Source organism: Anaerofustis butyriciformans (assembly GCF_036289385.1).
Taxonomy (GTDB): Bacteria; Bacillota; Clostridia; order Eubacteriales; family Anaerofustaceae; genus Anaerofustis; species Anaerofustis butyriciformans.
The window spans coordinates 115343-170784 of record NZ_JAYFFH010000004.1 but is presented as its reverse complement, the minus strand read 5'-3'; the positions used below and the strand labels follow the sequence as shown (position 1 = coordinate 170784).

The 55442-nt window shown below is 30.8% G+C and carries 73 protein-coding genes (2 of these 73 running past the window's edge); 58 read left to right on the top strand and 15 right to left on the bottom strand.

The window, feature by feature from the left end; genetic code table 11:
- The 4 genes from V2W16_RS07290 to V2W16_RS07275 form a co-directional block, all read left to right on the top strand.
- A protein-coding gene (locus V2W16_RS07290; protein ID WP_329383684.1) for a DNA translocase FtsK crosses the window boundary here: on the top strand, positions 1-1352 show its final stretch. 1471 nt of this gene lie to the left of the window's left edge; 1352 of the gene's 2823 nt are visible here — the last part of the coding sequence; its start codon lies off the left edge, out of view; the stop codon is at positions 1350-1352.
- Between the two features lie 11 nt (positions 1353-1363).
- Positions 1364-2695, top strand: a complete 1332-nt coding sequence (rimO, locus tag V2W16_RS07285) for a 30S ribosomal protein S12 methylthiotransferase RimO (protein WP_329383681.1) — start codon at positions 1364-1366, stop codon at positions 2693-2695.
- The gene (pgsA, locus tag V2W16_RS07280) at positions 2695-3234 is read left to right on the top strand and encodes a CDP-diacylglycerol--glycerol-3-phosphate 3-phosphatidyltransferase (protein ID WP_329383678.1); all 540 of its coding nucleotides are present in this window, start codon (positions 2695-2697) and stop codon (positions 3232-3234) included. The genes rimO and pgsA overlap by 1 nt, the downstream gene beginning before the upstream one ends.
- Positions 3235-3423: 189 nt before the next feature.
- Positions 3424-3819, top strand: coding sequence for an SRPBCC family protein (locus V2W16_RS07275; RefSeq protein WP_138268611.1), 396 nt, complete (start codon positions 3424-3426; stop codon positions 3817-3819).
- 43 nt (positions 3820-3862) lie between these two features.
- On the opposite strand, the gene V2W16_RS07270 is transcribed toward V2W16_RS07275, so the two are convergent.
- The 3 genes from V2W16_RS07270 to V2W16_RS07260 all read right to left on the bottom strand — a co-directional run bounded on the left by V2W16_RS07270 (position 3863) and on the right by V2W16_RS07260 (position 7854).
- Positions 3863-5485, bottom strand: coding sequence for a hypothetical protein (locus V2W16_RS07270; protein ID WP_329383673.1), 1623 nt, complete (start codon positions 5483-5485; stop codon positions 3863-3865).
- Between the two features lie 133 nt (positions 5486-5618).
- Complete coding sequence (feoB, locus tag V2W16_RS07265; RefSeq protein WP_329383671.1) at positions 5619-7628, bottom strand: ferrous iron transport protein B; 2010 nt, start codon at positions 7626-7628, stop codon at positions 5619-5621.
- Between the two features lies 1 nt (position 7629).
- On the bottom strand, positions 7630-7854 hold the full coding sequence (locus V2W16_RS07260; protein WP_138268608.1) for a FeoA family protein: 225 nt from the start codon (positions 7852-7854) through the stop codon (positions 7630-7632).
- A 187-nt stretch (positions 7855-8041) separates the two neighbouring features.
- Between V2W16_RS07260 and V2W16_RS07255 the strand changes: the two genes are divergently transcribed.
- Complete coding sequence (locus V2W16_RS07255; RefSeq protein ID WP_329383668.1) at positions 8042-9262, top strand: Y-family DNA polymerase; 1221 nt, start codon at positions 8042-8044, stop codon at positions 9260-9262.
- Positions 9263-9289: 27 nt separating this feature from the next.
- Here V2W16_RS07255 and V2W16_RS07250 read toward each other — a convergent pair whose 3' ends face one another.
- The gene (locus V2W16_RS07250; RefSeq protein WP_329383665.1) at positions 9290-9868 is read right to left on the bottom strand and encodes a DUF5662 family protein; all 579 of its coding nucleotides are present in this window, start codon (positions 9866-9868) and stop codon (positions 9290-9292) included.
- A gap of 239 nt (positions 9869-10107) precedes the next feature.
- On the opposite strand from V2W16_RS07250, the gene V2W16_RS07245 reads away from it, so the two are divergent.
- Positions 10108-10371 (top strand): DUF6809 family protein, encoded by a 264-nt coding sequence (locus V2W16_RS07245; protein WP_329383662.1) that lies wholly within the window; start codon positions 10108-10110, stop codon positions 10369-10371.
- Between the two features lie 20 nt (positions 10372-10391).
- Here V2W16_RS07245 and V2W16_RS07240 read toward each other — a convergent pair whose 3' ends face one another.
- The gene (locus tag V2W16_RS07240; protein ID WP_329383659.1) at positions 10392-10748 is read right to left on the bottom strand and encodes an arsenate reductase family protein; all 357 of its coding nucleotides are present in this window, start codon (positions 10746-10748) and stop codon (positions 10392-10394) included.
- 408 nt (positions 10749-11156) lie between these two features.
- Here V2W16_RS07240 and rpsJ point away from each other — a divergent pair, with 408 nt between their 5' ends.
- The 40 genes from rpsJ to V2W16_RS07040 all read left to right on the top strand — a co-directional run bounded on the left by rpsJ (position 11157) and on the right by V2W16_RS07040 (position 33580).
- On the top strand, positions 11157-11465 hold the full coding sequence (gene rpsJ, locus V2W16_RS07235; RefSeq protein ID WP_253230217.1) for a 30S ribosomal protein S10: 309 nt from the start codon (positions 11157-11159) through the stop codon (positions 11463-11465).
- A 43-nt stretch (positions 11466-11508) separates the two neighbouring features.
- Positions 11509-12144 carry a 50S ribosomal protein L3 gene (gene rplC / locus V2W16_RS07230; RefSeq protein WP_138268602.1) on the top strand — a complete coding sequence of 212 codons (636 nt, stop codon included), beginning with the start codon at positions 11509-11511 and terminating at the stop codon, positions 12142-12144.
- A 25-nt stretch (positions 12145-12169) separates the two neighbouring features.
- Positions 12170-12787 (top strand): 50S ribosomal protein L4, encoded by a 618-nt coding sequence (gene rplD / locus V2W16_RS07225; RefSeq protein WP_329383652.1) that lies wholly within the window; start codon positions 12170-12172, stop codon positions 12785-12787.
- Positions 12787-13074, top strand: coding sequence for a 50S ribosomal protein L23 (gene rplW, locus V2W16_RS07220; RefSeq protein WP_207734408.1), 288 nt, complete (start codon positions 12787-12789; stop codon positions 13072-13074). The genes rplD and rplW overlap by 1 nt, the downstream gene beginning before the upstream one ends.
- Before the next feature lie 14 nt (positions 13075-13088).
- Positions 13089-13922 (top strand): 50S ribosomal protein L2, encoded by an 834-nt coding sequence (rplB, locus tag V2W16_RS07215; protein ID WP_138268599.1) that lies wholly within the window; start codon positions 13089-13091, stop codon positions 13920-13922.
- A 10-nt stretch (positions 13923-13932) separates the two neighbouring features.
- Entirely contained in the window at positions 13933-14214 is a 282-nt protein-coding gene (gene rpsS / locus V2W16_RS07210; protein ID WP_138268598.1) for a 30S ribosomal protein S19, read from the top strand.
- Between the two features lie 22 nt (positions 14215-14236).
- Entirely contained in the window at positions 14237-14572 is a 336-nt protein-coding gene (rplV, locus tag V2W16_RS07205; protein WP_138268597.1) for a 50S ribosomal protein L22, read from the top strand.
- A gap of 16 nt (positions 14573-14588) precedes the next feature.
- Positions 14589-15230, top strand: coding sequence for a 30S ribosomal protein S3 (gene rpsC, locus V2W16_RS07200; protein WP_138268596.1), 642 nt, complete (start codon positions 14589-14591; stop codon positions 15228-15230).
- Between the two features lie 34 nt (positions 15231-15264).
- Positions 15265-15702: a 50S ribosomal protein L16 gene (rplP, locus tag V2W16_RS07195; protein WP_138268595.1), complete on the top strand. Its 438-nt coding sequence runs from the start codon at positions 15265-15267 to the stop codon at positions 15700-15702.
- Positions 15702-15902, top strand: coding sequence for a 50S ribosomal protein L29 (gene rpmC, locus V2W16_RS07190; RefSeq protein ID WP_138268594.1), 201 nt, complete (start codon positions 15702-15704; stop codon positions 15900-15902). The genes rplP and rpmC overlap by 1 nt, the downstream gene beginning before the upstream one ends.
- A gap of 20 nt (positions 15903-15922) precedes the next feature.
- Complete coding sequence (gene rpsQ, locus V2W16_RS07185) at positions 15923-16177, top strand: 30S ribosomal protein S17 (RefSeq protein ID WP_007050812.1); 255 nt, start codon at positions 15923-15925, stop codon at positions 16175-16177.
- 29 nt (positions 16178-16206) lie between these two features.
- Positions 16207-16575 (top strand): 50S ribosomal protein L14, encoded by a 369-nt coding sequence (gene rplN / locus V2W16_RS07180; protein WP_138268593.1) that lies wholly within the window; start codon positions 16207-16209, stop codon positions 16573-16575.
- 13 nt (positions 16576-16588) lie between these two features.
- A complete protein-coding gene (gene rplX, locus V2W16_RS07175; protein ID WP_329383644.1) occupies positions 16589-16897 on the top strand; it encodes a 50S ribosomal protein L24 in 309 nt (102 codons plus the stop codon).
- Between the two features lie 16 nt (positions 16898-16913).
- Complete coding sequence (gene rplE / locus V2W16_RS07170) at positions 16914-17456, top strand: 50S ribosomal protein L5 (protein ID WP_138268591.1); 543 nt, start codon at positions 16914-16916, stop codon at positions 17454-17456.
- Between the two features lie 11 nt (positions 17457-17467).
- Positions 17468-17653: a type Z 30S ribosomal protein S14 gene (locus V2W16_RS07165; RefSeq protein WP_007050816.1), complete on the top strand. Its 186-nt coding sequence runs from the start codon at positions 17468-17470 to the stop codon at positions 17651-17653.
- A 39-nt stretch (positions 17654-17692) separates the two neighbouring features.
- Entirely contained in the window at positions 17693-18091 is a 399-nt protein-coding gene (rpsH, locus tag V2W16_RS07160) for a 30S ribosomal protein S8 (protein WP_138268590.1), read from the top strand.
- Between the two features lie 25 nt (positions 18092-18116).
- Positions 18117-18656 carry a 50S ribosomal protein L6 gene (rplF, locus tag V2W16_RS07155; protein WP_329383634.1) on the top strand — a complete coding sequence of 180 codons (540 nt, stop codon included), beginning with the start codon at positions 18117-18119 and terminating at the stop codon, positions 18654-18656.
- A gap of 12 nt (positions 18657-18668) precedes the next feature.
- Positions 18669-19037 carry a 50S ribosomal protein L18 gene (gene rplR / locus V2W16_RS07150; protein WP_138268588.1) on the top strand — a complete coding sequence of 123 codons (369 nt, stop codon included), beginning with the start codon at positions 18669-18671 and terminating at the stop codon, positions 19035-19037.
- A gap of 17 nt (positions 19038-19054) precedes the next feature.
- Positions 19055-19558 carry a 30S ribosomal protein S5 gene (gene rpsE, locus V2W16_RS07145; RefSeq protein ID WP_138268587.1) on the top strand — a complete coding sequence of 168 codons (504 nt, stop codon included), beginning with the start codon at positions 19055-19057 and terminating at the stop codon, positions 19556-19558.
- A gap of 5 nt (positions 19559-19563) precedes the next feature.
- Positions 19564-19761 (top strand): 50S ribosomal protein L30, encoded by a 198-nt coding sequence (rpmD, locus tag V2W16_RS07140; protein ID WP_329383628.1) that lies wholly within the window; start codon positions 19564-19566, stop codon positions 19759-19761.
- Positions 19762-19777: 16 nt separating this feature from the next.
- Positions 19778-20218, top strand: coding sequence for a 50S ribosomal protein L15 (gene rplO, locus V2W16_RS07135; RefSeq protein WP_138268585.1), 441 nt, complete (start codon positions 19778-19780; stop codon positions 20216-20218).
- A gap of 4 nt (positions 20219-20222) precedes the next feature.
- A complete protein-coding gene (gene secY, locus V2W16_RS07130; protein WP_329383626.1) occupies positions 20223-21479 on the top strand; it encodes a preprotein translocase subunit SecY in 1257 nt (418 codons plus the stop codon).
- 12 nt (positions 21480-21491) lie between these two features.
- A complete protein-coding gene (locus V2W16_RS07125; protein WP_138268583.1) occupies positions 21492-22139 on the top strand; it encodes an adenylate kinase in 648 nt (215 codons plus the stop codon).
- Positions 22139-22888, top strand: a complete 750-nt coding sequence (gene map, locus V2W16_RS07120; RefSeq protein WP_329383623.1) for a type I methionyl aminopeptidase — start codon at positions 22139-22141, stop codon at positions 22886-22888. The genes V2W16_RS07125 and map overlap by 1 nt, the downstream gene beginning before the upstream one ends.
- 8 nt (positions 22889-22896) lie before the next feature.
- The gene (locus V2W16_RS07115; RefSeq protein WP_329383620.1) at positions 22897-23166 is read left to right on the top strand and encodes a KOW domain-containing RNA-binding protein; all 270 of its coding nucleotides are present in this window, start codon (positions 22897-22899) and stop codon (positions 23164-23166) included.
- A gap of 15 nt (positions 23167-23181) precedes the next feature.
- Positions 23182-23406, top strand: a complete 225-nt coding sequence (gene infA, locus V2W16_RS07110) for a translation initiation factor IF-1 (protein WP_138268580.1) — start codon at positions 23182-23184, stop codon at positions 23404-23406.
- A 28-nt stretch (positions 23407-23434) separates the two neighbouring features.
- Entirely contained in the window at positions 23435-23548 is a 114-nt protein-coding gene (gene rpmJ, locus V2W16_RS07105) for a 50S ribosomal protein L36 (protein ID WP_002509257.1), read from the top strand.
- Between the two features lie 123 nt (positions 23549-23671).
- Positions 23672-24037 carry a 30S ribosomal protein S13 gene (gene rpsM / locus V2W16_RS07100; protein WP_138268579.1) on the top strand — a complete coding sequence of 122 codons (366 nt, stop codon included), beginning with the start codon at positions 23672-23674 and terminating at the stop codon, positions 24035-24037.
- 46 nt (positions 24038-24083) lie between these two features.
- On the top strand, positions 24084-24479 hold the full coding sequence (gene rpsK, locus V2W16_RS07095) for a 30S ribosomal protein S11 (RefSeq protein WP_138268578.1): 396 nt from the start codon (positions 24084-24086) through the stop codon (positions 24477-24479).
- Between the two features lie 60 nt (positions 24480-24539).
- On the top strand, positions 24540-25130 hold the full coding sequence (gene rpsD / locus V2W16_RS07090) for a 30S ribosomal protein S4 (protein WP_138268577.1): 591 nt from the start codon (positions 24540-24542) through the stop codon (positions 25128-25130).
- 54 nt (positions 25131-25184) lie between these two features.
- On the top strand, positions 25185-26132 hold the full coding sequence (locus tag V2W16_RS07085) for a DNA-directed RNA polymerase subunit alpha (protein ID WP_329383613.1): 948 nt from the start codon (positions 25185-25187) through the stop codon (positions 26130-26132).
- Between the two features lie 25 nt (positions 26133-26157).
- On the top strand, positions 26158-26505 hold the full coding sequence (rplQ, locus tag V2W16_RS07080; protein ID WP_138268575.1) for a 50S ribosomal protein L17: 348 nt from the start codon (positions 26158-26160) through the stop codon (positions 26503-26505).
- A gap of 124 nt (positions 26506-26629) precedes the next feature.
- Complete coding sequence (locus tag V2W16_RS07075) at positions 26630-27463, top strand: energy-coupling factor transporter ATPase (RefSeq protein WP_329383608.1); 834 nt, start codon at positions 26630-26632, stop codon at positions 27461-27463.
- On the top strand, positions 27454-28293 hold the full coding sequence (locus V2W16_RS07070; protein ID WP_329383605.1) for an energy-coupling factor transporter ATPase: 840 nt from the start codon (positions 27454-27456) through the stop codon (positions 28291-28293). The genes V2W16_RS07075 and V2W16_RS07070 overlap by 10 nt, the downstream gene beginning before the upstream one ends.
- Before the next feature lie 10 nt (positions 28294-28303).
- A complete protein-coding gene (locus tag V2W16_RS07065; protein WP_329383601.1) occupies positions 28304-29119 on the top strand; it encodes an energy-coupling factor transporter transmembrane component T family protein in 816 nt (271 codons plus the stop codon).
- Positions 29119-29853: a tRNA pseudouridine(38-40) synthase TruA gene (gene truA, locus V2W16_RS07060; RefSeq protein ID WP_329383598.1), complete on the top strand. Its 735-nt coding sequence runs from the start codon at positions 29119-29121 to the stop codon at positions 29851-29853. The genes V2W16_RS07065 and truA overlap by 1 nt, the downstream gene beginning before the upstream one ends.
- Positions 29854-30013: 160 nt before the next feature.
- The gene (gene rplM, locus V2W16_RS07055; RefSeq protein WP_138268570.1) at positions 30014-30454 is read left to right on the top strand and encodes a 50S ribosomal protein L13; all 441 of its coding nucleotides are present in this window, start codon (positions 30014-30016) and stop codon (positions 30452-30454) included.
- Positions 30455-30463: 9 nt separating this feature from the next.
- Positions 30464-30856 (top strand): 30S ribosomal protein S9, encoded by a 393-nt coding sequence (rpsI, locus tag V2W16_RS07050; protein WP_138268569.1) that lies wholly within the window; start codon positions 30464-30466, stop codon positions 30854-30856.
- Positions 30857-31018: 162 nt separating this feature from the next.
- On the top strand, positions 31019-32653 hold the full coding sequence (locus tag V2W16_RS07045; protein WP_329383593.1) for an Ig-like domain-containing protein: 1635 nt from the start codon (positions 31019-31021) through the stop codon (positions 32651-32653).
- 99 nt (positions 32654-32752) lie between these two features.
- The gene (locus V2W16_RS07040) at positions 32753-33580 is read left to right on the top strand and encodes a prephenate dehydratase (RefSeq protein ID WP_329383591.1); all 828 of its coding nucleotides are present in this window, start codon (positions 32753-32755) and stop codon (positions 33578-33580) included.
- Between the two features lie 9 nt (positions 33581-33589).
- Here the strand turns inward: V2W16_RS07040 and V2W16_RS07035 are convergent, their stop codons facing one another.
- Entirely contained in the window at positions 33590-34021 is a 432-nt protein-coding gene (locus tag V2W16_RS07035; RefSeq protein ID WP_329383588.1) for an HD domain-containing protein, read from the bottom strand.
- A gap of 150 nt (positions 34022-34171) precedes the next feature.
- On the opposite strand from V2W16_RS07035, the gene V2W16_RS07030 reads away from it, so the two are divergent.
- The 4 genes from V2W16_RS07030 to recA all read left to right on the top strand — a co-directional run bounded on the left by V2W16_RS07030 (position 34172) and on the right by recA (position 40749).
- A complete protein-coding gene (locus V2W16_RS07030; protein ID WP_329383585.1) occupies positions 34172-35338 on the top strand; it encodes an aminotransferase class I/II-fold pyridoxal phosphate-dependent enzyme in 1167 nt (388 codons plus the stop codon).
- Positions 35339-35484: 146 nt separating this feature from the next.
- A complete protein-coding gene (gene uvrA / locus V2W16_RS07025; RefSeq protein ID WP_329383582.1) occupies positions 35485-38298 on the top strand; it encodes an excinuclease ABC subunit UvrA in 2814 nt (937 codons plus the stop codon).
- A gap of 128 nt (positions 38299-38426) precedes the next feature.
- Positions 38427-39674, top strand: coding sequence for a competence/damage-inducible protein A (locus V2W16_RS07020; RefSeq protein ID WP_329383579.1), 1248 nt, complete (start codon positions 38427-38429; stop codon positions 39672-39674).
- Between the two features lie 55 nt (positions 39675-39729).
- Positions 39730-40749, top strand: coding sequence for a recombinase RecA (gene recA, locus V2W16_RS07015; protein ID WP_138268562.1), 1020 nt, complete (start codon positions 39730-39732; stop codon positions 40747-40749).
- 32 nt (positions 40750-40781) lie between these two features.
- Here the strand turns inward: recA and argF are convergent, their stop codons facing one another.
- Positions 40782-41789 carry an ornithine carbamoyltransferase gene (gene argF / locus V2W16_RS07010; protein WP_329383576.1) on the bottom strand — a complete coding sequence of 336 codons (1008 nt, stop codon included), beginning with the start codon at positions 41787-41789 and terminating at the stop codon, positions 40782-40784.
- Positions 41790-41798: 9 nt separating this feature from the next.
- Positions 41799-43016, bottom strand: coding sequence for an arginine deiminase (locus V2W16_RS07005; RefSeq protein ID WP_329383573.1), 1218 nt, complete (start codon positions 43014-43016; stop codon positions 41799-41801).
- A 130-nt stretch (positions 43017-43146) separates the two neighbouring features.
- Between V2W16_RS07005 and orr the strand changes: the two genes are divergently transcribed.
- A complete protein-coding gene (gene orr / locus V2W16_RS07000; RefSeq protein WP_329383570.1) occupies positions 43147-44223 on the top strand; it encodes an ornithine racemase Orr in 1077 nt (358 codons plus the stop codon).
- A 25-nt stretch (positions 44224-44248) separates the two neighbouring features.
- Here orr and hemW read toward each other — a convergent pair whose 3' ends face one another.
- Together hemW and lepA are read right to left on the bottom strand one after the other, a co-directional pair.
- Entirely contained in the window at positions 44249-45379 is a 1131-nt protein-coding gene (gene hemW, locus V2W16_RS06995; RefSeq protein WP_329383567.1) for a radical SAM family heme chaperone HemW, read from the bottom strand.
- A complete protein-coding gene (gene lepA / locus V2W16_RS06990; RefSeq protein WP_329383564.1) occupies positions 45372-47177 on the bottom strand; it encodes a translation elongation factor 4 in 1806 nt (601 codons plus the stop codon). The genes hemW and lepA overlap by 8 nt, the downstream gene beginning before the upstream one ends.
- A 204-nt stretch (positions 47178-47381) precedes the next feature.
- On the opposite strand from lepA, the gene rpmE reads away from it, so the two are divergent.
- The 7 genes from rpmE to rho all read left to right on the top strand — a co-directional run bounded on the left by rpmE (position 47382) and on the right by rho (position 51818).
- Positions 47382-47582 carry a 50S ribosomal protein L31 gene (gene rpmE, locus V2W16_RS06985; protein WP_138268556.1) on the top strand — a complete coding sequence of 67 codons (201 nt, stop codon included), beginning with the start codon at positions 47382-47384 and terminating at the stop codon, positions 47580-47582.
- 27 nt (positions 47583-47609) lie between these two features.
- Positions 47610-47744 (top strand): 50S ribosomal protein L34, encoded by a 135-nt coding sequence (gene rpmH / locus V2W16_RS06980; RefSeq protein ID WP_138268555.1) that lies wholly within the window; start codon positions 47610-47612, stop codon positions 47742-47744.
- 60 nt (positions 47745-47804) lie between these two features.
- Positions 47805-48143, top strand: a complete 339-nt coding sequence (gene rnpA, locus V2W16_RS06975; protein WP_253230208.1) for a ribonuclease P protein component — start codon at positions 47805-47807, stop codon at positions 48141-48143.
- Positions 48136-48357, top strand: coding sequence for a membrane protein insertion efficiency factor YidD (gene yidD, locus V2W16_RS06970; RefSeq protein WP_138268553.1), 222 nt, complete (start codon positions 48136-48138; stop codon positions 48355-48357). The genes rnpA and yidD overlap by 8 nt, the downstream gene beginning before the upstream one ends.
- A gap of 18 nt (positions 48358-48375) precedes the next feature.
- Positions 48376-49149, top strand: coding sequence for a YidC/Oxa1 family membrane protein insertase (locus V2W16_RS06965; RefSeq protein WP_329383557.1), 774 nt, complete (start codon positions 48376-48378; stop codon positions 49147-49149).
- On the top strand, positions 49115-49747 hold the full coding sequence (gene jag / locus V2W16_RS06960; protein ID WP_329383554.1) for an RNA-binding cell elongation regulator Jag/EloR: 633 nt from the start codon (positions 49115-49117) through the stop codon (positions 49745-49747). Before V2W16_RS06965 ends, jag begins: the two co-directional genes overlap by 35 nt.
- Before the next feature lie 499 nt (positions 49748-50246).
- Entirely contained in the window at positions 50247-51818 is a 1572-nt protein-coding gene (rho, locus tag V2W16_RS06955) for a transcription termination factor Rho (RefSeq protein WP_329383551.1), read from the top strand.
- 260 nt (positions 51819-52078) lie between these two features.
- On the opposite strand, the gene V2W16_RS06950 is transcribed toward rho, so the two are convergent.
- The 5 genes in view from V2W16_RS06950 to hslO are tightly spaced (at most 24 nt apart) and all read right to left on the bottom strand, a layout consistent with a single transcriptional unit that may run on beyond the window.
- Positions 52079-52648, bottom strand: coding sequence for a thymidine kinase (locus V2W16_RS06950; protein ID WP_329383548.1), 570 nt, complete (start codon positions 52646-52648; stop codon positions 52079-52081).
- Position 52649: 1 nt separating this feature from the next.
- Positions 52650-53465 carry a hypothetical protein gene (locus tag V2W16_RS06945; protein ID WP_329383545.1) on the bottom strand — a complete coding sequence of 272 codons (816 nt, stop codon included), beginning with the start codon at positions 53463-53465 and terminating at the stop codon, positions 52650-52652.
- Positions 53466-53473: 8 nt separating this feature from the next.
- A complete protein-coding gene (locus V2W16_RS06940) occupies positions 53474-54058 on the bottom strand; it encodes a hypothetical protein (RefSeq protein ID WP_329383542.1) in 585 nt (194 codons plus the stop codon).
- A 24-nt stretch (positions 54059-54082) separates the two neighbouring features.
- Positions 54083-54901, bottom strand: coding sequence for a PHP domain-containing protein (locus tag V2W16_RS06935; RefSeq protein WP_329383540.1), 819 nt, complete (start codon positions 54899-54901; stop codon positions 54083-54085).
- A 1-nt stretch (position 54902) separates the two neighbouring features.
- Positions 54903-55442 carry the 3' portion of an Hsp33 family molecular chaperone HslO gene (hslO, locus tag V2W16_RS06930; RefSeq protein WP_329383537.1) on the bottom strand. Its footprint extends 336 nt past the window's final position, so the window shows 540 of its 876 coding nt (coding positions 337-876); its start codon lies beyond the right edge, outside the window; its stop codon occupies positions 54903-54905.

Genomic DNA, 55442 nt, shown 5'->3' with positions numbered 1-55442 from the left:
CTACAGTTACAAGATATGAAATGGAACTTGAACCTGGTATAAAAGTAAGTAAAGTTGTAGGGCTTCAAGATAATTTGGCAATGGCTCTTGCAGCAAACGGAATAAGAATGGAAGCTCCTATTCCGGGAAAAAGTGCAATAGGTATAGAAGTTCCTAATAAAGAAGTATCTGTTGTAGGATTTAGAGAAATTGTAGAAGATGAAAAATTCAAAAATGCAAAATCTAAATTATCTGTTGCGCTTGGTAAAAACGTAACAGGAGATATGGTTATAATGGATATAGCCAAACTTCCGCATTTATTAATTGCCGGTGCCACAGGTTCAGGAAAAAGTGTTTGCATTAACGCAATAATAAATTCTATTTTATTCCACGCAGATCCAAACGAAGTAAGGCTTATTTTAATAGATCCTAAAATGGTTGAGCTTAATATATACGAAGGCATTCCTCATTTGCTTGTACCAGTAGAGACAGACCCAAATCATGCGGCAGGGGCTCTTAAGTGGGCTGAAAAGCAGATGAAAATAAGATACGATTTATTTGCTCAAAATAGAGTAAGGGATATAAACGGATATAATAAGAAAATGGAAAAGACCGGTGGAGAAAAAATGGCACAGTGGGTTATCATTATAGACGAGCTTGCGGATTTAATGATGACTTGTGCTTCTCAAGTTGAATCGGCAATATGTAGACTTGCTCAGCTTGCAAGAGCTGCAGGTATACATTTGGTTTTAGCAACTCAGCGTCCTTCTGTTGATGTTATTACGGGACTTATTAAAGCAAATATACCTTCTCGTATATCCTTTGCTGTATCATCGCAAATCGATTCAAGAACGATTCTTGATATGGCAGGAGCAGAAAAACTTTTAGGAAGAGGGGATATGTTATATTCTCCTGTGGGAAGTAATGCTCCTATGCGTGCACAGTGCGCTTTTATTAGTGATGAAGAAGTTGAGTCGGTTGTAAAATTCATTAAGGAAACACAAAGACCAAATTATGATGAAGATGCAATCAAAGGTATTGAAACAGTTTCCGCTGAAGAAAATATGCCGGGAAGTAAGGAAAATCTTCACAAAGAAGATTTCATTGACGAAAAGTTTAATGATGCACTTAACTTAGCATTTGAACTTGGAGAAGTTTCAACGTCAATGCTTCAAAGAAGACTTAGAATAGGTTATGCAAGGGCTGGAAGTATTATTGATGAATTGGAACAAAGGGGAATCATTTCTCCTAAAGATGGAAGTAAACCAAGAAAAGTTTTGAAGAAGAGAGAAGATTTCTTCTCGAATAGTGTTGTAGAAAGTGATGAAGTTTATCCTGAGGGAACACTGGATATAGAAGATGAAATAATGTAATGGAGATAGATATGAAAAAAGTATTTATTTTAACTTTGGGATGTCCAAAGAATACCGTAGATAGTGAAAATATAATGTATTTATTAAAAGAGCAAGGGTATGAAATTGTTGATGATGCAACAATAAGCGATTATATAATAATCAATACTTGTACTTTTATTCATGATGCAATGGAAGAAAGCATTAATTCGATACTTGAAGCTACTTTGGTAAAAAAAGACAGAAATGAAGTAAAAATAATAGTTACTGGATGTCTTGCTCAAAGATATCATGAAGAGTTATTAAAGGAAATACCTGAAGTTGATGCTTTTGTTGGAACAGGTGAATTTTATGATATGGCAAAAGTTCTTGAAAAACTTGATAAAGATAGTGAAAGTACTTTAGTTAATGTTGAAAATATAAATTGTCCTATTGTTGAAACAGACAGAATATTGTCTACACCTTCATATACGGCTTATTTAAAGGTAAGTGAAGGATGTGATAAACATTGTACATATTGTGTAATTCCAAGTATCAGAGGAAAACAAAGAAGCAGAAAGCTTGAAGATATAGTATCTGAGGCAAAAAGACTTGCCCAAAGAGGAGTTAAAGAAATAATCTTAATAGCTCAAGACGTTGGAGAATATGGTACTGATTTATATGGTAAGAGAAGACTTCCTGATTTGCTTGAGGAATTAAATAATATTGAGGGCTTAAAGTGGATAAGAGTTTTATATATTTATCCTGAAACTATTTCAGATGAGCTTATCGACAAACTTGCAAAACTTGATAAAGTTGTAAAATATATAGATATGCCTCTTCAACATATTAATAACGATATATTAAAGAAAATGGGAAGAAGAACTTCAAAAGAAGATATACTTTCTATTATAAGGAAATTAAGAAAGAATGTTGAAGGAATAAAAATCCGTTCTACATTCATTACAGGTTTCCCATCAGAAACAAAAGAGCAGCATGAAGAACTTTTAGAATTTATAAAATTATATCAACTTGACAGGGTAGGGTTCTTTAAATATTCCAGAGAAGAGGGAACGCCTGCTTACAATATGGATAACCAAATTGATGAAGAAATTAAAGAAGAAAGATATGTTGAGCTTATGCAAGCTCAGGAAGAAGTTTCTGAAGAGCTTATGGAAATGTATCTAGATAAGACATTAGAGGTTCTTGTTGAAGAAGAAGTAGAGAGAGAAGATAACGTTTATATAGGAAGAAGCTATATGGATTGTCCTGAAATTGACGGAGAAGTTTATATTTATGCCCATAAACCTTTAGAAATAGGTGGGTTTTATGATATATTAATAGAAGATTCAATGGAATATGATTTAATAGGAAGGACGATATAATGAATTTAGCAAATAAAATTACGTTATTCAGAGTTTTTATGATACCTGTATATGTTGTTTTTATGATGCTTACAGGTATACAAAATAATTATATGATTGCCGGAGCGATATTTATCATTGCTTCAATATCAGATTTTGTTGATGGTCAGATTGCAAGAAGATGTAATATGGTTACAGATTTTGGAAAATTTGTTGACCCTCTTGCAGATAAACTTCTTGTAATGGCAGCGATGCTTTGCTTCGTTGAAATAAACTTTATTCCTTCATGGGTTGTAATTGTAATTCTTGCAAGAGAGTTTATTGTAACTGGGCTTAGAGTTCTTGCTGCATCTGCGGGAGTTGTTATAGCAGCTGATAAAATAGGTAAGTTAAAAACGACTACTCAAATGATAGCATTGGTATTAATGCATTTTTCAGCTTTAAGTAATATTATCTTTAATATTTCTTTAGGTCTTATGTATATAGCATTAATTTTAACTGTAGTTTCAGGAGCAAATTATTTATATTTAAACAGAAGTTTATTTAATGTAAAAGAGTAATTTTAAATTACTCTTTTTTTTATAAAAATAAAATATATTAATAAATATGGTTTTGAAGATAAAAAATATAACAATATAATAAGTATAAAATATTTTAAATAATATATAGAAAAATATGTAAATTGATACAATTATAATGTAGTATTTTATGAGTATATGAAAGTTTAAGTTATGAGAGGATGTATAAAAATGATAACTGTTAATATAAAAGATGTTATAGATAGTGATATACATAAAGTTTGGGAAATGACTTTAAATGTTAGTAAATATAATACATGGCGAAGTGACCTAAGTAAAACAAAAATTGTTAGTCAAAATCAATTTGTTGAATATACGAAAAAAGGTTATTATACAATTTTTACAGTTACTTTATTACAGCCTTATAAAAGATGGGAATTTGATATGGAAAACAGCAATATAAAAGGTCATTGGATTGGTGTTTTTACGTCAAAAGAAGATAAGACTCAGGTTGATTTTTCAGAACATATAACAGTAAAGAAAAAAATTATGAAGCCTTTTGTAAAATTATATTTAAAGAAACAACAGAAACAATTTATTAAAGATTTAAAAAAAATATTAGAATAAAAAAATATGAAATAAAAAAGCCTCTATAAAGAGGCTTTTTGTTTTAGAAGAATAAAACTGTTTGTGCAAGTATTAATGCATTTAATATTAAAGCCTGAATAAATGCGTTTAGTCTCGTTGGTGAATCAACGGCTTTTAATAGTTTGCCAATTACAAGTACAAACACAAGTAGGAAAACAAGTCCCATAAAACTTATTGCAATGGAAAATTGGCCCATTATTAACATTACTATGGCAACAATAGGAATAATAAGGAAGTTAAAGCACGACATTATAAATCTTTGAGTTTGTGTTGCTATCATAACTTCTTTTTCTCTTTCTTCTATGTAGAATATAAAATAACATAGTATTGTTGAAAGTATTAGCCAAAATACTTTTATTGATGTAATGTTGAAAACAACATTGCATCCTGCTACTGAAAGAAGATATAGTATTGCAATTATACCAATAGCAACAATTAAACCGCCTTTTACATTCTTTTTAGGGTCTTTATAGAATATTTGACTTCCTATATCGCATGCAAAATTTGTTCTATAGTAAAGATAGAATATTATCATTCCGTAGCATGATAACAATGATAATTTAACTAAAGTGTAATACGGAATTGATATAATCGGACTTAATAAAAAGTATAGTGCTACCGGAAGTAGGAATACCATAATTAAGGATGGTATTACTGCCAAAAGTTTTGATATAACAAATTCCTTGTTAAAAGGTATTGTTCCTTTTTCTTTATAATAATCTTTTGCAACTATTTTATAAGAAAGGAATATTATAAAGAAAGCAATTATGCAAAGTACAGCAGGTAACATTGTTTTTAATGTTAAGAATTTACTTGGGGTATATTCATACCCATCTCTTTGAGCTATGTAACTTACTGTTTCTTTTATTATTTTTCTGCTTGTAATTTCATTTGTTGGTAAAACATTTTGTGTAACTGTTAGAGTTACTTCATTTTCTTCTGGACTTCCTGTTTTTCCTTGTTCTAGTCTTGTTTTTAAAGCTTCGTTTTCTTTAACACTTGATTGATCATTTAAGTTTGATGTTATTAAGTGAATATTTTCTCCGGGGTTTGAAGCATTAAGTTCTTTCATGAATGTAACATTTTCTTCTTTTACAAAGTTAATTACATCTAAATCGATTTTTCCAAGTATATTTGTTTTAGTTGAAATTAATGTTAGATCTTTAGGGTTGAAAAATCTTTTAGTTGCTGTTTGAAGAGCTGTTCTTGCGCTTTCACCTACGGCAACAATATGTATGTTTTCTTCATTTAGTTTTGCCATTTGCGAAAATGCTACAATAGCTGAATAATATTGTTCTGCCAAGTATTCATTTTGTTTATATCCAAATTCGATGTGTCCATCAGAATGTCCTTGACTTGGATAATCAAAAACATAAACGCTGTAACCAAGCTTTGCAAATTCTTCAACCATAAACCATGTGTCTTTTGCGTTGGCGCTTAAATCATTTGCTATAAATACACCCATGTTGGTAGAACCTTTATAATATCTTGCGGATATTTCTTCTTCATCCAGATTATAGAATTCTACTTTATCCATTTTATAATATGTATTTGTTGAGTATAATTGTGTAAAACATCCAGCTATAAATAAAAATATTAATATTATTAATACAATTTTTCTTTTTGAATTTATTTTAAGTTTCATGTTAAACCTCTGTGTGGGGATTAAAAATTTACTGATAATAAATTATATCATAATATTTTTTTTTAAACAATAAACATAATATACTTGTTCTTTAGTTTCTTTATAAATAAAAAACAAGCATATTGCTTGTTTTTTATAAAATAAGTTTTGCTATATTATAAACTATTAAAGCAATTACATAAGCTATTCCTGTTTGGTACATAGCAGTTAAAACAGCACCTTTAAATGAGCCTATTTCTCTTTTTGCTGCTGCAAACGCTGCTGCGCAAGGCATATAAAGAAGCGTAAATGTTAAAAATGATATCGCAGCCGGAAGAGAGAGCATTGTGCTTAAAACTTGAGGTAATGTATTTAGTGTACTTCCCGTAAGTACGGCAAGTGTACTTACAACGACCTCTTTTGCACTAAATCCTGCAATAAGTGAAGTTACGAATTTCCAATCTCCAAAACCTAAAGGTTTAAAAATTATTGCAAGATAGTTTCCTATTGAAGCAAGTATGCTTGAAGATGGGTTGTCCACCATATTAAATCTAAAATCAAAGTTTTCAAGTAACCATATAAGTACACTGGCAACAAATATTATAGTAAATGCTCTTGTTACAAAATCTTTTGCTTTTTCATAACTAAGTCTTGTAAGAGATTTGATTGATGGAAGTCTGTATGGAGGAAGTTCCATTACAAAAGGCATTGATTCTCCTTTGTAAATTGTATTTTTTAATAGAAATCCTGAAAATACAGCTGTTAATATTCCAAGCAGATAAAAACAAATCATTACAAGAGGAAGATTATCTCCAAAAAATGCTGCTGCAAATACAGTATATATAGGAAGTTTTGCACTGCATGACATAAAAGGTGTTAAAAGCACCGTCATTTTTCTGTCTCTTGAACTTGTAAGAGTTCTTGTTGCCATAATTCCCGGAACAGAACATCCAAAACCTATTAGCATAGGAACAAAACTTTTACCGCTTAAACCTATTTTTCTTAAAGGTTTGTCCATGATAAATGCTATTCTTGCCATATATCCGCTGTCTTCTAGTAATGATAAGAAAAAGAATAACGTTACAATGATAGGTAAGAACGATAATACAGATGATATTCCGTTATATGCTCCGTCTATTATTAATGAACGAAGTGTCGGGTTTATTCGAAGTGTTGTAAGTCCTCCTCTTAAAAGAACTTTTATGTGTTCAAGTAAAAGTTCAAATGCATCGCTTAAAAATGCGCCGATAACTCCAAAGGTTAGATAAAATATTGCTCCCATAATAAGTATAAAAATAGGTATTGCAAAGTATTTGTTTGTAAGGAAATTATCTATTTTTACGCTTTTAATATGTTCTTTTGTATGAGAGACTTTATGTACAGTGTCACTACATAGGTTTTCTATAAAATCATATCTCATTTCTGCAATTGCAGCGGCTCTGTCAAGACCTACATCTTTTTCCATTTCGTCTACAATGTGCATTATTATATCTTTGTCCGCATCGCTAAGTTCAAGCTTATCTTCCATTAAGGAATCACCTTCAACTATTTTTGAAACACAAAATCTTACAGGAAGATTTTTTTCTTCTGCATTTGCTTCTATTATATGAGATATTGAATGTATTGCTTTATGAATATATCCGCTACAAAAATCAATTTTGCCTCTATACGCATTTTCTTCAAGTAAGTCCGTTGCAACGGCAATAAGTTCCTCTGTTCCTTGATTCTTTGCGGCTTGGATAGGAATACATTCTACATTTAATCTTTTTGAGATTGTATCTATATCTATACTATTTCCGCAGGCTATCACTTCATCCATCATGCTAAGTGCAATAACCATTGGAATATTTAATTCAAGTAGTTGAAGTGTAAGATATAAATTTCTTTCTATATTGGAAGCATCTATGATGTTTATTATTAAATCAGGTTTTTCTTCCATTAGAAAGTCTCTTGTAACTATTTCTTCACTTGTATAAGGTGAAAGTGAATATATACCCGGCAGGTCTACAAGGTTTATGTTTTCATGTCCTTTTATTGGACCTTCTTTTTTGTCTACTGTAACACCTGGGAAATTCCCAACATGAGCATTGCTTCCCGTAAGGGCATTAAATAATGTCGTTTTCCCACAGTTTTGATTACCTACAAGTGCAAAGGTACTTTTCATATTAAAGCACCTCTACTTCAATTTTTTTTGCGTCTTCTTTTCTTAAAGTAAGTTCAAAACCTCTTAGATTTATTTCTATCGGATCTCCAAGAGGGGCTACTTTTCTGATAAATACCACTGTTTTAGGTATTAGTCCTATATCTAAAAGTCTTCTTCTTATGGCAGGTTCTCCGCCTGTACTTTTTATTACTGCTTTTTGACCAATTTCAAGTTTGTCTAAAGTCATTTTTTATCCCTTCTTTTTTATGTCGTTTGTTCCGTTTTTGATTATACATTCAATATAATATTTAAGTCAATGGGAAAGAGCATTGTTATTAGTGAAAACTAACAAAATATTTTCATCTATGAACAAATGTTTGTTTTATTCCCGTTTGTGTGGTATATTTTTATTATAAGAAAGGTGAGTAAGAAAAATGGAGAAAATTATATTTCACATTGATGTTAATTCTGCGTTTTTATCATGGCACTGTGCGTATAATAAAAAAATCAATCCGGACTTTTTGGATTTAAGGAAAGTTGCTTCTGTGATAGGTGGCGATGAAGAAGCAAGAAAAGGTGTTGTTCTTGCAAAATCAGAAGAGGCGAAAAAATATGGTATAAAAACAGGAATAAGTTTATTTGAAGCGAAGAGGCTTTGTCCTAATCTTGTAATAGCTAAACCTAACTTTAAAATTTATAGGATGTATTCAAATAAAATGTTTGAACTTCTTTCAATGTATAGTGATAAAATAGAGAGGTTTTCCATTGATGAAGGATTCTTGGATATGAGCGAGAGCATAAAGCTATTTGGTCAGCCTGTTGAAGTTGCATATAAAATAAAAGAAAGAATAAAAAAAGAGCTTGGATTTAGTGTGAACGTGGGAGTTTCCTGTAATAAACTTCTTGCAAAGATGGCAGGGGATTTAGAAAAGCCCGATAAAGTAATAACTCTTTTCCCAGATGAGCTTGAAGAAAAATTATATCCCCTTGGTATAGATAATCTTTTTATGGTCGGTAAAAAAACAAAAGAAAAACTTAATAAGCTTGGAATAAATACAATTGGTGAACTTAGTAATTGTTCCCTGCAGTATCTTGTTAATCACTTTAAAAATTCACAGGGGATAATGCTTTATAATTATTCTCATGGCATAGATGATTCTAAAGTAGAAGTTGAAAGAAAAATAAAATCTGTTGGAAATAGTACAACCTTAAGTGAAGATACTTCTGATATTTTAAAACTAAGAAAAATTATCCTTGCTTTATGCGATAGTATAGGTTCAAGGCTTAGAGGGAAAAAAGTAAAAGGAAATGTTATTGTTGTTACAATAAAATATAGTAATTTTAAAGTATTTTCACATAGAAAGACCTTGTCATTTTATACCAGCTCCACTGATACAATTTATAAGCAGGCTTTGTTATTATTTGATGAATTATGGAACGGAAACAGTGTAAGACTGCTTGGTGTTAGTATATCCGGAATAAGTGAAAATACAGTATCTCAACTGTCATTAATTGAAAATAATGCTGAAAATGATAAAATGGGAAAAGTTGAAAAAGTTATGGATAAACTTAGAGAGAGTTATGGTAAAGATATAATAAAAAGAGGTATGCCTGAGGGAAAGGTTAGTAAATCAATAAAAGATAAATGGGAATAAAAAAGAGAATATTAATATTCTCTTTTTTTATAATACTAATTTATCTCCGTCAAACTTATAATCTTTATTTTTTTCTTTCATTAATGTATGTTTTATAAAATGTAGAAGTTCTTTTTCACCTTTATCTCTTAACATAATAAGAAGATATTCTGTAAGTTTCTTGCTGTCTTCGTCAATAATATAGAAGTCTTTTCCTTTTAGCCAGTATTTTAAAGGTTCGTCTTCTTTATAATTTCCGTTTAAATAATTTTTTGAAGCACTTATTCTATCAATTACCATTTCGGCAACATATTTTTTAGGCATTTTTACACCCATTATTCCTTCGTGAGGATTAGGTTTATAATCTATCCAATATTCAAAATGATGTCTATTTCTTCCTTTATGGTGAAGCCAGCCTAGTGCATATCCATTGACTTCTTTTTCTTTGTTTATTGGGCTTCTTTTACCTCCTTGGTAGTATTTTACGCCTCGCCCAAATTCTATAAAACTGTATTTCGAAAGGTCATGAAGTAGACCTTGTTTGTATAATCCTGCTTTAAAACAGGTTTTTAAAACTATAATTTTGTGTCTTGTTATGGTATAAAAATGTCCCCAAAGTTTGTTCATTGTTTCACTCCTGTTTTATAAATCTGCATTTTTATTATAGCAGAAATAAACTTATAATGTTATTCAAAATATTAAATTTTACTTTTTTAAGACAAATGTAACTATTGTGACTAAAATGTGACCTGTTTGCTTCATATTATTGTCTAAATGTTTTTCGTGTATATAATAAAATCAGAATAAAATTTTATTCATATTATTTTATGATAAAAAAATAATATTGATAAAAATGAGGGATTGGTATGAGTGGTATATTAAAAGATTTATATGAGGGCAATATAAATCCTTATGCAGAGATGAAAATTGCTTTGGATGAATATGCTTTAGAACTTAGAGAGATGACAAAAACGGAAGAGAATTTTATAAAAAAGCTTGATGAAAATATGCAAAATGAATTTTATAAGATTTTAGAAAGATGGATAAGTTTATATCCTTTAGAGCTTAGGGAGGCATATATAAAAGGGTATAAATTGGGAGTAAAGATGATGGCAGAAGTTTATAAATAAAAAAGGAGCATGCTCCTTTTTTATTTTATATATTCTTCCCATTCTTTTTCTTTAAATCCTGTAAGTATTTTATCTTTACCTATTATTATAGGTCTTTTTACAATCATGCCGTCAGTGGACAAGAGAGAAATCATTTCATCTTCGTTCATTTCCTTTAATTTATCTTTTAGATTAAGTTCTCTGTATTTCATACCGCTTGTATTAAAAAATCTTTTTATTGGAAGATTGCTTTCTTTAATCCACTCTGTAAGTTCTTCTTTTGTAGGGTTATTTTCGATTATATGTCTTGATGTAAAATCAATATCATTTTCAATAAGCCATTTTTTTGCTTTTTTACATGTAGAACATTTTGGGTATTCTAAAAATAAATATTTCATTTTAATTTCTCCATAATATTTTTATTTTATTTCATATTTTATTATACATAAAAAAATAAAAAAAATAAATTTTTAAAAAAATTTTTGTTTATTAAAAAAAAATATGGTAAAAATTATTGATAAATGTTACAATTTTTTTACGTAAAATTTTTATAAAAAAAATAAAAAAAAATGTAAAAAAAGCCTTGCATTATAGGGTTTTATAGTGTATTATTAGTAAGCTATGACAGAAGAAAATGCGTTGAAGCGGGAGGTTGCCGTGTGAACGGGTTTTTCCGTGGAGTATGTCACCATCTAGAATGGGGCGGCATGCTTGGTGTTTTTGTGCGTCTAACTCACAAGTGAAACACACGGAACAGTGTATTAAGCATGGTCGTACTGTCGAATCATAATTAGGAGGAAGAAAGTATGGCAAATCAAAAAATCAGAATTAAGCTAAAAGCCTATGATCACGCAGTGATTGACAAGTCAGCAGCTAAAATTGTTGACACAGCAAAAAGAACAGGAGCGGAAGTATCTGGTCCTATTCCACTTCCAACACAAAAGGAAGTAGTTACAATCATCAGAGCGGTTCATAAAGATAAGGATTCTAGAGAACAATTTGAAATGAGAACTCATAAGAGAGTTGTAGACATCCTTAACCCAACACCAAAAACTGTTGAAGCTTTAATGAAATTAGACTTACCAGCTGGTGTTGATATTGAAATCAAGTTATAAAATTATGACTACCAAAAAGTAGTCCGCTAATGGAGGTAAAAACATGAAAAAAGCTATTATGGCTAAAAAAGTCGGAATGACTCAAGTTTTTGCAGAAGACGGAAGAGTTATTCCAGTAACTGTATTACAAGCTGGTCCTTGCTGTGTATTACAAGTTAAAACAATTGAAAAGGACGGTTATGAAGCTGTACAACTTGGTTACGGTGAAATTAACGAAAAAAATGTAAACAAACCTTTGAAAGGTCACTTTGAAAAAGCAGGTGTTAAACCTGTAAGAAAAATCCAAGAATTCAGATTTGAAGATTGTTCAGGTTATGAAGTTGGAAATGAAATCAAAGCTGATGTATTTGAAGCCGGAGATAAAATTGATATTACAGGTATCAGCAAAGGTAAAGGATACCAAGGTGCTATCAAAAGACACGGTCAATCAAGAGGTCCTATGGGACACGGTAGTAAATCTCATAGAGTAGTTGGTGCTATGGGTGGAGCTTCTTTCCCTGGTAGAGTTATGAAGGGTAAGAAAATGGCCGGACATATGGGTAGCGAAAAAGTAACAGTTCAAAACTTAACTGTTGTTAAAGCTGATAGTGAAAATAACATGCTCCTTGTTAAAGGTGCTGTTCCAGGGTCTAATGGTTCTATCGTAACAATTACTGATAGTATCAAGGCTTCTAAATAGAGAGTACTAGGTAAGGAGGATAGAAATGAAAGCAGATGTATTAAACATAAAAGGCGAAGTAGTTGGAAGCGTTGACTTAAACGCTGAAATTTTTGAAATAGAGCCTAACATGCCAGTTGTTCATCAATATGTTAAAGCTTACCTTGCTAATCAAAGACAAGGTACTCAAAGTGCTAAAACAAGAGCAGAAGTGCGTGGAGGCGGAAGAAAACCATGGAGACAAAAAGGTACAGGTAGAGCTAGAGTTGGTTCTTCAAGAAACCCAGTTTGGACTGGTGGTGGGGTAGCATTTGCTCCAAAACCAAGAGATTATTCTCAAAGCATTAACAAAAAAATGAGAAGATTGGCTATGAAATCTGTATTCTCAGCTAAAGCAAGCGATAAAGAATTATTCATCATTGATGAACTTAAGCTTGAAGCTCCAAAAACTAAAGTAGTTGTTGATATGTTCAAAAACTTAAACATTAACAAAACTTTAGTTGTTATTGATGAAAATGACGTAAATGTTGTTAATTCAGTAAGAAACATTAAAGATGCTAAATGTTCAACAGTTGGAACATTAAACGCATACGAAATGTTAAAATACAACAATTTAGTTTTAACTAAAGATGCATTAAACAAAATAGAGGAGGTATATAAATAATGAATCCTCATGATATTATTATTAAACCAATCGTTACAGAACAAAGTATGATTGATGCAGCAAACAAAAAATACACATTCAAAGTTATGAAAAATGCAAATAAGTATCAAATCAAAGATGCTGTAGAAGCAATTTTCGATGTTGATGTTAAACAAGTTAATGTTATGAACATGAACGGAAAAGTTAAAAGAATGGGTAGAACACAAGGTAGAAGAGCTAATTGGAAAAAAGCTATTGTTACTTTAACAGAAGCTAGTAAAGAAATTAAGTTCTTTGAAAATATCTAAGGAGGCTATTACTGATGGGTATTAAAAAATATAAACCAACCTCACCAGGTCTTAGAGGTATGACAGTTTCTACTTTTGAAGAAATCACAAAGACTTCTCCAGAAAAGAGACTTGTTTCTAAGAAAACAAAAACTGCCGGAAGAAACAACAACGGTAGAATCACTGTTAGACATCATGGTGGCGGTGCTAAACAAAAATATAGAATCATTGATTTTAAAAGAAATAAAGATGGTATTCCAGCAAAAGTAAATGCTATCGAATACGATCCAAACAGAAGTGCAAACATTGCATTATTATTCTACGCTGATGGCGAAAAAAGATATATTATCGCTCCTAACAACTTAAAAGTTGGCGATACAGTAATGTCAGGTAAAGATGCTGATATTAAAGTAGGTAATGCATTAAATCTTGAAGATATTCCTGTTGGTACAATTCTTCACAATATTGAACTTAAAGCAGGAAAAGGTGCTCAAATGGCAAGAAGTGCCGGAACTTATGTTCAATTAATGGCTAAAGAAGGTAACTATGCAACATTAAGACTTCCTTCTGGCGAAATGAGACTTGTAAGAAAAGAATGCAGAGCTACAATCGGTCAAGTAGGAAATCTTGAACATGAAATTATTACTATCGGTAAAGCTGGTAGAAAAAGACATATGGGTATTAGACCAACAGTAAGAGGTTCTGTTATGAACCCTAACGACCATCCACACGGTGGTGGGGAAGGTAAAGCTCCAATCGGTAGAAGTGGTCCTGTTACTCCTTGGGGTAAACCAACACTTGGTTATAAAACTCGTAAGAAAAATAAACATTCTGATAAATACATTGTAAGAAGAAGAAACGGTAAATAGGAGGTAGGAGATGAGTAGATCAACTAAAAAAGGCCCTTACGTGGATGAAAGACTTCTAAAAAGAATAGAAGCAATGAATGAAAGTGGCGATAAACAAGTAGTAAAAACTTGGTCTCGTGATTGTACAATCTTCCCTCAAATGGTAGGACATACCGTAGCAGTTCATGACGGTAGAAAACATGTTCCAATCTTTGTTGTTGAAGATATGGTAGGACATAAATTTGGTGAATTCGCACCAACAAGAACATTCAGAGGCCATGCAGGCGAAAAGAAAACTGGAGTTAAAAAATAAGGCTTAATAGGAGGAAAAGTAAATGGAAGCAAAAGCAACTGCAAAATATTTAAGAGTTTCACCTATTAAGGTAAAAAGAGTTGCTTCTTTAGTAAGAGGTAAAGATTTAGGCGAAGCTATTAATATTTTAAAACTTACAGGTAACAAACCTGCAAGAGAAATCGAAAAAGTAGTAAAATCAGCAGCAGCAAATGCTGAAAATAATCATGATATGGACGTTACAAAGCTATATATCTCTGAAATTAGTGCTAATCAAGGACCTACACTAAAAAGATTTAGAGCTGGTTCTCAAGGTAGAGCGTCTATGATATTAAAAAGAAGCTCACACATTAGTGTAGTTCTTAAAGAAAGAGCATAAGGAGGAGAAAATCTAAATGGGTCAAAAAGTAAATCCACATGGTTTAAGAGTTGGCGTAATCAAAGATTGGTCTTCAAGATGGTATGCTAAAGATAAAGACTTTGGAGACTTATTAGTAGAAGATTACAATATTAGAAAATATATTAAAACAACACAATACAATACAGGTATTTCAAGAATCGAAATCGAAAGATTCGGTGAAAAAATTAAAATCTTTATCTACACAGGTAAACCTGGAAAGATTATTGGTAAAGCCGGTTCAGGTATTGAAGCTGTAAGAAAACAACTTCAAAAAATGACAGGCAAAAATGTTTATATCAACATTATCGAAGTAAAAAATGTTGACTGTGACGCTCAATTAGTTGCTGAAAACATAGCAGCACAACTTGAAAGAAGAATTTCTTTCAGAAGAGCTATGAAACAAGCTATCGGCAGAGCCTTAAGAGGTGGCGCTGAAGGTATTAAAACAAGCGTTTCAGGAAGATTAAACGGTGCTGAAATGGCTAGAACTGAACAATATAGTGATGGAAACGTGCCACTTCAAACATTAAGAGCCGACATCGACTATGGTTTTGCGGAAGCAGATACAACATACGGTAAACTCGGTGTAAAAGTTTGGATAAACAAAGGCGAAGTTCTTCCAACTAAAGGTGAATAATCAGTATTTCAATTAAGGAGGATAAATAACAGTTATGTTAATGCCTAAAAGAGTAAAACATAGAAAAGTACATCGTGGCAGAATGAAAGGAAAAGCTACGAGAGGTAATAAAATAACTTACGGTGAATACGCTATTCAAGCATTAGAACCAGCTTGGATTACTTCAAATCAAATTGAAGCAGCCCGTATCGCCATGACAAGATATATCAAAAGAGGCGGACAAGTTTGGATTAAAATTTTCCCAGATAAGTCTGTAACAAAGAAACCAGCCGAAACTCGTATGGGTAAAGGTAAAGGTGCTCCAGAATATTGGGTAGCGGTTGTAAAACCAGGTAGAGTTATGTTTGAACTTGCTGGTGTAAATGAAGAAACAGCAAGAGAAGCTATGAGACTTGCTCAACATAAACTACCAATCAAGACAAAATTTATCACTAGAGCAGAACAAGAAAAATTAGTAGGTGGTGAAGCATAATGAAAGCGCAAGATATTAGAAATATGAGTGAACAAGAATTAAATAATCAACTTATCTCTTTAAAAGAAGAATTATTCAATCTACGTTTTCAACATGCAACAGGACAACTTGATAATCCTTTAAAAATTAAGGAAGTTAAGAAAGACTACGCTAGAGTGAAAACTGTGCTTAGAGAAAGGGAATTACAAGCTAACGCTTAGTAATTTTTAGGTAGGATAATATGGAAAGAGGAAATAGAAAAGTAAGAATTGGTAAGGTTGTTTCAAACAAAGGTGATAAAAGCATCGTTGTTGCTATTGAAACAATGGTAAACCATCCATTATATAAAAAGCGTGTAAAGAAAACAACTAAGTTTATGGCTCATGATGAACAAAACATGTGTGATGTTGGCGATATTGTTAAAATTATGGAAACAAGACCACTTAGCAAATCAAAACGTCATAGATTAGTTGAAATCGTAGAAAAGGTTAAATAGCCTTTCGGCGTTTTAAGGAGGTTTAAAGAATGATACAACAAGAAAGTAGATTAAAAGTAGCTGATAACAGTGGTGCAAAAGAACTATTATGTATCAGAGTTCTTGGAGGAAGCAAAAAGAAAACTGCTAACATCGGTGATGTTATCGTAGCAAGTGTTAAAAGTGCTGCTCCCGGCGGAATGGTAAAAAAAGGTGATGTTGTAAAAGCTGTTATCGTTAGAACTGTAAGCGGTGTTAGAAGACCAGACGGTACTTATATCAAATTTGATCAAAACGCTGCTGTTATATTAAAAGAAGATAATCAACCAAGAGGAACACGTATTTTCGGACCTGTTGCTAGAGAACTTAGAAGTAAGAAATTTATGAAAATCGTTTCACTAGCTCCGGAAGTACTATAAGGAGGCTTTTATAATGCATGTAAAGAAAGATGATAAAGTAATTGTTATTTCTGGTAAAGATAAAGGAACTATTGGCAAAGTTATAAAAAGCTTTCCAAAAGAAAACAGAGTAATAGTTGAAAATGTAAATGTAAGAAAAAAACATTTAAAAGCAACAAATCAAATGCAACAAGCAGGTATTGTCGAAGAAGCATGTCCTATTGATGCTTCAAACGTTTTATTATACTGTGACACTTGCAAAAAAGGTGTTAGAACAGGTGTAAAGATTAACGACGGCAAAAAAGAAAGATACTGCAAAAAATGCAATGCAACTTTTAAATAGTAGGGGGCAGTAATTAATGAGTAGATTAAGAGAAAAATACAAAGCTGAAGTTATAAATGCACTTACTGAAAAGTTCGGCTATACAAACGTAATGCAAGTACCAAGACTTGAAAAAATCGTTATTAACATGAGATTTGGGGATTGTAAAGACAACTCTAAACAAATGGAAGCAGCTGCAAACGAACTTGCTTTAATTTCTGGACAAAAACCAGTTATGATTAAAGCAAAAAAATCAGTATCAAACTTCAAATTAAGAGAAGGTATGACAATCGGTGCGAAAGTAACACTTAGAGGTGAAAGAATGTATGAATTCGCTGATAGACTTCTAAATGTCGCTATTCCAAGAATCAGAGACTTCAGAGGTGTAAATCCAAAGAGTTTTGACGGAAGAGGAAATTATTCTTTAGGTATTAAAGAACAACTTATCTTCCCTGAAATAGATTATGATAAAATTGAAAAATTAAGAGGAATGGATATCGCATTCGTTTCTTCAGCAAATACAGATGAAGAAGGCTATGAATTACTTAAATTAATGGGTATGCCTTTCAAAGAAGCATAGGAGGATAAGATATGGCTAAAAAAGCAATGGTAGAAAAGCAAAAAAGAACACCAAAGTATTCAACAAGAGCATATACAAGATGTAAAATATGCGGAAGACCTCATGCTTACCTAAGAAAATATGGTATTTGTAGAATATGTTTTAGAGAACTTGCTTACAAAGGTGAAATCCCTGGCGTAAAGAAAGCAAGTTGGTAGAAATAATTTTAAAGAAAGTAATTAAGGAGGTTTTCTAATATGTCTATGACAGATCCAATTGCGGATATGCTAACTAGAATTAGAAACGCAAATAACGCAGGACACAAAGATGTAATGGTTCCAGCTTCTAATATTAAAAAAGCTATCGCAAACATTTTATTAGAAGAAGGTTATATAAAGAAAGTAGATTTTATAGAAGATAATAAACAAGGCATGCTTAAAATTACTTTGAAATACGGTCAAAACGGTGAAAAAGTAATCGCAGGCTTAAAGAGAATTTCTAAACCAGGTCTTAGAATTTATGCTTCAAATGAAGACTTACCAAAAGTTTTAAATGGTTTAGGGGTAGCAATTATATCAACTTCAAAAGGCGTTATGACAGACAAATTAGCTAGAAAAAATAACGTTGGCGGCGAAGTAATATGCTACGTATGGTAGAAAAAATAGGAGGAAGAAATAGATTATGTCTAGAGTAGGAAATGCACCTGTTAATTTACCAGCTGGAGTTGATGTAAAAGTTGACGAAAATAACGTAGTTACAGTAAAAGGCCCAAAAGGTGAATTAACACAAGCTATAGATAAAGATATCATTATTGAAATTAATGATAATGTTTTAGAAGTAAAAAGACCTAGTGACGACAAAAGACATCGTTCACTTCATGGTTTATCAAGAGCTTTAATTCAAAACATGGTAATCGGTGTTACTGATGGTTTTGAAAAGAAACTTGAAATTGTTGGTGTTGGTTACAGAGCACAAAAACAAGGTAAAACATTAGTACTTAGCCTTGGATATTCTCATCCAGTAGAAATGGAAGATCCAGAAGGTATCGAAACTGTTGTTGAAGGACAAAACACAGTTATCGTTAAAGGTATTGATAAACAATTCGTTGGCGCACATGCTGCTAATATCAGAGCTAAAAGAAGTCCTGAACCATACAAAGGTAAAGGTGTTAGATATGCTGACGAAAGAGTAAGAATTAAAGAAGGAAAATCAGGTAAATAGGAGGGCGAATAGATGATATCAAAAGTTAATAAAAATGAAATCAGAAAGAAAAGACATCTTAGAGTAAGAAATAAGATTAGCGGCACTCCTGAAAGACCAAGACTAAATGTTTTTAGAAGCAATAAGCAAATTTATGCTCAGCTTATTGACGATGTAAACGGAGTAACTCTTGCAGCTGCTTCAAGCTTAGATGCTACAATCAAAGAAGAATGCGCTAAGTTACCAAAACTTGAAAGTGCAACATTGGTTGGTAAAGAAATCGCTAAAAATGCTAAAGAAAATAACATTAGCGAATGCGTTTTCGACAGAGGCGGCTATGTATATGAAGGTAGAGTAAAAGCTCTAGCTGAAGGTGCAAGAGAAGCTGGACTTGAATTTTAAGGAGGCTAAAGGGAAGAATGAATAAAAATTTTAATCCTGAAGAATTAGATTTAAAAGATAAAGTTGTTGCCATAAACAGAGTAACAAAAGTTGTTAAAGGTGGTAGAAATTTCCGTTTTAGTACTCTTGTAGTAGTAGGCGATGAAAACGGCCACGTAGGTGTAGGCCTTGGTAAAGCCATTGAAATTCCTGAAGCAATCAGAAAAGGTATTGCTGATGCTAAAAAGAACATGATTGAAGTTTCTTTATCAGGCACAACAATTCCTCACGAAACAATCGGAAGATTTGGTGCCGGAAAAGTGTTAATGAAACCGGCTGCTAAAGGTACAGGAGTTATCGCTGGTGGTCCTGCCCGTGCAGTAATCGAACTTGCTGGAATCAAAGATATCAGAATTAAATCTTTAGGTTCAAACAATGCAAGCAACATGGTAAAAGCCACATTAGCAGGTTTATCTGGTTTAGTAACAGTTGAAGAAGTTGCTAAAAAAAGAGGTAAGACTGTAGAAGAAATCTTAGGATAAGGAGCGTGAGAGAATTGGCTGGAGAAAAACAATTAAAGATTACGCTTAAGAAAAGCTTAATAGGTAGAAATGAAAAACAAAGAAAAAGTATTGAAGCTTTAGGACTAAGAAAAATCGGTCAAAGCGTTGTAAAACAAGATAATCCTCAAATGAGAGGTATTTGTCAAAAAATGGACTTCATGTTAGACGTTGAAGAAATATAATAGGGGGTTAGCAATAATGAGATTACACGAGCTAAAACCTGCTGAAGGTTCAACAAGAAAGACTATTAGAAAAGGTAGAGGTACAGCTACAGGCAGAGGTAAAACTGCAGGTAGAGGTCAAGACGGACAAAAATCACGTTCAGGCGGCGGAGTAAGACCTGGATTTGAAGGTGGTCAAATGCCACTAACAAGAAGAGTTCCTAAAAGAGGTTTCTCTAACTATCCTTTCAAAAAAGAATTTGCTGTTGTTAATCTTGACAGATTAAATGAAATTGAAAAAGACAGCGTTGTAACTAATGATCTTTTAAAAGAACTAGGTATGGTTAAAAATAAATATGAATATGTTAAAGTTTTAGGAAACGGAGAAATTACTGTTCCTTTAACTGTTAAAGTTGATAAAGTAAGTAAATCAGCTAAAGAAAAAATAGAAGCAGCAGGCGGGAAAGTAGAGGTATAATAGAATGCTTACAACTATCAAAAATGCCTGGAATATCCCAGAATTAAGAAAAAGAATTTTATTTACACTTGCTATGCTTTGTATCTTTAGACTTGGCGGTTTTATAACCGTTCCGTTTATCGATACAGCTGCAGTAGATTCAATGGTAAATAACAATTCAATGTTCGGACTTTTAAATATTATCTCTGGTAATAACTTTAGAACATTTTCTATTTTTGCTATGTCAATTACACCTTACATCAATGCATCAATTATTTTGCAATTATTGACAATAGCTATTCCGGCGTTAGAGAGACTTTCTCACCAAGGAGAAGAAGGAAGAAAGAAAATCTCTTCTTATACAAGATATTTGACTGTTGTTTTGGCATTAATTCAAGCACTTGGAATTTCATTTAGTTTTAAAGAAATTTTAACTAGTGATTCAGCACTTGCAATGGTTATGGTTGCACTTACAATAACAGCTGGTACAACATTCTTAATGTGGCTTGGAGAAAATATAACTGAACATGGTATCGGTAATGGTATATCAATTCTTATCTTTGCCGGTATTATAGCTAATATTCCATCAGCTTTAGGTTACTTGTATGAACAAGTAACTTCTGGTGCGATTAGTTCAGTAATGCTTATACTATTCTTAGTATTCGCTATTTTAGTTGTAGCGGGAGTTGTAGAAATAAATCAAGGAGTTAGAAAAATTCCTGTTCAATATGCAAAAAGAGTTGTTGGTAGAAAAATGTATGGTGGACAAAATACACATATTCCTCTAAAGATAAATCAATCAGGGGTTATGCCTATTATCTTCGCCAGTGTAATTACAATGTTCCCATCAACACTTGCATCTTTCTTCCCTAACTGGGGATTTTCAGCATGGCTAAGCAAAGCATTAGCATGGGGAGGAACAGCTTCTACTATACTTTATATAGTGTTAATAATATTCTTCACATATTTTTACACTATTGTTACATTTAATCCTGATGATGTTGCTAAAAACTTAAAACAATACGGTGGATTTATTCCAGGTATCAGACCCGGTCATTCTACGATTGTTTATTTAAAAAGAACATTAAACAGACTTATGGTTGCCGGAAGTTTATTCCTAGTTGTTATAGCTGTACTTCCTATTATCGTAGGTAATGTAATGGATTTAAGTTTACAATTCGGTGGTACAAGTTTGCTTATCGTTGTAGGTGTTGCTCTTGAAACTGTAAATCAATTAGAACAACAAATGATTATGAGAAACTACAAAGGTTTCTTAAAATAGTAGGTGATTAAAATGAAATTAATACTTTTAGGCCCTCCAGGAGCTGGAAAGGGCACACAAGCAAGCAAAATTGTTGATAAATATAATTTAGTTCATATTTCTACAGGAGATATTTTTAGAAAAAATTTAAGTGAAAATACTCCTCTTGGTCAAAAAGCAAAAGAATATATGGATAAAGGTTTGCTTGTTCCTGATGATGTAACGGTTGAAATGGTTGAAGATAGATTATCTTGGGATGATATAGAAGGAAGCTATATGCTTGATGGTTTCCCAAGAACAATTTCTCAAGCAGAATCTTTGGATAAAATTCTTGAAAAAAATGGTGAAAAATTAGATTTGGCCCTTTGTATCGAAGCAGATTATTCACTACTTACAAAGAGAATTACTGGCAGAAGAATGTGCAAATGCGGTGCAACTTATCATGTAGAATTTCAACCACCAAAAACTGCAGGTATTTGCGATAAATGCGGTGGAGAATTATACCAAAGAGACGACGATAAAGAAGATACTGTAGTAAAAAGATTGAAAGAATATGAAGAAAAGACACAACCTCTAGTAGATTATTATAAAAAACAAAATATACTAAAAACAGTAAATGGGTCAAGAACAGTTGAAGAAGTATTTGAAGATATTTCAAAAATTCTTGATGAGTGTAAATAATGATTATATTAAAATCGAATCATGAAATAGAGCTTATGAAAAAAGCCGGAAAGATAACAGCAAAGGCTCATGAAGCTGTAAAAAAATATATTAAACCTGGTATGAGCACTCTTGAATTAGATAAGATAGTTGAAGATGTTATCTTATCTAATAATGCTATACCAACATTTAAAGGATATATGGATTATCCAAGAAATATATGTGCATCAGTTAATAATGAAGTTGTACATGGAATTCCAAGCAAAGATGTTATCATTAAAGATGGAGACATAGTTAGTGTTGATATCGGAGCGACTTATGAAGGTTATGTTGGAGATCAAGCGAAAACTTTTATGGTAGGCAATGTGTCTGAAGAGGCAAAAAAACTTGTAAAAGTAACAAGACAAAGCTTTTATGAAGGTTTGAAATTCGTAAAAGAAGGATACAGAATAAGTGATGTATCAAGAGCTATTCAAGATTACGCTGAAAGTTATGGTTTTAGTTTGGTCAGAGATTATACAGGTCATGGAGTTGGACAAAACATGCATGAAGATCCTTCAGTTCCAAATTATGTTGGAATGAGAAAAGGTCCAAGACTTCAAAAAGGTATGACTATAGCCATTGAACCAATGGTTAATCAAGGAACATACGATGTTCATGTTTTGGATAATGGTTGGACAGTTGTTACCGATGATGGTAAACTTTCTGCCCATTATGAACATTCCGTAGCTGTTACGGATGGTGAACCCATAATTTTAACTTTATTATAAGGTGAAATATGAAATATGAAATAGGCGATTTGGTGTTATCAAAAGCCGGAAGAGATAAAGCAAGTTTTCTAATTGTGGTTGGTGTTTTGGATGATAAAATGGTTTTTCTTGCTGATGGAAAATCAAGAAAAATAGAAAAGCCGAAACTAAAAAAAATTAAACATACTTCCAAAATAAATGTAAAAAGTACATTAATTTGTGATAAAATAAAATGTAATGAAAAAATTCCCAATGCACTTATTAGAAAAGAAATTGAGAGAATTAAAGAAGAATTGTAGGAGGATGTGTTTTAAGTGAGTAAAAGTGATTATGTGGAAGCAGAAGGAATTGTTGTTGAAGCAATGCCTAATACTACTTTTAAAGTAAAGTTGGATAACGGACACGAAATTACAGCACATATATCTGGAAAATTAAGAATGAACTACATTAAAATATTACCGGGAGATAAAGTAATTTTAGAAATTTCCCCATATGATTTAACAAAAGGTAGAATCATTTGGAGAGAAAAAGGTAAATAAAATTACTATATAGTAGGAGGAAAAAATAATGAAAGTAAGACCTAGTGTTAAGCCTATTTGCGAAAAATGCAAAGTTATTAAACGTAAAGGCAAAGTAATGGTTATTTGTGAAAATCCTAAACACAAACAAAAACAAGGTTAATTAATTTGGTATAAAGTATTTTGTCGCGGCTGGAATTTATCTGACAAAATCTTTTATATATATAAATTTTTAGAAAATAATAGTTAAACATTAAACTTAAAAAATCATACGGAGGTGCGATTGATGGCGAGAATAGCCGGCGTGGATTTACCTAAAGATAAAAGAGTAGAAATAGGTTTAACTTATATCTACGGAATTGGTCAAGCTACTTCTAATAATCTTTTGGCAAAAGCAGGAATCAATCCTGATACAAGAGTTAAAGATTTAACAGAAGATGAAGTTAACAAACTTCGTGCTCTAATTGATGAAGAAGTAACTGTTGAAGGTGACTTAAGAAGAGAAGTTTCACTTAACATAAAAAGACTAATGGAAATTGGTAGTTACAGAGGACTTAGACATCGTAGAGGATTACCTGTTAGAGGTCAAAAAAGTAAAACAAACGCTAGAACAAGAAAAGGTCCTAAGAAAACTGTAAGTAGAAAAAAATAAATAAATAGATAGATTATTATTCTCACAAATTAAGGAGGATTTAAAATTGGCTGCAAAGAAAGTAGTTAGAAGAGGAAAAAAGAGAGTTAAGAAAAACATTGAAAAAGGACAAGCGCATATTCGCTCTACTTTTAACAATACAATTGTTACTTTAACTGACGTTGCAGGTAATGCTTTGGCATGGTCAAGTGCCGGAGAATTAGGCTTCAAAGGTTCAAGAAAAAGTACTCCATATGCTGCTCAATCAGCTGCAACAGAAGCTGCTAAAAGAGCTATGGAACATGGTTTAAAAACTGTTGATGTATTTGTAAAGGGACCTGGTTCAGGTAGAGAAGCTGCAATCAGAGCACTTCAAGCTGCTGGACTAAACGTTATTTCAATTAAAGACGTTACTCCTATCCCTCACAATGGTTGTAGACCACCTAAACGTAGAAGAGTCTAATTTGGGTTAGTTAAATTTGTATTATAAAGAATTGAAAATTTGTAGGAGGAAAAAATTAATATGGCTGTAGATAGAGTTCCTGTTCTTAAAAGATGCAGATCTTTAGATTTAGATCCTGTATATTTAGGAATTGATAAAAAGTCAAACAGACAAGCAAAAAGATCTGGTAATTTAAGCGAATACGGTCTTCAATTACGTGAAAAACAAAAAGCGAAATTCATTTACGGAGTATTAGAAAAACCATTCAGAAATTACTACAAAAAAGCTGAAAAAATGAGTGGTGCTACAGGTGAAAATCTAATGACTTTACTAGAATCAAGACTTGATAACATCGTTTTCCGTATGGGATTTGCTAGAACAAGACGTGAAGCAAGACAAATCGTTGATCATAAACATGTACTTGTTAACGGTAAACAAGTTAACATTCCATCATACTTAACAAAAGCAGGAGATGTTATCGAAATTAAAGAAAAACATAAAAAATCTCCAAGATATAAAGAAATTGTTGAAGTGACTGGTTCACGTGTAGTTCCTGAATGGCTAGATGTAGACATTGAAAAATTAAGCGGAACTATCAAAGAACTTCCTAAACGTGAAGCAATAGATGTTCCTGTAAATGAAATTTTAATTGTCGAATTATATTCTAGATAAGATATAGTTTTGATATATTGTTGGTTATATTTAAGGAATTGAGAGGTTTTATATATGTTAGAATTTCAAAAACCTAATATTGAGATTGCGGAAATTAGTGCAGATAGAACTTATGGTAAGTTTGTTGTAGAACCACTTGAAAGAGGCTATGGTATGACAATCGGTAATTCTCTTAGAAGAATTATGTTATCATCATTACCTGGTGCTGCTGTAACAAACATTAAAATTGAAAATGTATTACATGAATTTGCTACAGTTGATGGTGTAGCAGAAGATGTATTGCAAGTTATTCTAAATTTAAAAGAACTATCTGTAAAGTTACATTCTGATGGACCTGTGGATGTTCATATTCACGCTGAAGGAGAAGGAGAAGTAACTGCGGGAGATATAATTTGCGATAGCGATGTTGAAATTGTAAATCCTGATTTGCATATAGCTTCACTTATGAATGATGCTGTACTTGATATGACTATTACTATTGATAGCGGTACAGGATATGTTCCAAGCGAAAAGAATAAAAAGGAAGATATGCCAATAGGTACACTTCCTGTAGATAGTATTTTCACACCTGTAAAGAAAGCAAACTTTACTGTTGAAAATACAAGAGTTGGTAATGTTACTGATTATGATAAATTAAATATTGAAGTTTGGACAGACGGAACTATTTCTCCGGAAGAAGCTGTTTCACTTGCAGCAAAAGTAATCAACGACCATCTTCAATTATTTATAGATATGAATGCAAATTTACCAAATGCTAGTTTAATGGTTGAAAGAGAAGAAAACGAAAAAGAGAAAGTTTTAGAAATGTCAATTGACGAATTAGAACTTTCTGTTCGTTCAAGCAACTGCTTAAAGAGAACTAGTATAAATACGGTTGAAGAATTAATTTCAAGAAGTGAAGAAGATATGTCTAAAGTAAGAAACTTAGGTAAGAAATCTTTAAATGAAATTAAAAAGAAACTTGCCGAAATTGGTTTATCATTTAGACAAGGTGATGAATAGTAAACACTAATAAAGGAGGTTTATAATGTCAGGATATAGAAAACTTGGTAAAGCTAGTGATAAAAGAAAAGCTATGCTAAGAGGTTTAGTAACAGATACACTTAGATATGAAAGAATAAACACTACTCTATTTCGTGCAAAAGAAGCAAGAAAAATCGTTGATAAAATGATTACTTTAGGTAAACGTGGCGATTTACATGCTAGAAGACAAGCTCTTGCTTACATTTATGACAAACGTGTAGTTGATAAATTATTCAATGAAATTGCTCCAAAGTATGAAAACAGAAACGGTGGATACACAAGAATCTATAAACTTGGTGCAAGACGTGGTGACGGCGCTGAAACAGCGATTTTAGAGTTAGTAAGTGAATAATCTAATAAAATATAGTACAAAGGGACAGTATAAGCACTGTTCCTTTAGCTCTATATAATATATATTATAAATTTGTATAATTTGAAATTGTGTAAGTTTATAATATATATAAGAGAGAAAAAATATGAGCGAAATGATAGAAATAAAAAACGTTAATTATTCTTATAAGGATAATGAAGGGAAGACGATTGTAGAAGCATTGAAAGATGTTTCTTTTTGTGTTGAAAAGGGAAGTTTTGTTGGTATAATCGGAAGAAACGGTTCCGGAAAATCAACCCTTGCAAAACTATTAAATGGAATCTTACTTCCTGAAAGCGGCGATATTTTAATTGACGGAATGAATACCAAAGATGAAAAAAAGATATGGGATATCAGACAAAAAGCGGGTATGATATTTCAAAATCCGGATAATCAAATGGTTGCAACAATAGTAGAAGAAGATGTTGCTTTTGGCCCTGAAAATTTAGGCGTTGAGCCAAGTGAAATAAGAAAAAGAGTCGATGAAGCTCTTTTAAGCGTAAGTATGAGTGAGTTTAGAGATAAAAAACCTCATGAACTTTCAGGTGGTCAAAAACAAAGGATTGCAATAGCAGGAATTCTTGCAATGAATCCTGAATGCATTATTTTAGATGAGCCTACTGCAATGTTAGACCCAAAAGGAAGAACTGAAGTAATTAATACAATAAAAAAATTAAATGAAAAAGGAACAACAATTGTATTAATAACTCATTATATGGAAGAAGTAGTAAGTGCCGATAAGGTAATAATTCTTGATAGAGGAGTAAAAGTTCTTGAAGATGAACCAAGAGAGGTTTTTGCAAAGGGTGATATTTTAAAAGAACTAATGCTTGAACCACCATATGCTACTAAAGTTGCTTATGAATTAAAGAAGCAAGGGAAAATAAAAAACGATAAAATCCTTACGTTAGATGAATTAGTGGAGGAAATATGTCAGTAAAAGTTGTAGATTTATGTCATACATACGGCAAAGACAGTATATTTGAATTTAAGGCTTTAAAAAATATAAATTTTAAAGTTGATAATGGGGAATTGGTTGGAATTATAGGTCATACAGGAAGCGGGAAATCCACTTTAATTCAACATATAAACAGGTTACTAACACCTACAAGCGGGGATATATTTTTAGATGATCTTAATATAAATGAAAAAGGCGTATTAATGAAAGATATATGCTCAAAAGTAGGGCTTGTATTTCAATACCCTGAATATCAATTATTTGAAGAAACAATATATAAAGATATTGCTTTTGGTCCTAAAAATATAGGCATGGAAGATATCGACGGAGCAGTAAGAAAAGCAATGGATATGGTTGGATTGGATTTTGAAACTTATAAAGATAAATCTCCTTTTGATTTATCAGGGGGACAAAAAAGAAGAGTTGCAATAGCAGGTGTTATTGCTATGGATCCAGATGTACTTATATTGGACGAACCTGCAAGTGGATTAGACCCTGTGGGAAGAAAAGAGATACTTGACAATATATATAAACTTCATAAAGAAAATAATTTGACTACTTTTTTAGTGTCACATTCAATGACAGATGTTTGTGAATATGCAAGTAAAATAATGGTGTTTTCTTCAGGAGAATTAAAACTTTATGATACACCAAGAGAAGTTTTTAAAAATGTTGAACTTTTAAGAAGCATAGGCTTAAATGTTCCTGAAGGAAAAGAGCTTATGTTAAAACTTAAAGAAAAAGGACTTGATGTAGATACAAATTTATTTACATTTGTTGAAGTAATAAAAGAAATAGAAAGAGTTATATAAGGAAAAAAATATGCTAAATGATATTACAATAGGACAATATTATCCAACCGGATCGATGATTCATAAATTAGATCCGAGAAGTAAAATAATGGCTACTTTTTTGTATATGATTTTACTTTTTTTTGTTAAATCTTTTATTGGATTTTTGGGAATGTTTATTTTATTATTGATTCCTTTAATTATTTCAAAAGTTCCGGTAGGATATCTTCTTAGAGGTTTAAAAGCACTGATTATTATTATTTTATTTACCGTTTGTCTTAATATGTTTATGACACCCGGTAATGTAATATATCAATTAGGCTTTTTAAAGATAACTGATAAAGGACTTCATAACGCCATATTAATGGCTGTAAGGCTTGTTTTGCTTGTTACGGGTACTTCTTTATTAACACTTGTAACATCTCCTATATCCCTTACTGACGGCTTAGAAAGGCTAATGAAAAAAGTACCTTTATTAAAAAAATATGCACATGAATTATCTATGATGATGAGTATAGCTCTTAGATTTATTCCAACGCTTATGGAAGAAACAACAAGGATTATTAATGCTCAAAAATCAAGAGGTGCAGATTTCGAAAGCGGAAATCTTATAAACAGAGCAAAAGCTTTTATTCCGGTTTTAATTCCTTTATTCTTATCTGCTTTTCAAAGAGCCGAAGATTTAGCTCTTGCAATGGAAGCAAGATGTTATACGGGCGGAGAAAACAGAACAAGAATGAAAGAATTAAAGTATACAAAAAATGATTTTTATACTTATTTATATATTGTATTCATGATAATTTTTGTAGTAGTAACAAATATTCTTTATACTAAGGGGATTATTTAATGAGAAATATACTCCTTACAATACAATATGACGGTAAAAATTATGTTGGCTGGCAGATGCAAAATAACGGAATAAGTGTTGAAGAGAAAGTAAAGACAGCTGTTGAAAGTCTAGTAAAAGAAGAGGTTAAACTTTACGGAAGCGGAAGAACTGACAGTGGTGTTCATGCTTTAGGACAAAGAGCCAATTTTTATACAAATTCAAATATATCTATAGAAAAATTTCCTTATGGTATTAATGCATTTTTGCCAAAGGATATAAGGGTAATAGAGGCAGAAGAAAAAGATGAGAATTTTCATGCCAGATATGATACCACAGGGAAAGAATATATGTATTTAATTTATAATAACAGTATAATGAATCCTCTTTTTATAGGAAGGGCAACTCATGTTTTTTATAAACTTGATTTGGATAAGATGACTAGAGCCTCAAAAAAACTTATTGGTGAACATGATTTTGCTGGATTTATGGGAAGTGGCAGTAATGTTAAAAGTACCATAAGAGAAATATATGATGTTAAAATAACTAAAAAAGATGATTTAATTATTTTCAAAATAAAAGGCAATGGCTTTTTATATAATATGGTAAGAATCATTGTTGCAAGCTTGATCGATATAGGAAGAGGAAGATTTGACGAAAATAGAATAGATGAAATCTTAGAAAGTAAAAACAGAAGCATGGCAAATGTTACGGCACCTGCTGAAGGGCTTTATTTAAAGGAAGTTTTTTACTAAAAACTTACATATTATAAAAAAATATATTGACATAAAAGGTAAAATAATCTAAAATATATAGGCTAGATATTTTTCGTGTATCGTTAGCCCCGTGCATGGAAAATGTAGAGCAGATAATTTAAAATAAAAAATATTATATGTATTGTGGAGGTTTAACGAAATGTTAACAAAGTCAACTAGTATTGCTAAACCCCAACAAATTGATAAAAAATGGTATGTAGTTGATGCTGAAGGCAAAACACTTGGTAGATTATGTAGTGAAGTTGCAAAAGTATTAACAGGTAAAAACAAACCTTGTTACACACCTAATATTGATACTGGGGATTATGTAATTGTAATTAATGCAGAAAAAATTCATCTTACTGGAAATAAATTATTAGACAAAAAATATTACAGACACACAGGATATCCTGGTGGAAGAAAAGAAGTAATGTACAAAGATTTAATTGCTAACAAACCGGAATTTGTAATCGAAAAAGCAGTTAAAGGTATGCTTCCAAAAAATAAACTTGGAAGAGCTCAATTTAAGAAATTAAAAGTATATGCAGGTAGCGAACATGAACATGCAGCACAAAAACCTGAAGTACTTGATATTAAGTAGGAGGAATAGATGGCAGAACAAGTTATGGCTACAGGCAGAAGAAAAAATTCTGTTGCAAGAGTAGTTTTAAAACAAGGTAGTGGAAAGATAACTATTAATGGTAGAGATATAGAAGAATATTTCGGCGGTAATGATACACTTAAAGTAATTGTTAGACAATCATTAGTTTTAACAGATAATGCTGATAAATATGATGTAAGTGTAAATGTATATGGCGGCGGAATTTCTGGTCAAGCAGGAGCAATCAGACATGGTATTTCAAGAGCTTTAGTTGCAGAAAACCCTGATTTAAGAAAAGAAGTTAAAAAAGCAGGTTTCTTAACTAGAGATTCAAGAATGAAAGAAAGAAGAAAATATGGTCTTAAGAAAGCTAGAAAAGCTCCACAATTTTCAAAAAGATAATATATTATATATACAGAACAGCCTATGGCTGTTCTTTTTTTATTACGAAAATATAAATAGTCTGAATATTTTTAAATTGAAAAAGGGGGTTTACTTTTTCCTACAGATATGGTAGGATATGAAAAATTTTGAAAAACATATTGAAAAAAAGTGGAGGGAATCATGAAAAGAATATTAAGTATATTTCTTACAGTGATGCTAGTATTTAGTATTATACCCCCTATTTATGCATCTAACGAAGAAAGCGTTAATGCTACAAATATTACATTTAACAAAGATGAATTAGTATTAAACGGTATAGGAGAATCATTTAAATTAGAGGCAGCGATTGAGCCTGCGTCATATGATAAAGACTTAATTTACTGGAACAGTACTGATAAAAATATTGCAAGTGTAGATGCAGATGGTGTTGTTGTTTCTTCTGGGGTTGGGACAGCTACTATTTTTGCAATGACAGCAAACGGTAAAAAAGCAGAATGTAAAGTAACTGTAAATGAAGTTAAAATTAATGGAGTTAATGTAATAGGTCCTGAAAGTATTTACATGGGTGGTGGAGATTATTACTTTATTAAATATTTACCTTCAAATACTACAGACAGATACGTTACTTTAACATCATCAAATGAAGATATTGTATCATATCCAAAATCATTCTACAGTTCAAACAGCTTTAAACTAACAGCAAAAAAAGTAGGTACTACAACAATAACAGTTAACATGGGAAATGGTGTAAGTACATCTTTTGAAGTTAGTGTAAAACCTGTTATGGCAAGTTCTTTAAGACTTGATTACAGTACTTTAAATTTATTTAAAGATGAAGAAAAAGTTGTAACATATGAAGTTTTGCCTAAGAATACAACTGATAAAACAGTAAAATGGGAAAGCAGTAATCCTGAAATTGCAACAGTTGATAATAATGGTAAAATAAAAGCAATTAAAGAAGGGAAAACAATAATTACTGCAAGTACAGTAAATAATATTGTAAAAACAGTTGAAGTAAATGTTTCACCAAAAAAGGTAACAGGTATTTCTCTTGATAAAGAAAATGTAACATTAGATGTAGACGATACTGTAAAATTAAATGCATCAATTTATCCAATAGATGCTAAAAATCAAGATGTAAAATGGGAAAGTGAAAATATTAATATTGCTAATGTAGATGAAAATGGAGTTGTAACAGCTCAAAATTCAGGAAATACAAAAGTTAAAGCAGTTTCTAAAGAAAATGGAAATATTATTGCTGTTTGCAGTATTAATGTAAATAAAGTTAAAACAGAAAGTGTTACATTAAATAAAACAAATGTACAATTAAATAAATTGACTGATGTTGTATATTTAACAGGAGAAGTTTATCCTTCAAATGCAGATGATAAGACAATACAGTGGAGCAGTAGCAATACAAAAGTTGCAAAAGTTGAAAATGGTAAAATTACACCTGTTGCAGACGGAAGCGCTGTTATTAAAGCTGAAACAAAAGATGGGAAAATAGCATATTGCAATGTTAAAGTTAATCTACCAAAAAAGAAAATTACAGTTGGAAAAGTAAATTCATTAAAAATAAAAAGCGGAAAGAAAAGTGCAACAATCACAATTTCAAAAGCTTCAAATGCAAAATATTATGAAATTTACAGATCAACAAATAAATCAACAGGATTTAAAAAAGTTGCAACTGTGAAATCAACAAAATATGTGAATAAAAAACTTACATCAAAGAAAACTTATTACTACAAAGTAAGAGCCGTAAACGGAAGTACAAAAGGTTCTTTCTCAAAAGTATATAAAGTAAAAGTAAAATAAAAAACATCCTTATGGATGTTTTTTATTTTACTTGCTATTGAATAAAATGTATATTTTTGATATCCTTTTTTATAGTAATTTAAAATATGGAGAAAGAATTTGAGAAAATTAGCGGTACTTGGACCAAAGGGAACATTCAGCGATAATGCTTGCAGCGTGTTTTTAAGTGAGGAAAAGGAAGATTTTGATGTAGTATATTATAATACTATTGATGAAACTTTTCACAGCATTGGTAAAGAATGTGATATGGGAATAATTCCAATAGAAAATACACTTGATGGATTTGTTCAAAGAACACTCGATTTACTTCTTGAAATGGATGTTCATATTGTAAGAGAGATAAGTGTTCCTGTTCAGTTTTCTTTTATAGGTAACAGTGAAAATATTGAGCAAATAAAAAAAATATATGTTCAATTTAAAACAAACGGACAATGCAGAAAGTTTTTAGACTCTTTGAAGGGTGTAAATATTATTACAACTGACAGCAATATGGAATCTTATAATAACGTAAGTAAGGGGATATTGGCAGAAGGCGGTATAATACCTATGCATATGCTAAAATATGCAAATGCAAAATATAAAATAGATAATGTAACAGATGCATCTAATAATTTTACAAGATTTGTTGTTGTGGAAAAAGGCGAAAATAAATGTACGGCTCAAGAAAATAAGAATTTTAAAGTTCCAATGTATATTATGCCAAATATAGATAGACCCGGAATCCTTTTTGATATATTACATGAGTTTTCTATAAATAAAATAAACCTGGTTGCAATAATGTCTAGACCAACAAAGACAGATATGGGGAAATATAATTTTTATTTGGAGATTAACGGGGAAAATGATCAAATTGAAATAGTAAAAAAATCGTTGGATAATGTAAAAAAACAATATGGATTAAAAGTATTAGGATTTTATTCAATATAAAAGACCGCTTTAACGGTCTTTTTTTAATATGGCAAGTGCTTTCTTATATTTTTCTATCCTTTGTAAATCTTTGTTTGTAATTTTAGATAATCTTTTTATATCAAGATTATGTTCAAGATCTAAGATTTTAATTTTTTTAGCCAATATATTTGATTTAATTTTATTTATGTAAGAAAAATAATCTTCATTTCTTTTTCTTGTTAAACAAGATAAAGCATTTATTACATTTTCATTAAAGCCAAAGTCTATTAAATCTTTTTTTGTAATATTACTGTCTTCCATTACATCATGTAAAAGTGCAGTAATTATTTCATCTTCGCAATTTAGCATTTTTGCAATATGAAGAGGGTGGTTTATATAGGGCTCTCCTCCTTTATCAAATTGATTTTCATGTGCTTTATATGCAATTTTTAGTGCTTTTTCTATGTTTTTATTTTGCATTTTATTACCTCTTTTATATTATATCATAAAAAAATTTGATTAAATTTGTGCATTAGTGGACTTTATTAAAAAAAACGAATATAATACATAGATATGGCATATATTTTGCTATATTATTTTGAAGCAAGTATCTGAATAGGAGGGGTAATAATGAAGTTTGCAGATAGAATGGATATGTTCCAAGAAGGGATTTTTTCCAAACTTGCTCATTTAAAAGAAGAAAAAATAAAAGAGGGAATGCATGTAATTGATTTAAGCGTAGGCGCTCCAAATATTCCGCCTGCAAAGCATATTGTAGATGCTTTAATAAAACAAGCCGGGAATTTGGAAAGTTATTTGTATCCTTTAAATGATAAAGAAGATTTAAAACAGGCTGTGAAAGTATGGTATAAAAATAGATACGGCGTTGATATTGATCCAGAGAGTGAAGTTACATCTTTACTTGGTTCACAAGAAGGTCTTGCTCATATAGCACTTTCAATAGTCAATCCTGGAGATACTGTTTTAGTTCCGGATCCATGCTATCCTGTTTTTGCCGACGGTCCAAGGCTTGCAGGGGCAAAGCTATACTATATGCCTCAAAGAGAAGAGAATGGTTATATAATTGATTTAGACGAGATACCGGAGGATATAAGAAGAGAAGCTAAGTTTATGGTAGTTTCATACCCTAATAATCCAACAACAGCTATGGCGCCTGACAGCTTCTATAAAAAGCTAATAGCTTTTGCAAAAAAATATGATATTATTGTTCTTCATGACAATGCATACAGCGATTTGGTTTTTGACGGGAATACCTGTGGAAGTTTCCTTTGTTATGAAGGTGCAAAAGATGTAGGGGTAGAATTCAATTCTTTGTCAAAAACATATGGACTTGCAGGGGCAAGGGTAGGTTTTTGTATTGGTAATAAAGAAGTAGTTAAAAACTTATCAAATTTAAAGTCAAATATGGATTATGGTATGTTTTTACCTGTTCAAAAGGCGGCAATTGCTGCTATAACAGGAGATCAATCTTGTGTTGAAACCGTAAGAAAAGCATATGAAAACAGAAGAAATATTCTTTGTGACGGATTAAATGAAATAGGATGGAAAATGAATAGATGTCCTGCAACAATGTTTGTATGGGCAAAGATTCCAAGCAAGTATACTTCTTCAGAGAAATTTTGTATAGAACTTCTTGATAAAACCGGAGTTTTGGTTACTCCCGGAAGTGCTTTTGGACCATCGGGAGAAGTCCATGTGAGAATGGCACTTGTTCAAGATGAAGATGAGATGAAAAAAGCAATTGAAAGCATAAAAAACAGCGATATATTAAAATAAAAATTTGAATGTACATTGATTTATTTCTTTGTACATTCTTATATTTTATAGGAGAATAATAAAAAGAAATAAGGAAAATTTTTCTCATTATTGTAAATAAAAAATTTTTATGATAATATCAGTTTAATGTAAAAAAGGAGGGGACAATGTCAGATAAAATTGTTATAAGAGGCGCTAAAGAAAACAATTTAAAAAATATAAATTTAACAATTCCAAGAGATAAACTCATTGTTTTTACGGGACTTTCAGGTTCCGGTAAATCATCTCTTGCTTTTGATACTATATATGCAGAAGGACAAAGAAGATATGTTGAAAGTTTATCTGCATATGCAAGACAGTTTTTAGGGCAGACAAATAAACCAGATGTAGAGAGCATAGAAGGTTTAAGTCCTTCTATTTCTATCGATCAAAAGACAACAAACAGAAACCCTCGTTCTACCGTTGGAACGGTAACAGAAATATATGATTACTTCAGACTTTTATATGCAAGAATAGGTATCCCTTACTGTCCAAAATGCGGTAAAAAAATAGAAAGTCAAAGTATAGATACTATTATTAAAGATATATTATCTCATGAAGAGGGTACAAGGGTTCAAATATTGGCTCCTGTAGTAAGAGGAGAAAAAGGAACTCATAAAAATTTAATAGAACATTTAAAAAAAGACGGTTATTTAAGAGCATTTATTGACGGGGAAATGTTTGACCTAGATGACTCCATAAAACTTTCAAAAAATAAAAAACATAACATAAACGTTGTAATTGACAGACTTAAAATAAGAGAAGGAATAAAATCAAGACTTAATGATTCTGTTGAAACGGCATTAAAACTTACTGATGGTTTGGTTGTATGTAAATTTAATGATGAAGACAAGCTTTATTCGGAAAAGTTTGCATGTATGGATTGTGGAATTGCAATGGAAAAGCCTGAGCCAAGAAACTTCTCTTTTAATGCTCCTTTTGGGATGTGTATGGATTGTAATGGTATAGGATATCATCAAACCATAGATCCAGACCTTGTTATTCCAAATAAAGATATTTCTATAAAAGAAGGAGCTCTTTCTAACTTTATAAGTTCCGATGACAGTACTTATTATTCTGTAATAATAAAAACATTGGTTGAGAAGTATAATTTTTCTATGGATAAACCTTTAAAAGAAGCAAGCGATGAATTTATGAATGCTCTTTTATATGGAGATAAAGGTAAAATTAAAATAGGATTTAATTCTCATTTTGGGGGATATAAAGAAAGAGAAGTAGAGTTTGAAGGGATAATAAACAATATACAAAGAAGATATTTTGAAAGCAACAGTGAATATATAAAAGCAAAATTTGCTAAATTCTTGTCAAACATAACTTGTAGTTCATGTCACGGGAAAAGGCTTAATCCAAATTCTCTTGCAGTAAAGATAAACGGAGTAAACATAATTGAGCTTACGGAAATGTCAATAAAAGACTGTAAAAAATTTATTGATAATTTAACTTTAACGGAAAACGAAGCTAAGATTGCGGAACTTATTTTAAAAGAAATAAAATCAAGGCTGGGATTCTTAATAGATGTTGGACTTGATTATCTTACTTTAGACAGGGCTGCATCAACTTTATCAGGTGGTGAAAGCCAAAGAATAAGACTTGCCACACAAATAGGTTCAAAACTGACGGGAGTACTTTATGTTTTAGATGAACCAAGTATTGGTCTTCATCAAAAGGATAATGATAAATTATTAAAAACACTTCGTGATTTAACGGATATTGAGAATACAGTAATAGTAGTAGAACATGATGAAGATACAATGCGTGAGTCGGATTATATAGTTGATATAGGTCCTGGAGCTGGGATTCATGGGGGAGAGGTTGTTGCAAGCGGTCCTCTTGAAGAAATTATTGATAATAAGAATTCAATAACGGCAGATTATCTTTCAGGAAGAAAGAAAATAGAGGTTCCAAAACAAAGACAAGAAGGAAACGGTCAGTATCTTGAAATAATAGGGGCAAAGGAAAATAACCTTAAAAATATTGATGTAAAAATAGAACTTGGTAAAATGACTTGTGTTACAGGTGTTTCAGGTTCAGGAAAAAGTACTCTTGTAAATGAAATACTGTTTAAATCTTTAAGGAAACAGCTTCTTGGTTCCCTTGAAAGACCGGGAAAACATAAGGAAGTAAAAGGGGCAGAGTATCTTGATAAGATAATAGACATAGACCAATCTCCGATAGGAAGAACGCCAAGGTCAAATCCTGCAACTTATACGGGAATGTTTGATATGATAAGAGATGTTTTTGCATCAACAAATGAAGCAAAAATGAGAGGTTATCAAAAAGGACGTTTTAGTTTTAATGTTAAAGGAGGAAGATGTGAGCATTGTAAGGGAGATGGAATAATAAAAATTGAAATGCACTTCTTACCTGATGTTTATGTTCCTTGTGAAGTTTGCGGCGGAAAAAGATATAACGATGAAACTTTACAGATAAAATATAAAGGGAAAACCATTGCTGATGTATTAGATATGAGTGTTGAAGAAGCTCTTGATTTCTTTGAAAATATCCCTTCAATTAAATCAAAAGTACAGACTCTTTATGATGTAGGGCTTGGTTATATAAAACTTGGACAACCTTCTACAACTCTATCGGGAGGAGAGGCTCAAAGAATAAAACTTGCAACATATTTATCAAAACGTCAAACAGGCAAAACATTATATATTCTTGATGAACCTACAACAGGTCTTCATATGGAAGATGTAAAAAAACTCCTTGAAGTTCTTTATAGGTTAAGAGAAGGTGGAAATACTATTCTTATAATAGAGCATAATCTTGATGTTATAAAATGTGCAGATTATATAATTGATTTAGGTCCTGACGGAGGAGATAACGGAGGAGAAGTTATTGCAACAGGAACACCAGAGGAGGTTGCTAAAGTTAAAAATAGTTATACGGGACAATATCTAAAGAAAATATTAAAATAAAAAGACTCTTAATAGAGTCTTTTTTTTATAAAAATAATGAATAATTTAATTATATATACTGTAATTTTGAATTTTTAAATAGTATAATTTAAAATAGCAATGTAAATTTATGTGTTAAAGGAGAAAATATGAAAGCGACAATAATGTGCATAGGCGATGAAGTTTTATGTGGAGATGTATTAAACTCAAATGGTACTTTTTTTGCAAAAGAACTTACTGAAATAGGAATTGAAGTTGTTAAACATGTGGTTGTAAGTGATGACGAAGATATGGTAGAAGGCGCATTTATGGATGCGGTTAAATTAAGTGATGTTATCATTACAACAGGAGGTCTTGGACCAACTTTGGACGATATGACAAAAGAAGCCATTGCAAAGGTTACAAACAGACCTTTGGAAGAGAATGAAGAAGCAAGAAAACACGTTGAAAGTTATTTTATCAGAAAAGGAAAAGATTACGTTTTAACACCTAATAATTATAGACAAGCATTATTCCCAAAAGGAGCAAAAATTTTAGATAACGACAGAGGAACTGCTCCCGGAGCGCTTCTTGAAATTGAAGATAAAATGATTATTATGCTTCCTGGACCACCAAGAGAAAATACAAATATGTATTATAAACATATTAAAGAATACTTGGTTAATAAATTAAATAAATTCTTTGCCGTAAAAGATTATATGACTTCAGGTATTGGTGAATCTGAAATAGAATATAGATTAAGAGATTTGCTTCCTGATATTGAAGGGGTAAACGTAAATACATACTTTAATGACAGCGGTGTAAAAGTTAAAGCCGTTTCAAAAGCTGATAACTTAAAGCATGCGGTTGAAAACTTGGACAAGGTAGATGAAATAATAACAAGTAACTTTAAAGAATATATTTATTCTGTTAAAGGAGAAACTCTTCCTCAAAAATTAATTGCAACATTAAAAGAAAAAGGACTTACTTTTTCTTGTGCAGAATCTTGTACGGGAGGTCTCCTTGCAAGCTATATTACAGAAATTGCAGGAGCAAGTGAAGTTTTTATGGGTAGTGCAGTTACATATACAAACGAAGTAAAACACTCCCTTCTTGGTGTAAAAGAAGAAACTCTAAAGAAGTATGGTGCGGTAAGTACAAACTGCGTAGAAGAGATGGTTGTAGGATGTGCCAAACGTTTTAACACTGATGTTGCAATTTCCATAAGCGGTATTGCAGGCCCGGGAGGAGGAAGTGAAGAAAAACCTGTAGGAACAGTGTATATGGGATTTTATTATAATGGAAAAGTAACTTCAAAACTTTACAACATAACAGGTGAAAGAAAAAGAGTTCAAACAAGAAGCGCATATTATGCAATTAATAATATATTAAAAATAATTGATGAAAATATTGACTAATTTTTAAAGTAATTGTATAATATATAAGAACAAATGTTTGAAAGGACGTTAAGATATGAATCCAGATAAAGAAAAAGCCTTAGAGCTTGCAATGAAAAATATAGAAAGTAGTTTTGGGAAAGGTGCGATAATGAAGCTTGGTGATAAGCCGGCTGTTACTATTGATACAATTTCTACATCCTCAATTTCTCTTGATGCTGCCCTTGGGGTAGGCGGACTTCCAAGAGGAAGAATTATCGAAATATATGGACCTGAATCTTCAGGTAAAACAACAGTGGCATTACACGTTGTTGCAGAAGCACAAAAAGCCGGTGGAGTTGCCGCTTTTATAGATGCTGAGCATGCTCTTGACCCTGTATATGCAGAAGCTCTTGGTGTTAATATAGATGAATTAATTGTTTCTCAGCCAGATACAGGAGAACAAGCTCTTGAAATAACAGAAGCACTTGTAAGAAGTTCTGCAATTGATGTTGTAGTTGTGGACTCTGTTGCTGCATTGGTTCCAAAAGCTGAAATCGAAGGAGATATGGGAGATAGTCATGTAGGTTTACAAGCAAGACTTATGTCTCAAGCTTTGAGAAAACTTGCGGGAGCAATAAATAAATCAAATACAACAGCTATATTTATAAATCAATTAAGAGAAAAAGTAGGGGTAATGTTTGGTAATCCTGAAGTTACTCCGGGAGGTAGAGCTCTTAAATTCTATTCTTCAGTAAGACTTGAGGTAAGAAGAGTTGATTCAATAAAAAGCGGTCAAGACATTATAGGCAACAGAACAAAAGTTAAAGTCGTAAAAAATAAAGTTGCACCACCATTTAAAATTGCTGAATTTGATATTATGTATGGAAAAGGAATATCAAGAGAAGGCGATATAGTTGATATGGCGGCAAAATACGGTATTATCAAAAAAGCAGGAGCTTGGTATTCTTATCAAGATGAAAAAATAGGACAAGGAAGAGATAAAGCAAAACAATTCCTTAAAGATAATCCGGAAACTGCTAAGATTATAGAAAACTTAGTATTAGATGAAGTTCTTGGAAGAACTCATGAAGAAGAAGAAAATATTGAAGAATAAAAAAAGAACAGCTTAGCTGTTCTTTTTTTATCTTATTCATATAATTTATCTGAAAGTGTAGCACACATTACTGCTTTAATTGTATGCATTCTGTTTTCTGCTTCATCAAATACTTTTGAATGTTTACTTCTGAATACTTCATCAGTTACTTCCATTTCTTTTAATCCATATTTTTCATAAACATCTTTTCCTATTTCAGTATTTAAGTCATGGAAAGAAGGTAGACAGTGTAAGAATATTACATTTTCATTTCCAGTCTTTTTAAGCATATCCATGTTAACTTGATAATCTTTTAAAAGATTGATTCTTTCTTCAAATTTATCTTCTTCACCCATTGATACCCAAATATCTGTATATATTGCGTCGGCATCTTTAACGGCTTCATCAACATTATCTGTTATAAGAATTGTGCTTCCGTTTTCTTTTGCGATTTCTTCCATTTCTTTTACTAGATTTTCATCAGGCCATAAAGATTTTGGAGCTGCCGCAGCAAAATTTATTCCAAGTTTTGCGCATCCTATTAGTAAAGAATTTGATACGTTGTTTCTTGCATCTCCAACATAAGTAAGTTTCATGTCGTTGTTGTTGTCTTTATCGATGTTTTCATACATTGTAAGAACATCTGCAAGAAGTTGTGTTGGATGATATAAATCTGTTAGACCATTCCAAACAGGAACTCCTGAATATTTGGCAAGGTCTTCAACTGTTTCTTGTTTAAAACCTCTGAATTCAATACCATCAAACATTCTTCCAAGAACTTTTGCTGTATCTTCTAAAGATTCTTTTTTACCCATTTGTGAATTTGTTAAAAATGTTGCATGAGCACCTTCGTCATATGCTGCTGTTTCAAATGCACATCTTGTTCTTGTTGATGTTTTTTCAAAAAGTAAGACGATGTTTTTACCTTTTAGTAAATCACCGATTTCACCTCTTTTTTTCTTTGCTTTAAGTTCTTTTGCCAAATCAAGTAAAAATTTAATTTCTTCTGTTGTATAGTCTCTAAGTGTTAAAAAACTTCTTCCTTTTAAATTAACGCTCATTTGTTCCTCCTAAAATTCTATGTCTTCTCTAACTAAAGGCATGCTCATACATCTTGGGCCGCCTCTTCCTCTTACAAGTTCGCTTCCTTCTATTGAAAGAACCTTAATACCGTTTCTGTCAAGTATTTCGTTTGAAATTTCATTTCTGTTATATGTTATAACAACTCCAGGGGAAATGGCAAGTGTGTTTGTGCTGTCATTCCATTGTTCTCTGGCTGAAATAACACTGCTGCTGCCACCGCTTTTTATAAGTTTTACGCTTGGAAGATTTAAAGCTTTTGCAAGCGCTGTTTTTAAGCTTTCTTCTTGTTCGTATTTTAATGTGTTTTTTTCTCCTGCTGTTATACTTACCACTTCAATGTCTTTTAATATATTAGGGAAGATTATGAATTTATCATAGTCTACCATTGTAAATACCGTATCAAGATGCATAAATGCTCTTTCATGTGGTATTTTTACAGCTAATACTTTCTTAACTCCACTACCTGAAGTTAAAAGATTTTGTGCAAGCCTGTCTATTCCTTCAAGAGATGTTCTTTCTGAAAAACCTACAAGAACACATTCTTTACTTAAAATAAGAACGTCCCCGCCTTCAAGAGTCATTCTCTCTCTTTCGTTGTCAAAATATACAGGAGAACCTGAAAAATCAGGATGATATTTATAAATAAGTCTTATTATTAAACTTTCTCTTCTTCTAATATGAGTTCTCATTTTAGAAAAAGCAACACCATTTTTTATTACAACCCCTACATCTCTCATGAAGTAAAGATTTGGTATTGGTTTAAAATAATAAGGGTATTTATCTTGCATATAATCAGATAATGTAACTCTGTTTGATTTTATTTCGCTTTCGCTAAGTCCTGCAATAACACATCTTATAAGTTCTTTATTATCAAGGCTTAATAAAAATTCTCTAAGTCCCATAACAGTTATATCGTCATATTGTACTTCTCTTAATACAATGTCAACAAGCTCTTCTTTTGCTTGTTTATTATTACTTATAACGTGAAGTAAACAATCTGTTACATATAATACTTCCGTTCCTGTTTGTCTTAGGATATTTGCGAAACCATCATGTTCTTTTCTCATCCTGCTCATCCAAGGGATGTCATCAAATAAAACTTCTTTTAGATCGTCAGGTGTAATTCTATCAAGTTCAAAGCCCGGTCTATGAAGTAATATTTTTTTTAATTTACCAATTTCATTGTTAATTAATAATTTATCCATAATAACCTACTTTTTTTATTTTTTTTTTGATATAATAATATCTATACTGTAATATATTAACATATTATAACATGGTATTGAAACAAGATTGAAAAAAATTTATAAAACTTTATATAAAAGGAGTAATATTATGTTTCCCAAAATTAAAATAAACTTAGCAGGAATAAGGGAGAATACTTCAAAAGTATGTGAAAAATGTGCAAAGTACGATATTAATGTAACGGCTGTAACAAAGATGTTTTTGGCGGACGAGAATATTGCAGAATGTTTTGTTACAGGTGGAGCAAATGCATTTGGTGATTCCAGAATTGAAAATCTTAAAAAGTTAAGTTGTTTCAATATGCAAAAATGGCTTATAAGAATTCCTATGGAATGTGAAATAGAAGATGTTATCAGATATAGTGATGTATCTTTAAACAGCGAATTAAAAACAATAAGACTATTAAATAAAGAAGCATATAAACAAAATAAAGTACATAAAGTTATTTTAATGGTAGATCTTGGGGATTTAAGGGAAGGTTATTTTAGTACTGATGATTTATATAGTGATATAGATAAAATATTACAGCTTAAAAATATTGAGCTTTATGGAATAGGAACAAATCTTACTTGTTTTGGTGGTGTTATTCCAAGACCTGATAATCTTTCAAAACTTGTTAAAATTAAAGAAAGAATCGAAGAAGATTTTGATATTGAGTTAAAAGTTGTTTCAGGAGGTAATTCAAGTTCTTATACTTTAGTTGAAAGTGGAGAGATGATAAGCGGAATAAACAATTTAAGACTTGGTGAAGTCATTTTGCTTGGGAATGAAACAAGTTATGGTAAACCTGTAGAGGGGCTTTATCATGATAACTTTATTTTAGAAGCTCAAATAGTGGAATTAAAAGAAAAACCTTCTGTTCCAATTGGAGAAATTGGTATGGATGCATTTGGGAATACTCCTGAATTTACGAATAAAGGAACAATGAGAAGAGCAATTGTTGCCATTGGAAGACAAGACGTAAAGACAGAGGGGATGCAGCCTGTTGATAGTGATATAGAAATTTTGGGAGCAAGCAGCGATCATACTATACTTGATTTAACAAATGCTGATAAGATGTATAAGCTTGGTGATGTAATATCTTTTAAACTTGATTATGGTGCAGCTCTTGCGGCAATGACAAGTAATTATGTTGAAAGAGAATATGTTCATTTTAAATCAAAATAAAAAAGCACTGATTTCAGTGCTTTTTTTATATGAACTCCATCATTACAACATTTGCAAAATCCAGTCCTCTATATGTTAAAGAAAAATGATTGTTTTTTATTTGCACAAGTCTCATTTCTTTAAATTTATTTATTTTGTCTTTATATTTATCCTCAAAATCTAAATTAAACTTTTTATTAAAATCATCTATGTCTAAGCCTTTTGTTTTTCTTAATGCTAGCATAATATAATCTCCAATTAATTCTTCATTTGTAAGTATATGTTCTTCTTTTATTGGAATAGTATCTTTTTTTATGTCTTCAATATAATCTTTTATATTTTCTTTATTTGTACTTCGTTTATTATCATTAAAGCTTGAAGCATTGCTCCCAAATCCTACATAATCATAAAAGTCCCAACATCTTAAATTATGTCTGCTTTCATATCCATCTTTTGCAAAGTTCGAAATTTCATATTGATTATATCCATATTCATTTAATTTTTGTATTAAATAATGATACATTTGTCTGTCTAAATTATCATTTTGCTCTATATTGTTGTTTGTATAATAATCGTAAAGCTTTGTACCTTTTTCCAATATAAGAGAATAGGTAGAAATATGTTCTGGACTGAGGGACAATACAAATTCTAAAGAATCAATAAAATTTATTAATTTTTCATTCGGTAGAGAAAACATTAAATCTACGTTTATATTGTTAAAGCCTTCTTCTCTTGAAAGGAGAAAAGCTTCTTTAAATTTCTCTACTGTGTGAATTCTTCCTATCTTTTTTAAAGTTTCATTATTTGCAGATTGTAATCCCATACTTAAGCGGTTAAAACCAAAATTTTTGTAATCTTGAAGTTTTTCTTTTGTTAAACTTTCGGGATTAAGCTCTATTGTTACTTCAGCATTATCCTCAAAATTAAAATTTGATTTAATGATATTTATGATTTCACCTATATATTTGCTGTCTACATAACTAGGAGTTCCTCCGCCAAAATAAAGAGTAGAAATACTTCTACTCTTTAGCTGTTCTTTTTTTAAAAGAATTTCTTTACCTAATGCTTCATAATAATCTTTAATGTAGCTTTCGCTATTTGCATAAGAAGCAAAATCACAGTAATAACATTTATGTTTACAAAATGGTGTGTGTATATATATTGAAATATTATTCATCTAATTTAAGCACTGCCGTAAATGCATCTTGAGGTACTTCAACTTTACCAACTTGACGCATTTTCTTTTTCCCTTCTTTTTGTTTTTCAAGAAGTTTTCTTTTTCTTGAAATATCTCCGCCGTAACATTTCGCTAAAACGTCTTTTCTTAAAGCTCTAACGGTTTCTCTTGCGATGATTTTTCCGCCTATTGCTGCTTGAATAGGTATTTCAAACATTTGTCTTGGAATTTCTTCTTTAAGTTTTTTTACAATAAGTCTTCCTCTTGCTTGAGCTTTGTCACGGTGAACAATAAATGAAAGCGCATCTACCATTTCTCCGTTTAGAAGTATATCAAGTTTTACAAGGTCTGACTTTCTATAATCAAGTAGTTCATAATCAAGAGAAGCATATCCTTTTGTTCTTGATTTTAATGTATCAAAGAAATCGTAAATAATTTCATTTAAAGGCATTTCATATTTTAAGTTAACTCTGTTTTCATCAATGTAGTCCATTGTTTTGTAAATGCCTCTTTTATTTTGACAAATTTCCATAACAGCTCCAACATATTCACTTGGAAGCATTATATTGGCATCAACAAAAGGTTCTTCCATGTAACTTATTTCTTGAATTGGAGGAAGGTTTGTAGGGTTGTCTACTTTAAGTTCACTACCGTCTGTTTTTGTTACATGATATATAACGCTTGGAGTTGTTGTTACAATATCTATATTATATTCTCTGTCTATTCTTTGTTGTGTTACTTCTAAGTGTAAAAGTCCCAAAAATCCGCATCTAAAACCAAATCCTAATGCAACTGAAGTTTCAGGTTCATATAATAAAGAAGCATCGTTTAATTTAAGTTTTCCTAAAGCTTCTTTTAAGTCCTCATATTTGCTTCCGTCAGCAGGATAGATACCGCAGTAAACCATTGGAGTAATGCTTTTATATCCAGGTAGCGGTTCACTTGCCATATTATCAGCATCCATTATTGTATCCCCAACTCTGGTGTCTTCAACATTTTTAATGCTGGCACATACATATCCTACATCTCCGCTTTCAAGTTTTGTTACAGGAGTTAAAGTGCTTGTAAAGATTCCAACTTCTTCAACTTCAAATTCTTTTCCTGTTGCGTAAAATCTAATTTTTGTACCTTTTTTGATTTCACCGTCAACTATTCTTGTACTTATAACAACCCCTTTATATTGATCATAATATGAGTCAAAAATAAGTCCTCTAAGTGGTTGTTTGTTATTTTCTTTTGGAGATGGAATATCTTTTACTATTGCTTCCAAAACATCTTCTATGTTTATTCCTTCTTTTGCTGAAATAAGCGGTGCTTCATCAGCAGGAAGACCAATATAGTCTTCAATTTCTCTTCTTGCCATTTCAGGATCGGCGCTTGGAAGGTCTATTTTATTTATTACAGGAATAATTTCAAGGTCATTTTCAAGAGCAAGGTATACATTTGCCATTGTTTGAGCTTGAATTCCTTGTGTAGCATCTACTATTAATATTGCACCTTCGCATGCAGCAAGAGAACGTGACACTTCATAAGTAAAGTCAACGTGTCCCGGTGTGTCTATAAGATTTAGGTAATATTCTTCTCCGTCTTTTGCTTCATAAACAAGTCTTACAGCTTGAAGTTTAATAGTAATTCCTCTTTCTTGTTCAAGGTCCATTTTATCAAGAACTTGACTTGTCATATCCCTTTTGGCTATTAAGCCTGTTTTTTCTATTAATCTGTCTGCCAAGGTTGATTTACCATGGTCAATATGTGCAATAATGCAAAAATTTCTTGTTCTTTCTTGTTTACTTTTCATCTTTCACCTTATATTATTATAATAATGCTAATAAATTTTACCATAAAATAAACATAAGTAAAAGTATGATAAAAAAAATATTATAAAAAATAAAAAAAACATTTGCATTATTGTAAAAAAAATAGTATACTTATTAGGCTACGAATATAGTAAAGAATATAAAATTATTTTTTATATAATAATTGGTCAAAAGGGGTGAAAGAAATGAAAGAAGGAATCCATCCAAACTATGGTAAATGTACAGTTACTTGCGCTTGTGGAAATACTTTTGAAACAGGTTCTGTAAAAGATGAAATCCGTGTGGAAATTTGTTCAAAATGTCATCCATTCTATACAGGAAAACAAAAACTTGTAGATACAGGCGGTAGAGTTGATAGATTTAAGAAAAGATACAATTTGGACTAAGTATAATATAGAAGGAGGCATATTCTTATGAAAAGGACTTTTCAACCAAACAATCATAAAAGAAAGAAAAATCATGGTTTCAGAAGCAGAATGTCTACTCCAGGCGGAAAAAATGTAATCAGAAATAGAAGAAGAAAAGGTAGAAAACAATTATCTGCTTAGATATTAACTGCTAGGGCTACTGTAAATGTAGCCTTTTTTTATATATGATAAGGGTAAATCATGCAAAGATTAAAAAACAGTATAGATTTTAAAAAAGTTTACAATAACCAAAAATCTTTTGCAAACAGACATTTGGTTTTATATATTTTAAAAACCGATAATGAAAGCAGGATAGGTTTTTCGGTAAGTAAAAAAGTTGGCAATGCGGTAACCAGAAATAAAATAAAAAGAAGACTTAGGGAAATTTCTAGGTTAAATGCATACCAAATAAAAGACGGCTATGATATAATATGCATTGTCAGAGTTAAAGCAAAAGATATTGATTATCAAACATTGAATAATTCATTTCTTCATTTGATTAAAAAACTTGGATTATTAAAGGTGAATGAAAATGGCTAAATTGATGACTAAACTGGTAATCTTCTATCAAAAATATTTATCTGGATTAAAAAGACCGTGTTGTAAGTATATTCCAACATGCTCAAATTATGCTATTGAAGCTTATAAAAAACATGGTTTTTTTAAAGGCACTATATTAAGTGTATACAGAGTTTTACGATGTAACCCTTTTTCAAAAGGGGGATACGACCCGGTACCGGAAAAATTTCTATAGGAGGAAAAAAGAAAAAACATGTCGTATTTATATATGTTATTTGGAAAAGTTTTGTTGTTTCTCTATAATTTTATAGGTAACTACGGGCTTGCAATTATTCTTTTTGCTTTATTTGCAAAAATCATTTTGCTTCCACTTACATACAAACAAATTAAATCAACGCAAATTATGAAAGTTATCAATCCTGAAGTTATGAAAATTCAGGAGAAATACAAAAATGATAAAGCCAAACAAGGCGAAGAAATGTGGAAAGTTTACGAAAAATATAATTATAATCCAATGAGTGGTTGTCTTCCTTTGTTAATTCAATTTCCTATAATCATTGGTTTATTTGGTGTTATAAGACAACCTGAAGCATATGTTTTTACTGAGGGAATGACAAATATTTCTATGTCATTTTTCTGGTTAAAAGATATTAGTATATCTGCAATGGATATTGCCAGAACAAGCGGATTTTCTCTTGATACTTTATATGCTTTGATTATTCCTATGATTACTACTCTTGCTACTTATATTCAAATGAAACAATCAATGGCTAACCAACCAAATGAAATGGGTGGCAGTATGCAAATGATGAATTTTGTTATGACATTAATGATAGGCTGGATGTCTTTAACATTCCCAGGAGCTCTTGCTATATACTGGGCAGCAACGACATTACTTGGTATTTTACAAACAGAAATTATGTATAAATTTATGCCTGTAACAGCTGAATCTTTACATGTAAAACCTATAAGTAATTATACGGAGGTATCTAATGGAAAGAAGAAAAAGCGCAATAGGAAAAGGTAAGACAATTGAAGATGCAATAAAAGATGCTCTTGAAAAACTTAATGCAACAAGCGAAGAAGTTGATACAAAAGTTTTAGAAATGCCTACTTCAGGTTTTATGGGAATAGGTGCAAAAAGTGCTAAGGTAGAAGTGTTTTTAATTGAAAAATTTGATGAAACTGCAAAAGAATTTTTAGATAGTGTTTTAAATAAAATGGGTATTGAACATTCTATAAGCATTGATTATGATGAAAAAGATGAAAATATGTTTATTTCTCTTGATATAGAAAATACAGGTGTATTAATTGGAAAACATGGTCAAACATTAGATTCTTTACAATATTTAACAAGTCTTGTTGTAAATAAGAGTTCTGAAAATTATATTAGAGTAATTCTTGATATCAATAATTACAGAGAAAAAAGAAAAGAAACATTGGAAAATTTAGCAGATAAGCTTGCAACTAAAGCCGTAAAAAGAAGAAAAAATGTTGAGCTTGAACCAATGAATCCATATGAAAGAAGAATTATTCATTCATATCTTCAAGGCAGAGAACATATTACTACATATTCTGTTGATGAAGGTACAAACAGACACTTAATAATAGAATATACAGAATAAAAAAAGACCTTTCGGTCTTTTTTTTTGTTATTTATTTCTTCCTGTTATAAGGATATTTTCCTAAATTAAAGAAAATCATAACATTTTTAAAATTAAAGGGGAAATTGTACTTGTAAAACTTATTTGTTTTACAGTGTTTAGTATAATAGTATGCTATGATACTTTGTTGTTTTAATTGTGAAAAAAAAAGGAAAAAAATACACTTTTTTTATTAAAAAAAGATTAGAATATTAAATAATCTATAATTTATTTTTTTAATAATATTTTTTTTGTAAAATAATAAAGTATTATTAAAAAAAGTATATAAAAAATAATTTTATTAATATTAATTCCTATCCACATTTTTTTCTCCTTTATAAATTATATTAACAAAAACTTAAATAAGAACAATTTGATTGATTTATTTTTTTTATCATAGTAAAATAGTAGATATCCTATATTAAATTTCAAAAAATTTATATATTTATTTTTTATTCTTTTCATTTTCCCGGAGGTATTTATGAATAGTAGTGATTTATCAAAATTAAAAGTAGCAGAGCTTAAAGAAAAAGCTTGTGAATATGGTATTACCAAAATAAGTGGGTTAAAAAAACAGGAAATTATTGATTTAATATTAGAAAAAATAAACGAAGAAGAAGAAAATAAACGATATTCAAAACTTAAAGATCCAATTTCAAATAGTTTTAATATGGAAGGTGAAGTTCAAGTCTTACCTGAAGGCTTTGCTTTTTTACGTCCTAAGGATATGAAAAAGTCTGAAGATGCTGTTTATGTTGCTGCAAGTCAGGTTCAAAGGTTTAAAATTAAGACAGGAGATATTTTATCAGGAAAGGTAAGACCTCCAAAAGAAGGTGAAAAGTATTATGCTATGCTTTTTCTAGAAGGCGTAAACGGAAGAAAGACAAGTGATATTCTAAAAGAAGAAAAACAAAAACTTCAAAAAAATGATGAAAAAGATATGACCTTATATTCAGAAGCTCATGAAGGGGTTTTGGATATTTTATCAGACGGTTATGGATTTTTAAGAACAAATAATTATCTTCAAGGTGAAAATGATATATATGTGGCTCCACAGCATATAAGAAAGTATAAACTTAAAGCAGGGGATTTGGTAAGAGGAAGAATAAGGCTTTCGGGAGAAGGTGAAAAGTTTGATGCGCTATTATATGTAGAACAAGTAAACGGAAAAGCACCTGAAAGCATTGTAGGAAGAAAAGATTTTGAAAAGCTTGTACCTATTTTCCCTGACGAGCGAATAAATCTTGAAACAGAAAAAAATATTATTTCAACCAGATTGATAGATATTTTTTCTCCTATCGGAAAAGGGCAAAGAGGACTTATAGTAGCAGCGCCAAAGGTAGGAAAAACCATCCTTCTTAAACAAATAGCAAAGGCAATAAGAGTAAATAATCCTGATATACATTTAATAGTTTTACTTATAGATGAACGTCCTGAAGAGGTAACGGATATACAACGTAGCATTGATTCTGACGTGGTTTATTCTACCTTTGACCAAAACCCTGCAAACCATATAAAAGCAGCTGAAATGGTCTTAGACAGAGCTAAAAGGCTTGTTGAAATAGGGGAAGACGTTGTGATTTTAATGGATAGTATTACAAGATTCACAAGAGCAAATAATCTTGTTGTTCCATCTTCAGGAAGAACTTTATCCGGTGGTCTTGATCCTGAAAGTCTTTATTATCCTAAGAAATTTTTTGGTGCGGCAAGAAATATAGAAAATGGCGGAAGTCTTACGATTTTAGCTACTGCATTGGTTGAAACAGGCAGTAGAATGGATGATGTGATTTTTGAAGAATTTAAAGGTACAGGGAATATGGAACTTGTACTTGATAAATCTCTTGCAAGAAGAAGAGTATTTCCTGCAATTGATATCGTAAAATCAGGAGCAAGAAGAGAAGATCTTCTTTTAAGAGAAGATGAGCTTAATTGTGCAAATATTATAAGAAGAAATGCTATGGATAGTTTGGAACTTTCTGAAAGAGTAATTAACTTAATGAAGAAGACAAGAAATAACAAAGAATTTATAAATGTTTGTACTAAAAATATTTAATTGGTCAATAATATGAAATATTGGTATATTAAAAAAAATATGATATGCTTTTTAAATTAAAAGAAGAATAAAAGACATGAAATGTTCTTAAAAATTTCACATTAAAAACAATATGATATCAATTTATAATAGTATACTAACAGAGTAAAAAGTTGAAAAACTTTTTCATAATTTCCCCTAAATGATATGTAAATAAATTTTCATATCATTCCCTCATTTTATCATAAAAAGCTCCTCAAAAGAGGAGCTTTTTAAATTGCTTATAGTTTAGGGTTTCCATAACACTTTCTGCAAACCGGAAGATAATTTTGATTATCTCCGATTTGGATTTGTTTTCCTGAATAATTAGGTTTCCCATCTATTATTCTTAAATTCATTGTTGCTTTTTTATTACAAAACCAGCAAACTGTTTTAACTTCTTCTATTTTATCGGCATAAATAAGTAGGTTTAAACTTCCCTCAAATAAATTATTTTGAGAGTCATTTTTTAACCCATATACAATAACAGGGATGTTCATATAATCTACTATTTGTGTTAAGTCTAAAACATGTTGTCCTGTTAAAAATTGCCCTTCATCAATTAAAATACAATGTATTTCTTTTTCCTGCATTTGAACAATTTGTTTAAAATCTGTTTCATCATTAAAAACAATAGCTTCTTTTTTCATTCCTATTCTTGATGCAACAAAACCTTTACCATATCTATTATCAAGTTCAGAAGTAAATAATAATACGTTTTTTCCTTGTTCTTCGTAGTTGTGAGCTATTTTTAATACTTCAATTGATTTTCCTGCATTCATTGTAGAATATCTAAAATATAGTTGTGCCATATTAAACACTTTCTCCAATACCATTAAATATTTTATATTTTGTATAATCGAAATCTTTTGCTTTTTTGTTTATTTTATTTGCAAGACTATTGTATTCTTTATCTATATCTAAGTTATTTTTAGATAGAACAATACTTTCTTTTTCTATTGACATATCAATAATATTTTGAATATATTTTTGATAATTAATATTATTTGTATCTTTGAATGTTCTTAAAAATTCATTGTTTGATGTGATAACTTCATTTTTATTGTTTCTTTTTGTATAAGAAATACTATTTATTAGTCCATTTTTATATGTGACTATTAATTCACCATCATAGCCATTTTTATCGTATATTGTTGTTTTAGCATTATAAATATAATCAATATTAATATAACTTAATTTTATTGTTCCTTGTTTTGCTAAACGAAGTCCTTCGGCTAATAATTTTGAGTAATCTGAAAAAATATCTTCAAAATTTTGGTTTGTATTTTTTATTGCTTCTTGATTTTGCAGAACTTGTGTATTTAATGTATTAACATAAAATGTTGTTTCATTACTTATATTTTCTTTGTTTATATATAACTTTTCATTTTGATAAATATAGTTAAAGTCAATATTGGTAATAATACTATTTTTTACTGTTAATGCCATATAGGCAGCTTTTGATTCATTGTCAAATTTAGATGAAAAAATATAGTATTCTCCGTCAATATATTTGTGAGCAATATCGTTATCCTGTATTTTTCCGTTTTCATCATTAATTAAATTATTACAACCGGAAAAAAATAATATTAAAAATAATATAAGTAAAATTGATATAAGTTTTTTCATTTTATTACCTAAAAGAAATATACATATCTTTCTTTACTTTCCAAAAACATTTCTTCATATTGACCCATTATATCATTAGAGAAAAGTTCAATTGCATCTATTATTTCATCTGTGCTTCTTAAAATTAACGGAGTAGAGAGCGTATATTTTTTATTTACATAAACACCGGATACATCCAAGAATTCCACATCTTCTGGATTTTCTACTTCGATATTTTCTTTTTTTATGTTGTCAAGTTCATTTTTAATAGCTTTTGCGAGAACTATTGAAGCATCTTTAGGTGCTAATTTTTTTAATGTATATTCTTTTGCAATATCTTTAAACAATTCTTCAAAAATACTTTCACATTCGCTTTTTGTATAATTAAAGTCGGTTAATTCTTCTTCCCATAATGTATTTTTTAGCCAAAGTCCTAAAAAAACTTCAACAGGTAATAAAGATTTATCTTTCTTTGCAATATATATATTTACTCCGCTGCCATATCCTTCATTTGATATATATGTTATTCTTTTTACTTTTAAATTTTTAGCTTTAATAAAAGCATTCACGATAAAATCTTTATTATTATCAATATTTTTTAATTCATTTAACATTATTTTTCTCCTTATTAAAATAAATTAAATATTATTATGGTAATTTATTATTTGATTTAAATATTTATCTGTAAGATACGCACTGGCAAGTTTATTTTTGCCTTTCATTTTAAGTCCATGAAAGTCACTGCCTCCGCTTATTAAAAGGTTATTTTTTATTGCCAAATCATAAAAGAACTGACGTTGTTTTTCAGAGTGTTTAGGATAAAATACCTCAATTCCTTCTATGCCATACTTTAGGATTTCCTCATAACTTTCCATATCTTTTATTAATCCCGGATGAGCTAAAAAGCTTATACCCCCTGCATTTTTAATAAGATTAACAGCTTCTTTTATAGTAAGTTTTTCGTTTCTGATAAAACATGGAGAATCATCTCCTATATATTTTTCAAATGCTTCAGCAATATTTTTGACATAATGTTTTTCAAAAAGTTCTTTTGCTATATGAACTCTTCCAATTGCACTTTTAGGATTCTTTTCTTTTATTTCTTCATAATCAATGTTTATACCTTCAATTTCTTTCAGCTTTTTAACCATTCTTTTTGCTCTGGTTTTCCTTTTTTCTCTAAGAAATTTTAGTTTTTCGTTTAAAGCTTTATCTTCAGGATTAATATAGTATCCCAAAATATGCACGCTCTTATTGTCAAATGTTGTGGAAAGTTCAATTCCGTTTATTATGTTTACATCAGATGAAGAAGGAATATTTTGTAAGGCTTTTGTTGTGTCATGGTCAGTTATTGCAATTGTTGTGACACCTCTTGCTTTACACATTTTTATAAGCTCTTCTACGGTATGCATACCGTCTGACATTATTGTATGGACATGTAAGTCAGCTTTATTCATATTAAGCCTCTTTTAGTAAATTATTTAATTCTTCTTCTGATAATGTATATTCCTTACCGCAGAAATGACATTTTAAAGTTATTTTATGATCTGTAGCAATAATATCCTCAAGTTCTTTTTTTCCAAGTGCAATTACAACTTTTTCAATTTTTTCTCTTGAGCAATTGCAATAATAAACGACATTTTGTTTGTCTGTTATTTCAATTTCTTCATCATTAAAAATTTCTTTGATAATATCTTCCGGAGTTTTCCCTTCGCTTAAAAGTGTTGTCATATATTTTAAATGAGAAACTTTTTCTTCAAGATATTCAATATCTTCCTCTGTATTACCGGGAAGCAATTGTATTATAAGCCCGCCGGCATACATTATATCAAATTTTTCTTTATCAACTAGTACACCTAGAGATACTACACTTGGTGTTTGTTCACTCATTGCAAAATAGTAAGTATAATCTTGAGCAATTTCACCGCTTACAATATCTGTTTCTCCTACATAAGGTTCTCTTAAACCTATATCTTTTATTACCCTTAAAGTTCCGTT

Bases quoted from the DNA above. Each gene is read 5' to 3' on its own strand.
- rimO (WP_329383681.1), top strand. From the start codon at position 1,364: ATGAAAAAAGTATTTATTTTAACTTTGGGATGTCCAAAGAATACCGTA.
- V2W16_RS07260 (WP_138268608.1), bottom strand. From the start codon at position 7,854: ATGACTTTAGACAAACTTGAAATTGGTCAAAAAGCAGTAATAAAAAGT.
- rplD (WP_329383652.1), top strand. From the start codon at position 12,170: ATGAAAGCAGATGTATTAAACATAAAAGGCGAAGTAGTTGGAAGCGTT.
- V2W16_RS07115 (WP_329383620.1), top strand. From the start codon at position 22,897: ATGAAATATGAAATAGGCGATTTGGTGTTATCAAAAGCCGGAAGAGAT.
- V2W16_RS06945 (WP_329383545.1), bottom strand. From the start codon at position 53,465: ATGAAAAAACTTATATCAATTTTACTTATATTATTTTTAATATTATTT.
- rplV (WP_138268597.1), top strand. From the start codon at position 14,237: ATGGAAGCAAAAGCAACTGCAAAATATTTAAGAGTTTCACCTATTAAG.
- rpsD (WP_138268577.1), top strand. From the start codon at position 24,540: ATGGCTGTAGATAGAGTTCCTGTTCTTAAAAGATGCAGATCTTTAGAT.
- yidD (WP_138268553.1), top strand. From the start codon at position 48,136: ATGGCTAAATTGATGACTAAACTGGTAATCTTCTATCAAAAATATTTA.
- rpsJ (WP_253230217.1), top strand. From the start codon at position 11,157: ATGGCAAATCAAAAAATCAGAATTAAGCTAAAAGCCTATGATCACGCA.
- rpsS (WP_138268598.1), top strand. From the start codon at position 13,933: ATGAGTAGATCAACTAAAAAAGGCCCTTACGTGGATGAAAGACTTCTA.
- rplW (WP_207734408.1), top strand. From the start codon at position 12,787: ATGAATCCTCATGATATTATTATTAAACCAATCGTTACAGAACAAAGT.
- V2W16_RS06935 (WP_329383540.1), bottom strand. From the start codon at position 54,901: ATGAATAAAGCTGACTTACATGTCCATACAATAATGTCAGACGGTATG.
- rpmC (WP_138268594.1), top strand. From the start codon at position 15,702: ATGAAAGCGCAAGATATTAGAAATATGAGTGAACAAGAATTAAATAAT.
- rpsI (WP_138268569.1), top strand. From the start codon at position 30,464: ATGGCAGAACAAGTTATGGCTACAGGCAGAAGAAAAAATTCTGTTGCA.
- rpmH (WP_138268555.1), top strand. From the start codon at position 47,610: ATGAAAAGGACTTTTCAACCAAACAATCATAAAAGAAAGAAAAATCAT.
- V2W16_RS07045 (WP_329383593.1), top strand. From the start codon at position 31,019: ATGAAAAGAATATTAAGTATATTTCTTACAGTGATGCTAGTATTTAGT.
- rplN (WP_138268593.1), top strand. From the start codon at position 16,207: ATGATACAACAAGAAAGTAGATTAAAAGTAGCTGATAACAGTGGTGCA.
- V2W16_RS07255 (WP_329383668.1), top strand. From the start codon at position 8,042: ATGGAGAAAATTATATTTCACATTGATGTTAATTCTGCGTTTTTATCA.
- rpsC (WP_138268596.1), top strand. From the start codon at position 14,589: ATGGGTCAAAAAGTAAATCCACATGGTTTAAGAGTTGGCGTAATCAAA.
- V2W16_RS07275 (WP_138268611.1), top strand. From the start codon at position 3,424: ATGATAACTGTTAATATAAAAGATGTTATAGATAGTGATATACATAAA.
- rpsH (WP_138268590.1), top strand. From the start codon at position 17,693: ATGTCTATGACAGATCCAATTGCGGATATGCTAACTAGAATTAGAAAC.
- pgsA (WP_329383678.1), top strand. From the start codon at position 2,695: ATGAATTTAGCAAATAAAATTACGTTATTCAGAGTTTTTATGATACCT.
- rnpA (WP_253230208.1), top strand. From the start codon at position 47,805: ATGCAAAGATTAAAAAACAGTATAGATTTTAAAAAAGTTTACAATAAC.
- rplX (WP_329383644.1), top strand. From the start codon at position 16,589: ATGCATGTAAAGAAAGATGATAAAGTAATTGTTATTTCTGGTAAAGAT.
- argF (WP_329383576.1), bottom strand. From the start codon at position 41,789: ATGAGCGTTAATTTAAAAGGAAGAAGTTTTTTAACACTTAGAGACTAT.
- V2W16_RS07250 (WP_329383665.1), bottom strand. From the start codon at position 9,868: ATGAACAAACTTTGGGGACATTTTTATACCATAACAAGACACAAAATT.
- rho (WP_329383551.1), top strand. From the start codon at position 50,247: ATGAATAGTAGTGATTTATCAAAATTAAAAGTAGCAGAGCTTAAAGAA.
- rpmE (WP_138268556.1), top strand. From the start codon at position 47,382: ATGAAAGAAGGAATCCATCCAAACTATGGTAAATGTACAGTTACTTGC.
- recA (WP_138268562.1), top strand. From the start codon at position 39,730: ATGAATCCAGATAAAGAAAAAGCCTTAGAGCTTGCAATGAAAAATATA.
- rplQ (WP_138268575.1), top strand. From the start codon at position 26,158: ATGTCAGGATATAGAAAACTTGGTAAAGCTAGTGATAAAAGAAAAGCT.
- V2W16_RS07005 (WP_329383573.1), bottom strand. From the start codon at position 43,016: ATGGATAAATTATTAATTAACAATGAAATTGGTAAATTAAAAAAAATA.
- V2W16_RS07270 (WP_329383673.1), bottom strand. From the start codon at position 5,485: ATGAAACTTAAAATAAATTCAAAAAGAAAAATTGTATTAATAATATTA.
- V2W16_RS07125 (WP_138268583.1), top strand. From the start codon at position 21,492: ATGAAATTAATACTTTTAGGCCCTCCAGGAGCTGGAAAGGGCACACAA.
- rpmJ (WP_002509257.1), top strand. From the start codon at position 23,435: ATGAAAGTAAGACCTAGTGTTAAGCCTATTTGCGAAAAATGCAAAGTT.
- V2W16_RS07035 (WP_329383588.1), bottom strand. From the start codon at position 34,021: ATGCAAAATAAAAACATAGAAAAAGCACTAAAAATTGCATATAAAGCA.
- V2W16_RS06950 (WP_329383548.1), bottom strand. From the start codon at position 52,648: ATGGCACAACTATATTTTAGATATTCTACAATGAATGCAGGAAAATCA.
- orr (WP_329383570.1), top strand. From the start codon at position 43,147: ATGTTTCCCAAAATTAAAATAAACTTAGCAGGAATAAGGGAGAATACT.
- truA (WP_329383598.1), top strand. From the start codon at position 29,119: ATGAGAAATATACTCCTTACAATACAATATGACGGTAAAAATTATGTT.
- secY (WP_329383626.1), top strand. From the start codon at position 20,223: ATGCTTACAACTATCAAAAATGCCTGGAATATCCCAGAATTAAGAAAA.
- V2W16_RS07070 (WP_329383605.1), top strand. From the start codon at position 27,454: ATGTCAGTAAAAGTTGTAGATTTATGTCATACATACGGCAAAGACAGT.
- V2W16_RS07030 (WP_329383585.1), top strand. From the start codon at position 34,172: ATGAAGTTTGCAGATAGAATGGATATGTTCCAAGAAGGGATTTTTTCC.
- uvrA (WP_329383582.1), top strand. From the start codon at position 35,485: ATGTCAGATAAAATTGTTATAAGAGGCGCTAAAGAAAACAATTTAAAA.
- V2W16_RS07075 (WP_329383608.1), top strand. From the start codon at position 26,630: ATGAGCGAAATGATAGAAATAAAAAACGTTAATTATTCTTATAAGGAT.
- rplP (WP_138268595.1), top strand. From the start codon at position 15,265: ATGTTAATGCCTAAAAGAGTAAAACATAGAAAAGTACATCGTGGCAGA.
- V2W16_RS07065 (WP_329383601.1), top strand. From the start codon at position 28,304: ATGCTAAATGATATTACAATAGGACAATATTATCCAACCGGATCGATG.
- V2W16_RS07165 (WP_007050816.1), top strand. From the start codon at position 17,468: ATGGCTAAAAAAGCAATGGTAGAAAAGCAAAAAAGAACACCAAAGTAT.
- rpsE (WP_138268587.1), top strand. From the start codon at position 19,055: ATGAATAAAAATTTTAATCCTGAAGAATTAGATTTAAAAGATAAAGTT.
- V2W16_RS07245 (WP_329383662.1), top strand. From the start codon at position 10,108: ATGAGTGGTATATTAAAAGATTTATATGAGGGCAATATAAATCCTTAT.
- V2W16_RS07020 (WP_329383579.1), top strand. From the start codon at position 38,427: ATGAAAGCGACAATAATGTGCATAGGCGATGAAGTTTTATGTGGAGAT.
- rplB (WP_138268599.1), top strand. From the start codon at position 13,089: ATGGGTATTAAAAAATATAAACCAACCTCACCAGGTCTTAGAGGTATG.
- V2W16_RS06965 (WP_329383557.1), top strand. From the start codon at position 48,376: ATGTCGTATTTATATATGTTATTTGGAAAAGTTTTGTTGTTTCTCTAT.
- rplF (WP_329383634.1), top strand. From the start codon at position 18,117: ATGTCTAGAGTAGGAAATGCACCTGTTAATTTACCAGCTGGAGTTGAT.
- feoB (WP_329383671.1), bottom strand. From the start codon at position 7,628: ATGAAAAGTACCTTTGCACTTGTAGGTAATCAAAACTGTGGGAAAACG.
- rplO (WP_138268585.1), top strand. From the start codon at position 19,778: ATGAGATTACACGAGCTAAAACCTGCTGAAGGTTCAACAAGAAAGACT.
- map (WP_329383623.1), top strand. From the start codon at position 22,139: ATGATTATATTAAAATCGAATCATGAAATAGAGCTTATGAAAAAAGCC.
- V2W16_RS07240 (WP_329383659.1), bottom strand. From the start codon at position 10,748: ATGAAATATTTATTTTTAGAATACCCAAAATGTTCTACATGTAAAAAA.
- rplE (WP_138268591.1), top strand. From the start codon at position 16,914: ATGAGTAGATTAAGAGAAAAATACAAAGCTGAAGTTATAAATGCACTT.
- V2W16_RS06940 (WP_329383542.1), bottom strand. From the start codon at position 54,058: ATGTTAAATGAATTAAAAAATATTGATAATAATAAAGATTTTATCGTG.
- rplM (WP_138268570.1), top strand. From the start codon at position 30,014: ATGTTAACAAAGTCAACTAGTATTGCTAAACCCCAACAAATTGATAAA.
- hemW (WP_329383567.1), bottom strand. From the start codon at position 45,379: ATGAATAATATTTCAATATATATACACACACCATTTTGTAAACATAAA.
- rpsM (WP_138268579.1), top strand. From the start codon at position 23,672: ATGGCGAGAATAGCCGGCGTGGATTTACCTAAAGATAAAAGAGTAGAA.
- rplC (WP_138268602.1), top strand. From the start codon at position 11,509: ATGAAAAAAGCTATTATGGCTAAAAAAGTCGGAATGACTCAAGTTTTT.
- rplR (WP_138268588.1), top strand. From the start codon at position 18,669: ATGATATCAAAAGTTAATAAAAATGAAATCAGAAAGAAAAGACATCTT.
- V2W16_RS07085 (WP_329383613.1), top strand. From the start codon at position 25,185: ATGTTAGAATTTCAAAAACCTAATATTGAGATTGCGGAAATTAGTGCA.
- rpsQ (WP_007050812.1), top strand. From the start codon at position 15,923: ATGGAAAGAGGAAATAGAAAAGTAAGAATTGGTAAGGTTGTTTCAAAC.
- jag (WP_329383554.1), top strand. From the start codon at position 49,115: ATGGAAAGAAGAAAAAGCGCAATAGGAAAAGGTAAGACAATTGAAGAT.
- lepA (WP_329383564.1), bottom strand. From the start codon at position 47,177: ATGAAAAGTAAACAAGAAAGAACAAGAAATTTTTGCATTATTGCACAT.